Consider the following 52,863-nt stretch of genomic DNA (forward strand, 5'->3'; position numbering starts at 1 on the left):
TGCGACATCCTGCTCCCAAAGCAGGCGCGCTACCAGACTGCGCCACTCCCCGACGCGGGTGAGGGGATCGGCCTAGGCCGTGCGCCCGGCGCGTGCAAGCGTCGCAGCGGCTCCCTCATAAAAAGAAGAGGCGCCCGCAGGCGCCTCGACAATGGCGTTACCACCGCCATACCGCGAAACGCTCAGCGTTTTGCGGCACCATCCTCGGCCAGATCGCGAACGTTGTCCGCCTGATCCTCGAAATTGTCGGCAGCACCCTCCAGCATCGCGGCGGCGCTGTCGTTGGCGGCGGCTTCGGCCATCGCGTCGAGAGCGTTGGCCTTGCGCTCCAGCGCATCGGCCACCGCCTCGGCATTGTTACCGATCGAAGCCGTACCGGAACGGTCGCTGCACGCCGATACGCCGCAAAGCGCGATCGCGAGCAGGGGAAATGACTTCCTCATGACCACCGGCACGGCTCCAGCCGATTACATGTTCTTCGCGGCGTCCTCGCCGGCGTCACGAACGTTGTCCGCGGCCGAGTGGATGTTCTCGGCAACCGCTTCGGCGTTGTCTTCGGCGAAGGGGTTCGCGGTGGTGTTCGACATGTCGGCAACGTTGGCCGCCATCGCGTCCATGTTGTCCGCCATCATGTCGGCGTTGTTCTCGACCGCCGAAGACTCAGGCGACTTCGAGCAGGCGGCAACCGACATCAGGCCGGCGGCGGCGGCAACGAGCAGGATCTTCTTCATCGGAATGCTCCCAAGCATTACATAAAAACATTCGCGCCCGACCCCAGCGCCGTCGCGAACTCTCGCAATACCCTACCAACCGGGGGGGTCAATAAGCAAAATTCACCTTCGCGAAAGGTTGCGACGAACGGTGACCCGTTCCGGCGCACCTTTCATGCGGGCTTCACGGTCGGGTCACGGGCCCGATTTCCTCGGGGGCGTTCGCGACGATCGCCAGCATCGTCGTCCAGGCCGCGACGTTCTGGCGCAATTGTTCGGGATCGACGCGTTCCAGCGTGTCGTCGGGCGTATGATGCGTATCGAAATAGCGCAGCCCCGACTGATTGAGGTCGACACCCGCCACGCCGGTCGCGATCGTCGGGGCGATATCGGTCCCGTCGCCCGCGCGGCCGCTGCCCGCGACGATGCCGAGCGGGGCGAGCGCGCTGGCCAGCCGCGCGCTCACCGCCTTGGCGGTGTCGGGGAATTGCGTCTCGAACCGCCAGACGCGGTCCGCGCCGAAGTCGCTCTCGGAAGCGGTGGCGTGCCGCTCGGTGCCGTGGCGCCTGGCATATTCCGCGCCACCGAACCCGCCGACTTCCTCGGCGCCGAACCAAACGACGCGGATGGTGCGGCGCGGACGCTGTCCGCTGTCCATGATCCGCTTGGCGGCGGCCGCCGTGATCGCGACGCCGCTGGCATCGTCGATCGCACCGGTGCCGAGGTCCCAGCTATCGAGATGCCCGCCGACCAGCACCACGCCCGCGGCCGGATCGGTGCCCGGCACCTCGGCGATGACGTTGCCCGATTCGCGCTCGCCGATCATCTTCGGGGTCAGCAGCAGCTTGAGCCGGATCGGCTGCCCGCGCTTCGCGAGCCGCTCGATCAGCGTCGCGTCGGGCGCCGACAGCGCGGCGGCCGGGATCGGCTTCACGCCGGCGGGAAAAGTGGTGACGCCGGTATGCGGCAGCCGGTGCGCGTCGGTGCCGATCGAGCGGATCACGATCGCCGCGGCGCCCTTTTGCGCGGCGGTCGCCGGGCCGGTGAACCGCGCCGGGCCGCTGCTGCCGTAGCTCGACCCGTCCTGCGTCGGCTGCATCGCGTTGCCGATATACACGATCTTGCCGCGCACCGCCGAGTCCGGAGCGTTGGCGAATTCGGTATAGCTGGGGAAGACGACCAACTCGGCGGTCAGTCCGCGCGGCCCCGTGCTCGCCGAATTGCCGAGCGCGGCAAGCGTCAGCTTCTGCGGCACGGGCGCGACGATCTCGGCGGCTTCTTCGCCGCGCACCCAGACCGGCATCCGGTACGGCTCGGCGCGTACGTTGCTGAAGCCGAGCGCGGTCAGCTTCTTCACCGCCCAGTCGCGTGCGCGCGCCTCGGCCTCGGTGCCGGCCAGCCGCTGTCCGACCTCGGTGGTCAGCCCCTCGACGATGTCATAGGCGATATCGTCCTTCAGCGCGGCATCGCGCAGCGCGGCAACCTGCGGATCGACCGTGGCGGGCGTCGGCGGCGCGGTGCGCTGCGCGGCGGCGGGGGCGGCGAGGAGCAAGGCGAGCGTCAGCGGGAAAAGATGCTTCATGGCCCGCGGGGTAACCGGCGCGGCGCGGTTTGCCAACGGCGCGGGCTGCGCTTACATGCGCGCCAACGATTTTTTCGCCGCACCCTCTCTTTTACGGAGCCGCGCGCCAGATGGCCGTTCAGTATACCTATGTGATGAAGGGTCTGACCAAGACCTTCCCGGGCGCGAACAAGCCCGTTCTCAACAACATCCACCTGCAATTCATCCCGGGCGCGAAGATCGCGATCATCGGCCCGAACGGCGCGGGCAAGTCCACGCTGATGAAGGTCATGGCGGGGATGGATACCGAGTTCCAGGGCGAGGCGTGGGCCGCCGAGGGGATTCGCGTCGGCTATCTCGCGCAGGAGCCGCAGCTTGATCCGTCGAAGGACGTGATGGGCAACGTCAAGGACGGCGTCCGTCCGGTCGCCGATCTCGTCGATCGCTTCAACGCCATTTCCGCCGAAATGGGCGATCCGCAGGATGACACCGATTTCGATGCGCTGATGGAGGAGATGGGCGATCTCCAGGCCAAGATCGACGCGGTCGACGGCTGGACGCTCGACAACCAGCTCGAGGTCGCGATGGAAGCGCTGCGCTGCCCGCCGGGCGACGCCGATGTCAGCAAGCTGTCGGGCGGCGAGCGCCGCCGCGTCGCGCTGTGCCGGCTGTTGCTGGAGAAGCCGGACATCCTGCTGCTCGACGAACCGACCAACCACCTCGACGCCGAAAGCGTGTCGTGGCTGGAGAATTTCCTCAAGGAATATACCGGCAACGTCATCCTCGTCACCCACGATCGCTACTTCCTCGACAATGTCGTGAACTGGGTGCTCGAGCTGGATCGCGGCCGCTACTACACCTACGAGTCGAACTATTCGGGCTATCTGGAGAAGAAGGCCAAGCGGCTGGAGCAGGAAGAGCGCGAAGAAGCCGGCAAGCAGAAGGCGATCGCCGACGAGCTGGCATGGATGCGCCAGACCCCCAAGGCGCGCCAGACCAAGTCCAAGGCGCGTATCCGCGCGTTCGACGAGCTGATGGCGAAGCAGGAAAATCGCGTCGCCGGCAAGGCGCAGATCCTGATCCAGCTGCCCGAGCGGCTGGGCGGCAAGGTGATCGAGGCCAAGGGGCTGACCAAGGCCTATGGCGACAAATTGCTGTTCGACAATCTCGACTTCACGCTGCCGCCCGGCGGGATCGTCGGGGTGATCGGGCCGAACGGCGCGGGCAAGTCGACGCTCTTCAAGCTCATCACCGGGCAGGAGCAGCCCGATGCCGGGACGATCGAGGTCGGTTCGACCGTCAAGCTCGGCTATGTCGACCAGAGCCGCGACGATCTCGATCCGAACAAGAACGTCTGGCAGGAAATCTCCGACGAACTGGAGGTCTTCCGCTTCGGCAAGCAGGAGCTGGGGACGCGTGCCTATGTCGGCGCGTTCAACTTCCGCGGGCCGGACCAGCAGAAGAAGGTTGGCCAGCTGTCGGGCGGTGAGCGCAACCGCGTCCACATGGCCAAGATGCTGAAGGAGGGCGGCAACGTCCTGCTGCTCGACGAACCGACCAACGACCTCGACGTCGAGACGCTGCGCGCGCTCGAGGAGGCGCTGGAGACGTTCGCGGGCTGCGCGGTGGTCATCAGCCACGACCGCTTCTTCCTCGATCGCCTGTGCACGCACATCCTGGCGTTCGAGGGCGACAGCCACGTCGAATGGTTCGAGGGCAATTACGAAAGCTACGAGGAAGACAAGCGCCGCCGCATGGGCGACGCCGCCGATCGCCCGACGCGGCTGGCGTACAAGAAGCTGACGCGCTGATTGAGGGGAGGGGCGGGGCGCGCGGGTGCTCCGTCTCTGTTCGGCAGGCGGAGAGCTATTCTTCGCCTGCCGATCCCCCCGAACTTCATCCGGGGCCCCACGTCTCCGGACCCTTCAGCCGCGCGAGGTTCGACAGGGCAGCTACGGCGCTCTAAAGTCCGGTCGTCGGAACCGTCAGGTCGGACAGCGTTGCTGCCGTCAGTGGCTCGCCAAGATCCACGATCCGCCGCTCTGCGTATTCCTCGTCGACCGGTCGCCACATCTGGTGGATCACCGCGCTCCTGACATCGACGACCCAATATTCCGGAACGCCGGCGGAGGCGTAAAGCGCGTGCTTGAACGACAGGTCGCTCGCCAGCGTGCTGTCCGACACTTCGGCGATCAGCAACACTGAGGCGAGGGGAACCAGACCGTCGCCGTCGGGTTCCGAGGTGACCACAAGATCCGGCTCCGGAACGCTGTGTGGCGGCATCGCCACCGACACACCGCTCAATACTTTCGCCGACAATGCGGCGCTTCGAAGGGCAGAGTCGATCGCGATCAGCAAACCCGTGACAGCGCGACCATGCCGCCGATGCATCGGGCTCATGAGAAAAACGTCCCCTTCAAGCAACTCGGTGCGCGCATCGCCGAACGCCGCCGCGTCATCCAGACGCAGATAGTCGTCCACGGTCAGCCGGTACTTGCCCGGCGGAAGGGGCTGATGAACCGTCATGCGATCAGGTTAGCACAATACGCGCGAGCGATGCCATCGCCCTTACTTCCGCTCCGCGGCGCTCTTGTCCCGCAGCGCCAGAAATTCGCTTCCCGCGCTCCAGGTCGGCCACACGCCCGCCTTCGACAGCCGCTCGCCCATCGCGTGGAACAGGTCGACGTCGGCCGCCGCGCCCTGCAGGTTCCACCTCGCGTCCCATACGTCGCAGGTCTTGTGGTAGCAGGCCATGTAATCGTCGAGCCACTTTTGCCCGCCCGCGCGCCCACCGTCGCGCAGGTCCGCTGCGCCTCCCAGCGCCATCAGCAGCAGCGAGGGGACGCCGCGCCGCACCACCGAGAAGTGATCGGCGCGGTAGAACAGCCCGCGCTCGCTGAACGTCTCCGGGGTCACAACGCGCCCTTGCGCCCGCGCCGCGTCCGCCAGCAGCCCGTCGAGCGACGACTGGCCTTGCCCGACCAGCACTACGTCCTTCGCCGGGCCCGCGGTCTGGAGAATGTCGAGCGTCAGGTTGGCCGCAGTCTTGGCGAGTGGATAGACGGGGTGCGCCGCATAATGTTCGGAGCCGAGCAGTCCGCGCTCCTCGCCGGTCCACAGCGCGAACACCAGCGTCCGCTCCGGGGCGGGTGCGGTCTTGAACAGCCGCGCCAGCTCGACCACGCCGGCCGTGCCCAGCGCATCGTCGTTCGCGCCGGGACGCAGCGTCTTGCCCGACGTATCCGCCGGGCCCTCTCCATAAGCGTCCCAGTGCGCGGCGAACATCACGGTTTCGTCGGGGCGCTTCGTGCCGGAGATCTTGGCCAGCACGTTGGCGCTCTCGATCCGCTCGACCGCGACCGTCGCCGCCGCCGAGAAGCGCGGCGTCATCGCGACCGGGCGGAACGCCTTCGATCGCGCCGCCACGCGCAGCTTCGCAAGGTCGAGCCCCGCGTCGGCGAACAGCCGGTCGGCGACGTCGTGCTCGATCCAGCCCTGCAACGGTACCCGGCGGTCGCTCGCCGTGCGGACGATGTCGTAATTCTCACCGTTCGAGGCATTGACCGTCGACCACGGATAGCCCGCCCCGCCGGTATCGTGCACGATCAGCGCCGCCGCCGCGCCGCGCCGCGCGGCTTCCTCGAACTTGTAGGTCCAGCGCCCGTAGTAGGTCATGCGGCGGTCGCCGAACTTGCCCTTGGCGTCGTCGCCGGATTGCGCCTCGAAATCGGGATCGTTGACGAGGAAGACCAGCGTCTTGCCGCGCAGATCCATGCCCTTGAAGTCGTCCCACCCGGCCTCAGGCGCGGACACGCCATAGCCGACGAACACCATCGGCGAATCCTTGATCGCGATCGCCGCGGCGTCGCGCACCGTGGTGACCGCGATCTCCTTGCCCTGGGTCAGCGTCGTGCGCCCGATCGTCATCGTCGCGTCCGGTGAGACGCGGGTGTGGATCAGCGGCACCTTCTGCAGCCACTGCCCGTCCGGTCCGCCGGGCTGCAGCCCCAGTGCGGTGAAGCGCGCGACCAGCCAGTCGAGCGTCTTCTTCTCGCCCGCCGTGCCCGGCGCGCGCCCGCCATACTCGGGCGAAGCGAGCACGCGTACGTCGTCCGAGAGCCGCTGCGGCGACGCGTCCTCTGCCAGCACCGGGGTAGCGATCGTCGCGGCCAGCGCCAGCGCAAGAGAAAGCCGCATCATCAATCCTTCCAACGTACCAGCACGTGATTGTCGCGGCGGTCGACATCGATCGACCCGATCGCATCGACCAGATCCGACAGCCGCTTGTAGCCGTAGTTCCGCACATCGAAGCTCGACCGGTTCGCCGCGCGCTGCCCCAGTGCCGAAAGCCGCACGAACCCCTTGGCGTCGGGCTTCAGCGAGTCGTAGGCGTCGTGGAGCAATTGCAGCAATTCGGGGTCGTCCTCCGGCCGCGTCGCTGCGGGGGCAGGCGCGGGTGTCGGCGCACTCGCCGGCACCCCGATTGGTGGCGGCACCGACTCACCGATCGGCACCTCGACCCGGCGCGCGCGCTTGGGCTTGGTCGTCTCCATCAGCGCGTTGACGTCGATGAAGCGCGTACAGGCGTTGCGAAATCCGGCGGGCGTGTTGCTGTTGCCGAAGCCATAGACGTCGAGCCCGTCCTGCCGGATGCGCGTGGCGAGCGGCATGAAGTCGCTATCCGACGACATGATCCCGAACGCATCGACGCGGCCGCGGTGGAGCAGATCCATCGCGTCGATCGTCATCTTCATGTCGGTGGCGTTCTTGCCGCGTGTCAGGTCGAATTGCTGCTGCGGTTCGATGCCGTGCTTGACGCTCGTGTCGCGCCAGCCCTTCAGCCCCTCCTTCGACCAATTGCCGTAGACGCGGCGCACATTGACGCGGCCGAATTCGGCGAGTGCGGTCAGCACGGGGTCCAGCGCCTGCCACGACGCATTGTCGGCGTCGATCAGCAGCGCGATGTTACGATCGGGATTGTCGTCGGATGCCATCCCCGCTGCATCGACTGCGCGGGGGGCTGGGTCAATGTCGTCGTGATCCCCCGCGACGTCGTGATCGATCGGAACTTCGTCATTCTCGCGCAGGCGGGAATCCAGACGCGCAGGTCTGTCGATGGAGGCGGAACGTCAGAGGTTCTAGATTCCCGCCTGCGCGGGAATGACGGTCGTGGGGGGCGGGCGATGACACCGACCTCAACTATCCCGTCGCGGCCGGATACGCGATCGCCACGATCTCATATTCGCGCTCGCCCGCCGGCAACGCGACCCGCCGCAGGTCGCCGACCGCCGCCCCACGCAGTGCTCGCGCGATCGGCGCATTCCAGCCGACCCGCCCTGCGCCCGCCTCGGCCTCGTCGTCGCCGACCAACGTCAGCACGCGTTCGTTGTCGTCCTCGTCGGCGATCGTCACCGTCGCGCCGAACCATACGCGCGAGCGGTCCTGCTGCTGCGCGGGATCGACCACCCTGGCGGCCTTCATCCGTTTCGACAGCCAGCCGAGCCGCCGGTCGATCTCCCGCAGCTTCTTGCGGCCGTAGATGTAATCGCCATTCTCCGACCGGTCGCCGTTCCCCGCCGCCCAGCTGATCGTCTCGACCAGCGCCGGGCGATCCTTGGCGAAGAGCTGTTCATATTCCGCCCGCAGCTGCGCATAGCCGGCGGGGGTCATGTAATTGGGCCGGTCGTTCATCCGCCGCGTGCCCGGCCCAGATACCAGCTGAGATTGTTCGGCCCGCGGCTCTTCGCGCGCGCCGGGTTCATCAGGTCGTAGACTACCGCATTCTCCAGCACCCGCTGGACGTAATTGCGCGTCTCGCCATACGGGATCGCCTCGACCCAATCGACCGCGTCGACTGTCCCGGTCCGAGGATCGCCGTTGGCGCGCAGCCATTTGTTCACGTTGCCGGGCCCGGCATTATAGGCGGCGATCGCGAGCGGATAGCTGCCGTACAGCGCGAAGATCCGCTGGAAATAACTCGACCCGAGCTGGATGTTGTAATTGGTGTCGCTGGTCAGGCGCAGCGGATCATAGGCGAGCCCCAGCTTGCCCGCCTGTTCGCGCGCGGTGCCGGGCATCAGCTGCATCAGCCCGCTCGCGCCGACCGGGCTGCGAGCCATGCGGTCGAACTGGCTCTCCTGCCGTGCGACGGCGTGGATCATCGGCCACTCCGCCTCGTAACCGCTCGGCACCGCGACGGTCGGGAAGCCGTTGGCGCTATATTCGGTCAGCCCGTTCTGCATCGCGCTGCGCCCTAGCAGTACACCGAGATCAGGGCGGCCGATCGCCCGCGACAATTCGTCGGCCAGATAATGGTCGATGTCGCTGGTCGCGTCCGCCGCGATCTGTTTCACGAACGCGGTCTGGTCCTGATATTGCCCGGCCTGCCCGAGGAACTGCGCCGCGCGCACCACCTCGCGCGCATAGAAAGCGGAGCGTGCGGTCGCTGCGATCACCGGCGTCGGCGGGGCAGGGGGCGCGGTCAGCGGGCGGCGGAGATGCTCGATCGCCAGTTGACCATAATATTGGTCGCGATAGCCGGCGGTGCGCTCGAACAGCGCATTGGCGTCGGGCTGGCGCGCCTGCTCGGCGGTGCGCGCCGCCCAGTACAGCCCCTTGGCGCGCGTCTGCGGCGACTGGCTGCCGAGCCCGTAGCGTTCGAACATCGCCCGCGCATCGGCGGGGCGGCCGAGCTTGAGCGCGGCCTGACCCGCCAGCCACGCCAGCGAGGTATAATCGTCGCGCTCGCCATACGGTTTGGTCGAGACGTCGGTGCCCGCGGGATAGGCATCGTCGATCTGCCGCGCGATGTCATAGGCGGTCTGCCACTGGCCGTCCGCAGCCGCGGCGCGCGCATTGACCAGCAACGCCTCGTAGAACTTCTCGACATTGCCCGGCCGCGTCATGCCGGTGCGGGTGCGCGCCAGCCAGCCGCGCGCGCTGGGGCTCGCGCCCGAATCGCGCAGCCACATCGCCTTGTCGGCGATATAGCCGGCGTCACGCGCGCCGATCGCGTCATAGCTGGCGGCGAGCGCCGAGGCGTTCTCGGCATTGCTGCGGAACGCCAGCCGCGCGGTGAACAGCGGGCGCGCCGCGGCGCTGGTGTAGGCCAGCATCCGCTGCGCGCTGCCTGTCGCGCCCTGCCACAGCAGCGCATCGGTGCGCGCGTCATGGTCGGCCGGCGACAGCGCGCTGGCGAATTGGGTGAGCACGGTTGCCTCGTCCTGTTGCGACAGGTTCCCCAGCCGCCAGCCGGTGCGTGCCGCGACCTGCGCGTCGACGCTCGCGCCGGTCGCCTGATAGGCACGCGCGCAGGCGATCCAGCCCGCCGCCGTCAACGGCTTCCACCGGCGGCAGAAGGCCGCGACGCTGGTCACCGGCGTGTTCGGGTCGGTCGCCGCCTTGCGCTCCAGCGTGCGGCGGAACCCGGCCTCGCCCGGCCAGCCGGGATGCGCGCTGATGAACGAAAAATAGCTGTCGAACGGCAGCGCGTCGGTCTGTTGCAGCGCCTTCCACTGCGCGACCGGCTGCGCCATGCCCGGGAGCGGCACCGCGGCGACCGGCGCCTGTGCGGGCTGGGTCGCGGGCACCGCGCCAAATTGCCCGGCGACGACCGCCAGGGTTCCTGCTGCTGCAACGAAAAGGATCAACGCACCCGCCTTCACTGTTTTTGACCGACGCCCGTGGTGGACAGCATAGCAGCCCTAGCCGTATCTGCGCTGAACGGCGTCCCCCAAACGCGCGTCAGGAGCAAATTCCTCTCATGTTCTCAGGTTCCATTCCCGCATTGGTCACGCCGTTCGATCCAGAGGGAGCATTTTGCGAGAATGCTTACCGCGAATTGATCGAGTGGCAGATCGCCGAAGGCTCGTCCGCTCTGGTTCCGTGCGGCACCACCGGCGAAGCGGCGACGCTGACCAAGGAAGAGCAGTTCGCGATCGTCCGCGTCTGCGTCGATCAGGCGAAGGGGCGCGTGCCGGTGATCGCGGGGGCGGGCTCCAACGACACGCGGGTCGCCGCCGCGAACCTGCACGCCGCACGCGAGGCGGGGGCGGACGCGGCGCTAATGGTGCCGCCTTATTACAACCGTCCGTCACAGGAGGGGATCTACCGCCATTTCGAGGCGCTCGCCGCCGACGCGCCGCTGCCGATCGTCCTCTACAACGTGCCCGCGCGCACCGTCACCGACATTCAGCCCGACACGCTGATCCGCATCGTCTCCGCGTTCCCGAAGGTGTTCGTTGCAGTGAAGGACGCTTCCGGCGTGCTGACCCGCGTCACCCAGCACCGCGCCGGGCTGGGCGCGGACTTCTGCCAGCTGTCGGGCAATGACGACCTCGGGCTCGCCTTCAACGCCAATGGCGGAACGGGGTGCATCTCGGTCACCGCCAACGTCGCGCCGCGGCTATGCGCAGACTTCCAGCGCGCCTGTGCCGCCGGAGACTATGCCGCCGCGCGCGATCTCCACGATCGGCTGTTCGCGCTCCACACCTCGCTGTTCACCGACGCCTCGCCCGGCCCGGTCAAATACGCGATGACGAAGGTGCGCCCCGGCTTCCCCGACGGGCTGCGCTTGCCGATGACTTGGCCGTCCGAAGCGAGCCGCGCCGCGGTCGACGCCGGGCTGGACCGCGCCGGGCTTTGACGTGGCTCCGCCGCCGTCATTGCGAGCGCTTTCGGGCGATCGGCAATGACGGCATTCTGGTTGCTCCTCCAGTCCGCCGTCGCAGGTCCGCTGCTCGACAAGCCTCTCGCGCCTGACCCGTGCCGCGCCCCGACCGGCAACGACGTCGTCGTTTGCGCGAGGCGTCCCGACCCCGAACGCTATCGCCTCCGGCCGCTCGACGATCGCTACGATGCCGATGCCGCGGCCATCCCGAAAGCCGAAACCGCCATTCTCGGAGGCCGTGCCGCGCTGGCAGCGGAGGCCGAAGCCGCCACGATCGGCGGCGTGCAGAGCAACCGGGCCATGATCCGGCTGAACATCCCGCTCGGAAAATCTCGGCGCTAGGCGTTTGCCCCTCGCGTCGGTCGCGCCTACATCGCCCCCATGCCGCGTCCCAAACCCGCCACCTTCGACAAGAAGAAGATCGTCGCCGAGAACCGCCGCGCCCGTTTCGATTATGCGGTCGACACCACTTACGAGGCGGGGATCGTGCTGACCGGCACCGAGGTGAAGTCGCTGCGCTTCGGCGAGGGCTCGATCGCGGAAAGCTATGCCGAGGTGAAGGGCGAGGAGGTGTGGCTCGTCAATTCGAACATCCCCGAATTCAGCCACGGCAACCGTTTCAACCACGAACCCAAGCGGCCCCGTAAACTGCTGCTTCACGAGCGCGAGATAAACAAGCTGCACGGCGCGGTCGCGCGGGACGGCATGACGCTGGTCCCGTTAACCGTATATTTCAACGGGCAGGGGCGCGCGAAGGTGGAACTGGCACTCGCCAAGGGTCGGAAAGCGCACGACAAGCGCGAGCATCTCAAGGAGCGCGACTGGAAGCGCGAGGCCGGCCGCATCATGCGCGATCACGGCTGAGCGTGGCGACCCGCCCGGTGACCCTGTGGGAACGTCTAGCGGCGTGGAGTCGCCGCAATCTGCCGACGCGCGAGTCGATGGCGAATAGCCGGATCCTGCGCCCGGTGGCGCATCGCGTGCTCGCGCCCGAATTGTGGCGCTTCACGCGCCGGTCGGTGCCGCGCGGCGTGGCGTTGGGCATGTTCACCGGCATCCTGATCCCGATGGGGCAGATCCCGGCGTCGGCGGTGCTGGCGCTGCCGGTCCGCGCCAACGTGCCCGCCGCCGCGCTCACCACCTTCTTCACGAATCCGCTGACCACGCCGTTCCTGTTCGTGATGTATTACAAGGTCGGGGGCTGGCTGCTCCACCTCGATCGCGCCGTTCCCGGGCAACCGCTGGGCGATGCGGTGGAGGCAGCTCCGGGCTGGGTCGACTGGTTGCTGCAAGATGTCGGGCCGGCGACCGCCGTCGGGATGGTGGTCTGCTCGCTGATCGGCGCGCTGCTCGGCTACGGGCTGGCGGCGCTGATGTGGCGGCTGTGGATCGCGCGCAAGTGGCGGCACCGTCACCACGGTAACTAGCACACGCGGTCACGGCTCGTTACAAACCCGGTATTCGCGGCTTTCCCGAAGGATGCCTGGTAAATGCGTTTCCTTGCTGTCACCGTCACGTCTCTGTTCGCTTTGGTCCCCGCCGCGCTGATCGCGCAGTCCACGCAGCAACAACCGCCGGCACCGAGCGCCCCGGCTCCTTCTGGCGACCGCCCCACTTATGGCACGTTCGGCTTCGATGCCGCCGGGATGGACCGCACCGTTCAGCCCGGCGACGATTTCTACGGCTTCGCCAACGGCACCTGGGCGAAGAACACCGCGATCCCCGCGGACGAGTCGAACTATGGTGCGTTCAACGTGCTGCAGGACCTGTCGCGCGAGCGGACGCGCGCCATCCTCGAAGGCGCGAAAAGCGATCCGCGCTCCAAGATCGGCGCGGCCTATGCCGCCTTCCTCGACACCGCCGCGATCGAGACTGCCGGGCTGAAGCCGATCCAGCCGTGGCTCGCCAAGATCCGCACGGTCGACAAGGCCGGCTATCCCGCGCTGCTCGCCGAGGCCGACCGCAACGGCGTCGACATCCCGTTCGGTCTGTACGTCGGGCAGGACGACAAGGACCCGGATACCTATGCGGTCAACTTGGTGCAGAACGGTCTGGGGATGCCCGACCGCGATTATTATCTGTCGACCGACGCCAAGCTGATGCAGACCAAGGCCGCCTATCAGGCGCATCTCGCCAAGCTGCTGACGCTGGCGGGCGAGGCGAACGGCGAGGCGCGCGCCGCCGCGCTGGTGGCGTTCGAGACCGAGCTGGCGCGCGTGCACTGGACCCGGATCGACAGCCGCGACGCCGACAAGACCTATAACAAGATGACGCTCGAGCAATTGCGCCAGAGCGCGCCGGGTTTCGACTTCGCGACCTTCCTCAAGGCCGAGAAGGCGAGCGCGCCGACGCTGATCGTCGCGCAGCCGACCGCGATCGCCGGCACCGCGAAACTGATCGCCGCCACGCCGATCGCGGTGCTCCGCGACCAGTTGCTGGTGCGCAGCCTCGACGGCTTTGCGGACGTGCTGCCCAAGGCGATCGATGCCGAGAGCTTCGCGTTCAACGGCACGGTACTTAGCGGCACCCCGCAGCAGCGCGAACGGTGGAAGCGCGGCGTCGCCTTCACCTCGGAAGCGCTGACCGACGAGGTCAGCAAGGTCTATGTCGCGCGTTATTTCCCGCCCGAGACCAAGGCAGCGGCGGACGAGATGGTCAAGAACGTGCTGGCCGCGCTGGGCCACCGTGTCGAGAAGCTCAACTGGATGGCGCCCGAGACCAAGCAGAAGGCGCTCGCCAAGCTTGCCGCCTTCACGCCGCGGATCGGCTATCCCGACCAGTGGCGCGACTATTCGAACCTGGAGGTTCGCGGCAACGACGCGTTCGGCAACATGCTGCGCGCGAACCAGTGGCGGCACGATTACAACGTCACCAAGCTCGGCAAGCCAATCTATCGCTGGGAATGGGGCATGGCGCCGATGACGGTGAACGCGCAGGCCAATTTCGGGCTGGTCGCGATCACCTTCCCGGCGGCGATCCTCCAGCCGCCGTTCTTCGATCCCAAGGCCGACCCGGCGGTCAATTATGGCGGTATCGGCGCGGTGATCGGGCACGAGATCAGCCACCATTTCGACGATCAGGGCGCGAAGTACGACGCCAAGGGCCGGCTGACGCAATGGTGGACCGATGCCGACGTCCAGAAGTTCAAGGCGCTGAGCGAACGGCTGGTGAAGCAATACGACGCCTATGAGCCGCTGCCAGGGATGCACGTGAAGGGCGAACTGACGCTGGGCGAGAACTCGGCCGACCTCGCCGGGCTGGCGGCGGCGCACGACGCCTATGTTGCGACGCTGGGCGGCAAGCCCGCGCCGGTGATCGACGGCTTCACCGGCGACCAGCGTTTCTATCTCGGCTGGGCGCAGGTCTGGCGGCGCAACTATCGTGAAGCCAATCTGCGCCAGCGTCTGCTGACCGACCCGCACGCGCCGTCGGAGCAGCGCGGCAATATCGTTCGCAACATGGACCCGTGGTATTCGGCCTATAACCCGCAGCCGGGTCAGAAACTGTATCTCGCCCCCGATGCGCGCGTGCGGATCTGGTGATCGGCTGAACGACGGTGATGCGGCTCGCCACGATCGAGGGAAAGCGCCGGTGGCTTGACGGCGGGGTCGCCGCGCTGGCGATCGCGGGCATCGCCGGGCTGGCGGCGGCGGCGCTGATCCTGTGGCTGGTGGGCGATGCGACCGTCGCGGGCGGCTTCCTCGCGGCGGCGCTGGTGCTGGCCGGGGCGGGGGCCGCGATCGTGCGGATGCGGCGCGCGAGCGGCGAGGCGGTGTCGATCAGCTACGACTGGGAATTGCTCCGCGTGATGGCGGAAACGAGCCCGGACGGCATCGCGATCACCGATCGTGGCGGGCGGCTGGTGTGCGCGAACGATCATTATGAGCAATTGTTTGCGGGCTTTCCGACCCCGCCGTCGCTGCCGCTGGCGGGCGACGGCGCGGGCGAGTTGGAAGTCGCGGGCCGCACGGCATGGCGTGACGGGCAGGCCCGCGTGACGTTGAAGGGCAATGTCGGCGCGATCGAAGCGACGATCACCCGCGCCGGGCAGCAGCAGGACGTGCTGGTCTGGCGCTTCGCCGGTCGTACGGTGTCGCCGGGCTTGCCCGCGCGGTTGATGGAGGCGCTCGACGGGTTGCTCGGCGCGCAATTGGGGGCCGCGGGGGTGATGGCCGCGCTGATCACCGCGGAGGGGTACGTGATCTCCGCCAATGCGGTGCTGAAGTTGCGCGCCGCGCCGTCGGCGGATCAGCCGGTGATCGGCGAGGATCTCGCGCGCTTCCTCGTCGAGGACAAGGCCGGGATGGTCCGTTTCGCTTCGGAAGGGGCCGCGGCCAATCCGCTTCGTCTGGTGCAGATCCCGCTCGCCGACGATCCCGAGGCGCCGATCCTCGTTGCGCTCGTCGACAGCGAGCCACCGATCGGCGGCGGGTCGGGCGACGGGATCGAGGCATTGCTGATGCTGATGCCGTTCGGTGTCGCGCTGGTCGATCGCGAGGGGCGTTTCCTCCAGATGAACAGCGCGTTCGCGCGCGCCGCGAACGTCGATGCCGCCGCGCCGCCGATCTATCCCGGCGATCTGGTGGTTCGCGAGGACAAGAGCGCGGTCGCCGATGCGATCCGCCGCTTCGCCAGCACCGCGGCGCGCTCGACCGATCTCGCGGTTCGGCTGAAGGATCATCCCGACGAACCGATCGCGCTGTCGATCGCTGCCGCTCGCGGGCTGGGCGACGCCGCGGTGCTGTTGAGCCTGAAGGACAATGGCGAGGAAAATCGGCTGAAGCGCGAGGTGGCGCAAGCGACCAAGATGCAGGCGGTCGGTCAGCTCGCCGGTGGCGTGGCGCACGATTTCAACAACATCCTCACAGCGATCATCGGCCATTGCGACCTGATGCTGATGCGCCACTCGCCGGGCGACAGCGATTACGACGACATTCAGCAGATTCGCGCCAATTCGAACCGTGCCGCCAGTCTGACGCGGCAGTTGCTCGCCTTCTCCCGTCAGCAGACGTTGCGCCCGCAGGTGTTGCAGCTTCCCGACGTCGTCTCCGAAGTCTCGAACTTGCTGCGCCGCCTGATGGGCGAGACGGTGACGATGGAGGTCAAGCATGGCCGCGATCTGGGTCCTGTGCGTGCCGATCCCGGACAGCTCGAGCAGGTCGTGGTCAATCTGGCCGTCAACGCGCGTGATGCGATGCTCAGCACCGGCACCAGCGGCAAGCTGACGATCCAGACCCGCTCGGTCCCGATCGCCGAAATCCGCCGCCGCGGCGACATCATCCCGACCGGCGATTATACCGCGCTTGAAATCTCCGACACCGGCACCGGCATCCCACCCGAGGTATTCCCGAAGATCTTCGAGCCGTTCTTCACCACCAAAGAAGTCGGCAAGGGCACAGGGCTGGGACTGTCGACCGTCTATGGGATCGTCAAACAATCGGGCGGCTTCATCTTCGCCGATTCGCGCCCTGGTCGCGGTGCGACTTTCACCATCTATCTTCCGGTCCACACCGCGGGCGTCACCGATGCGGTGACCGTCGCGGCGCAGGCCAAGCAGGCGGCGCGACATCGCTCGGGTGACCTGTGGGGCAGCGGCACGATCCTGTTGGTCGAGGACGAGGACATGGTCCGCGCCGTCGCCGAGCGGGCGCTGGCGCGACAGGGCTATACCGTGCTGGCCGCCGAGAACGGCGAGGCGGCGATGGAGCTGATGCAGGGGGTGGACCGCCCGGCACTGGTCATTTCCGACGTCATGATGCCGTTGATGGACGGTCCGACGCTGGCGCGGCAGCTGCGGAAAATTCATCCCGGCATCCCGATCTTGTTCATGTCGGGCTATGCCGAGGAGCAGTTGCGCCGCTCGATCGACCTCGACAATGTTGCGTTTCTTCCCAAGCCGTTCTCGGTGCAGCAGCTGGCGGAGGCGACGCGCGACGTGCTGGTCGCGCAGGAAGAGGCACCGCGCGCCGATGCCTGACAGCGGTTGCGCGGACGCGGGAGCGCGCTATGGCGTTTCGCCATGACGATGCGTGTGCTTTTGGTCGAAGACGAACCGTTGATCGCAATGATGCTCGAGGATTTCCTCGACGCTCTGGACAAGACCCATGCTGGAACCGCCGACAGCGTCGCCTCGGCCTTGCCGATGGTCGAGGCGGGCGGTTTCGACGCGGCGATCCTCGACGTCAACCTGCGCGGCGGTGAGAAGAGCTTTGCGATCGCCGACGCGTTGGCCGAGCGCAACATCCCGTTCGTGTTCGCCACCGGTGGCGGCGGCGACGAGATCGCGCCGATTCACCGGGAACGCCCGCGGCTCGCCAAGCCGTTCACGATCGACGGGGTCGACAAGGCGCTTAGCGAACTCGCCTGACGCATAATACTTGCGCTACGCCTGCCTTAGGCGACATAGGCGTGCGCATCATGACCCAGACCTTCGACAAATCCCGCCTGCCGAGCCGCCACGTGTCGGTCGGCCCCGAACGCGCGCCGCATCGCAGCTATTACTACGCGATGGGGCTCACCGAAGAGGAGATCGCGCGTCCGTTCGTCGCGCTCGCCTCCGCGGGTAACGACAGTGCGCCGTGCAACACCACGCTGAACGCGCAGGCCGATGCCGCCCGCCGCGGCGTCGAACAGGGCGGTGGGATGCCGCGGCGCTTCAACACGATCACCGTCACCGACGGGATCGCGATGGGGCATCAGGGGATGAAATCCTCGTTGGTCAGCCGCGAGGTGATCGCCGATTCGGTCGAGCTGTCGGTGCGCGGCCATTGCTATGATGCGCTGGTCGGCTTCGCGGGATGCGACAAGTCGCTGCCCGGCATGATGATGGCGATGCTGCGGCTCAACGTGCCGTCGATCTTCGTCTATGGCGGCTCGATCCTCCCCGGCCGCTTCCATGATCGCGACGTGACCGTCGTCGACGTCTTCGAGGTGGTCGGCAAATATGCGGCGGGCGCCTGCCCGCTGTCGGAGGTGCACGAGCTGGAGAAGGTCGCGTGTCCGGGCCACGGCGCGTGCGGCGGGCAGTTCACCGCCAATACGATGGCGTGCGTCGGCGAGGCGATCGGCCTGTCGCTGCCGAACAGCAACATGGTGCCCGCACCTTATACCACGCGCGAGCAGATCGCGGTCGCCGCGGGCGCGCAGGTGATGGAGCTGGTGGCCCGCAATCTGCGCCCGCGCGACATCTGCACGCGCAGCGCGTTCATCAACGCCGCACGCGTCGTGGCGGCGACCGGGGGCTCGACCAACGCCGCGTTGCATCTGCCCGCGATGGCGAGCGAGGCCGGGATTGACTTCGACCTGTTCGACGTCGCCGAGGCATTCAAATCAACGCCGTACATCGCCGACCTGAAGCCCGGTGGTAAGTACGTCGCCAAGGACATGTACGAGGCCGGCGGCGTCTACATGCTGATGAAGACGATGCTGGCGGGCGGTCTGCTCGACGGCGAATGCCTCACCGTCACCGGCAAGACGCTCGGCGAGAACATCGATGAGGTGACGTGGAATCCGGACCAGAAGGTCATCTACGACGTCGCCACCCCGATCACCCCGACCGGCGGCGTCGTCGGCCTGCGCGGTTCGCTCGCCCCGGATGGTGCGATCGTCAAGGTCGCGGGGATGCACCGCCTGCAGTTCGAGGGGCCGGCGCGCTGCTTCGATTGCGAGGAGGACGCCTTCGCCGCGGTCGAGGCGCGCCGGATCAACGAGGGCGAGGTCATCATCATCCGCTACGAAGGGCCGAAGGGCGGGCCGGGGATGCGCGAGATGCTCTCGACGACCGCCGCGCTTTATGGCCTCGGCATGGGCGAGAAGGTCGCGCTGATCACCGACGGGCGCTTCTCCGGCGGCACGCGCGGCTTCTGCATCGGCCATGTCGGCCCGGAGGCGGCGGAAGGCGGCCCGATCGCGCTTGTCGAGGATGGCGACCCGATCCGCATCGATGCCGAGGCGGGGACGATTGACCTGCTCGTCGACGAGGGCCTGCTCGCCGAGCGCCGCGCCCGTTGGCAGGCCCGCCAGAACGATTACGGCGCAGGCGCCCTGTGGCGCTATGCGCAGAACGTGGGCCCCGCCTACAAGGGCGCGGTGACCCACCCCGGTGCCAAGGCCGAACGGCACGTCTACGCGGACATTTGAGGCCGGCCGTCGTCATTGCGGGCGCAGCGAAGCAATGACGAGGTTCTCACGATTACCCGCGACAACGAACCGCTTCACTCCGGCGCCATCAGGCGGTAGGCGCGGGGGATGACCCCAATCGCCGGAACCTCCGTGCTCACCGCCGCCCAGATGCGCGCGGCGGAAGACGCCGCCATTGCCGCCGGCGCCAGCGTCGCGACGTTGATGCAAGCCGCCGGGGCCGGGATCGCCGATGCCGTCCGCCGGTTGGCGGGGGTCAACGACGTGCTGATCCTCTGCGGCCCCGGCAACAACGGCGGCGATGGCTATGTCGCCGCCGCACGCCTCCATGCCGCCGGCCGCAAGGTTCGCGTCGCCGCCGCGTCCGAGCCGCGCAGCTCCGCCGCGATCGCCGCGCGCGCGCTCTGGACCGGTGCGGTCGAACCGCTCGACAGCGCCGCGCCAGACGCGGTGCTGGTTGATGCCCTGTTCGGTACCGGCCTGTCGCGCGCGCTCGACACCGTATTCAGTTCCGCACTCAACCGTCTGGCAGCTCAAGCGAATATTGCCATTGCGGTCGACGTTCCCAGCGGGGTTTCCACCGATAACGGCAGGTTGTTGGGCGACGTCCCGACGTTTGATGTCACGCTCGCGCTCGGCGCAGTCAAGCCGGCCCATTTGCTTCAACCCGCCGCCGCGCGCTGCGGCGCGGTCCGGGTCATTCCGATCGGAGTCGAAACCGACAGTACGACCCGCGTCCTCGCGCGCCCCGATTTCTCGGCCCCCCCGGTTGACGCGCACAAGTTCACGCGCGGCATGGTCGCGGTCATCCGCGGCCGCATGGCTGGCGCGGCGGAGCTCGCGGCGCGCGCCGCGATGCATGCCGGCGCAGGCTATGTCGAACTGCTCGGCGCGACGATCCCCGGCACCCCGCATGCGCTGGTCCGCCGCCGCTGTGATGAGGCGGCGCTCGCCGACAAGCGGATCGGTGCGCTGCTGATCGGCCCGGGTCTCGGCCGCGACGACAATGCGCGCGCCTTGCTCGATCAGGCGCTCGCCACCGATCATCCGTTGGTGATCGACGGCGACGCACTGCATCTCGTCACCCCCGAGCATCTCCGCACGCGCACCGCGCCGCTGCTCCTGACCCCCCACGCCGGCGAGTTCGCCGCATTGTTCGGCGCACCGACCGGCAGCAAGCTGGACGCCGCCCGCGCCGCCGCCGAACGTGCCGGCGCGACGATCGTCTTCAAGGGCTCGGACACCGTGATCGCCGCGCCCGACGGGCAGGCGGTGCTGGTGGGCGAAGCGTCGTCGTGGCTATCTACCGCGGGCACCGGCGACGTCCTCGCCGGCGCGATCGCGGCCATGCTCGCGGGGGGCCGCACCCCGCTGGAGGCCGCCGCGGCGGGCGTCTGGCTTCATGGCGAGGCCGCGCGCCGGCTCGGCCCGGCCTTCATCGCCGACGACCTTGCCACCGCCTTGACCGGAGCCCGCGCATGACCACGATCGTTCGCGTCGCGGCGCGTGGTGAAGGCATTGCCGCCGATGGCCGCCATGTCGCGCTCGCTGCGCCCGGTGACACGCTCGCCGATGATGGCGCGATCATTCCCGGCCCGCACCACATCGATCCGCCATGCCGCCATTATCCGGAATGCGGTGGCTGCCAGCTCCAGCATCTCGACGACGAAAGCTGGGCGGGGTTCATCACCGATCGCATCGCCTCGGCGCTGGCAGCGCAGGGTGTCAGTGCGTCGATCCGCGCACCGATCCTGTCACCGCCGCGCACCCGTCGCCGCGCCTCGCTGCATGTCGAGCCGTCGGGCCGGATCGGCTTCACCGCCGAGCGCAGCCACCAGATCGTCGACCTTCACGAATGCCACGTCCTGGCGCCGGAGCTGTTCGCACTGGTCCGCCCGCTCAAGCGCCTGCTCCCGAGCTTCAAGGCAAAGCGCCGGCTCGATGTCCATCTGACTCGCGCCGATCAGGGCGTCGACGTCTTCGTCAAGGGCGTCGCCCCGGAGGGACTCGCGCACCACGACGCGCTCACCGCGTTCGCCGAGGCGAACGGCGTCGCGCGCATCGCCTTCGACGACGGTCTCGGCCCGGAGACCCGCTGGGAGCCCAAGCCGGTGACGATCACGCTTGGCGACGTGGCGGTGCCATTGCCGCCGGGATCGTTCCTCCAAGCGACCGTCGAAGGCGAGGCCGCGCTGGTCGCCGCCGCGCAGGAAGCGGTCGCCGGCGCACGGGTCGTCGCCGATCTCTTCGCCGGGCTCGGCACCTTCGCCTTCTCGCTCGACGCGCGTGTCTATGCCGCGGAGGGCGCGCGTGACGCGATCATGGCGCTCAAGGCCGCGGCGGGACGCGCGCAGCGACCGGTGTTTACCGAGCACCGGGACCTGTTCCGCCGCCCGCTGACCAGCGCCGAGCTGGACCGCTTCGACGCGATCGTGCTCGATCCGCCGCGGGCCGGTGCGCGCGAGCAGGTGTTGCAACTCGCCGCATCGAAGGTGGCGAAGATTGCCTATGTCTCCTGCAATCCGAGTAGCTTCGCGCGTGATGCTCAGGAGTTGTGCAAGGCGGGCTATACGCTCGACTGGGTACAGCCGGTTGGTCAGTTCCGCTGGTCGACGCACGTTGAGTTGGCGTCGCGTTTCAGTCGATCGCCGGGGTAGGACGCTTTCACGAAGAACAGCCCATCGGGCGGCGCATTGAGTCCCAACCGGCCGCGATCGGCGGCGCGGAGCGCGTCGCCTAAGTCGGCTAGCGACCATCGGCCCATCCCGACCAGCACGAGGCAGCCGACCATCGAGCGCACCTGATGGTGCAGGAACGATCGTGCCTCGACGCGGGCGGTTACTCGTTCGCCGTCCCGCACCACCTCGAACCAGTCGATCGATTTGCACGGGCTCGCTGACTGGCAGTGCGCCGAGCGGAAGGTGGTGAAGTCATGCGCGCCGACCAGCACCTGCGCCGCTTCGTGCATTGCGGAGGCGTCCAGCGGCTGCGGTATTTGCCATGCCAGCCCCTTTTCGAAGGTAAGCGGCGACCGACGATTGACGATCCGGTATTCATAGGAACGCGCAAGACACGAAAATCGCGCGTGAAAATCTTCGGAAGCCTCGACGCATTCCACGATCGACACCGGTGCGGGACGCAGTCGCGCGTTGAGCGCTTCGCCCAGCCGAAACGCCCCGATCGGCTTGGCGATGTCGAGATGCGCGCGCATCCCAAGCCCATGCACGCCGGCATCGGTGCGTCCGGCGCAATGCACCACGGCCTGCTCGCCGGTCACCGCCAGCGCGGCTTCCTCGATCGCCTGCTGGACGCTCGGGCCATGCGCCTGCCGCTGCCAGCCCATGAACGGCCGCCCGTCGAACTCGACCGTCAGCGCAAACCGCGTCACAGCCGCGTGCCGACCGGGATGGCGAACCCGCGCAGCAACTCCGCGACGCTCATCACCCCGCGTCCGGCGCGCTGCACCCGCACCGGCCGGATCGCGCCCGTTGCGCAGGCGATCGTCAGCGCCTCGTCGATCACCTCGCCCGGTGGCCCGTTATCCTCGATTGCCTCGGCGTCGAGCACCTTCACCCGCTCGCCCGCATGTTCGAAGAACGCGCCCGGCACCGGACCAAAGGCCGCAACTTGCCGCACCACCTGCGACGCATCGGCGTCGAAGTCGAGCCGCGCCTCGTCCTTGCGGATCTTCTCGGCATAGGTGATGCCAACCTCCGGCTGCGCAACCGGCGGGTAAGCGTCGGGGTCGCGCAATACCTCCGCCATCAACCGCGCGCCCATTCTCGACAGTTCGTCCGTCAGTTGCCCGGCGTTCTTACGATCGATCGGCGTGCGTCCCTCCAGCCGTACCGGCCCGGTATCGAGCCCGGCCTCCATCTGCATGATCCCCACTCCGGTTTCGGCATCGCCGGCCAAAATCGCACGCTGCACCGGCGCCGCCCCGCGCCACCGCGGCAGGAGCGAACCGTGAACGTTCAAACACCCCAGCCGCGGCGCCTCCAGCACCGCGCGCGGCAAAATCAGCCCATAGGCCGCCACCACCGCGACATCCGCTGCGTGCGCTGCGAACACCGCCTGTGCGTCAGGGTCACGCAACGTTACCGGTGTGCGCACCGGTACGCCCAGTTCCTCCGCCCGGACATGCACCGGAGAGCGCACCAGCTCGCGCCCGCGCCGCCCGCCGGGCCGTGGCGGCTGGCTGTACGCCGCCACCACCTCGTGCCCGTCCGCCACCAGTGCCTCCAGCGTCGGCACCGCGAACGCCGGGGTTCCCATGAAGATGATCCGCATCGCTTCTCTCGACACGCTGGCGGCGCGCGGTGCAACCCCCTATCTGTTCCGCATGGCATCCCCCGAGATCGAGGCGCTGACGAGCGCGCTGGCGCGGCTCCCCGGATTCGGCCCGCGCTCGGCGCGGCGCGCGGTGCTCCATCTGCTCAAGCGTCGCGAGGCATCGCTGGTGCCGCTTCGCGCGGCGTTGACGGTGGTCGAGGAACGGCTTGCAACCTGCGAAAATTGCGGGAATGTCGATACCAGTAACCCCTGCCAGATCTGCGTCGATCCGCGCCGTGATCCGCGAAGCCTGTGCGTCGTCGAGGATGTCAGCGACTTGTGGGCGCTGGAGCGTGGCCGGCTGTTTCCCGGCCGTTTTCATGTGCTGGGCGGACGGCTGTCGGCGCTGGAAGGCGTCCGTCCCGAGGACCTCGCGATCGACGGTCTGATCGCACGCGTCGCCGATGGTGCGGTCGATGAGGTCGTGCTCGCGATGAACGCCACGCTCGAAGGGCAGACGACCGCGCATTATCTCGCCGAGCGGCTGGAGCGTTATCCGGTGCGCCTGACGCAGCTCGCGCACGGTCTGCCGGTCGGGGGCGAGCTGGATTATCTCGACGAAGGGACGCTGGCGCAGGCACTGCGCGCGCGCCGCCCGGTCGCTTGACGGGCCGGGGCCGCGCTTATAGCGCCGCGGCATGGCCATACTCCCGATCGTAGAAGTCCCCGACGCGCGTCTGCGCGAAACCGCCGCGCCCGTTGCAGAGGTGAACGACGACGTCCGCGCGATCGTCGCGGATATGTTCGACACCATGTACGACGCGCACGGGATCGGGCTGGCGGCGGTGCAGGTCGGCATCATGCAGCGGATCGTCGTCATCGATCTTCAGGAGCGCGAGCTGGAAGAAGGCGAGCCGCGCGAGGCGGCGCGCGACCCGCACGCCTTCATCAACCCCGAGATCATGTGGCTTAGCGAGGAGACGGCGAGCTACAATGAAGGCTGCCTGTCGATCCCCGAGCAATATGCGGAGGTCACCCGCCCGACGCGCTGCCGGGTTGCGTGGCTCGACACCGATGGTACGCGACAGGAGGCCGAGTTCGACGGATTGATGTCGACATGTATGCAGCATGAGATCGACCATCTGAACGGCGTGCTGTTCATCGACCACATCTCGCGGCTGAAGCGCGGCATGTTGCTCAAGAAGCTCGACAAGCTCCGCCGCGGCTGATCCAGGGCGGGGCGCGACAATTAACGGTTGTCGCTGCCGCCTCGTTCGATCTATGTTCCCGGCATGATCGAATATGTCCTCGTCGCTCTCCTGGCGCTCGCGCTCGGTGCCCTGCTCGGTTGGCTCGCCGGCAAGCGCGAGGCGGCCGGTTTCCGTCAGGAGCGTGACGCGCAGATCGAGCAGTTCAAGCGCGCGATCACCGACCTTGCCGGCGCGGAGGAACGCGCCCGCGCCGCTGAGACGCTGCGCACCGAATTGACGCAGGCGCGGGACGAGCGCGAGGCGGCCCGGTTGCAGGTGTCGCGGCTGGAAGCGGAGGGCCGCGCCGCCGAGCAGCGCATCGCCGATCTGCGCACCGCCGCCGACGAGATGAGCCTGCGCTTCCGCGAGGTCGCGCAGAACGCGCTTGGCGAGGCGCAGAAGCAGTTCCTCGAACGCGCCGAGGCGCGCTTCCGGCAAGCCGAGGAGCAATCGGGGCAGGGGCTGCGCGCCTTGCTCCAGCCGGTCAACGACCGCCTGCTGCGGTACGAAGAGGGCGTCGCCAAGGTCGAGGCCGAGCGCCGCGATGCGTTCGGGGAGCTGAAGGGCCAGATCGAGGCGATGCGCGTCGGGCAGGAGCGCGTCTCGGGCGAGGCGGCCAAACTGGTCAACGCGCTGCGCAACGCCCCCAAGGCGCGCGGGCGCTGGGGCGAGCAGCAACTTCGCAACGTCCTCGAATCATGCGGGCTTGCCGAGCACACCGACTTCCGCATGGAAGTGAGCGTCACCGGCGAGGAAGGCGCGCGGCTGCGCCCCGATGCGATCGTCCGCGTGCCCGGCGGCAAGTCGTTGATCGTCGATGCCAAGGTGTCGCTCAACGCCTATCAGGACGCGTTCGGCGCAGTCGACGAGGGCGAGCGGCAGCTGGGGCTCGCCGCACACGCCGCCTCGATGCGCGCGCACGTCAACGCGCTGGGCGCCAAGGCCTATTGGACGCAATTCGACGACGCGCCCGAATATGTCGTGATGTTCGTCCCCGGCGAGCATTTCCTCTCCGCCGCACTCGAACATGACGCGGGGCTCTGGGATTATGCGTTCGAGCGCCGCGTGCTGCTCGCGACGCCCACCAACCTGATCGCGATCGCGCGCACCGTCTCGGCGGTGTGGCGGCAGGAGAAGCTGGCGCGCGAGGCACAGGAAATCGGGGCGCTCGGCAAGGAATTGTACCAGCGTCTTGCGGTGATGGGCGGGCATGTCGCGCGGCTCGGCAAGAACCTCGACACCGCGATGGGCGCGTACAACAGCTTCGTCGGCAGTCTGGAAAGTCAGGTGCTGACCAGCGCGCGCCGTTTCGAGACGCTCAACATCGACACCGGCAACAAGACGATCGAAACGCTGCCGGTCGGCGAACAGGCCGCGCGCCCGCTCACCAAGCTGGTCGCGGTGGAGGATGCAGCGGAATAGCGATCCTGACCGGGCTGCGATAAGGGGCGCGGTGTGGAGCCCGATGAGCGAAAGAACGTGATGCTGGCGCGGTTGACTGAGAGCGAGAAGGAGTGCCTGCGCCGCCGCCTGCTACCGCAGACCGCAAAGGAGATGGCGCTCGACTTGGGCATCTCCCCGCACGCTGTCGAGAAGCGGCTGAAGATGGCGCGGGCGAAACTCGGCGTGTCGTCGTCGCTCGATGCGGCGCGACTGCTCGCTGCTTCGGAAGGGTACCAGCCTTTGGTACCCCATGCGTCGGACCTGTCGGGCGGCGGGGCATCGGGCGAGGCAGGGGCAGTCGCCGTCCCGCAGGTCGGGGCGGGGGCACGCACCCTCCCGACCCAAGGACTGTTCATGATCACGATCCTCGCATTGCTCGCATCCGTCGCGCAGGACGTACCCGCCGCCGACCCGAGTGCATCGCCGATGTTCGACGAAAAAGGGCGCACGGTCGCTGCGCGAAAGGTTGGTTCTGATGAGGCAGACGCCTATCTGCGAGAGAGTTTCGCCTCGATGGACACCGATCACTCCGGCTATTTCGACGCCGTAGAAGTCGGCAAGCTGGAGCCGCGCGACCGCCATCGTGATACGTCGCTGCCGCCCGCGCCGCCGCCCGGTGCGCGCGATCCGGCCGGTGAGCGCAAGTGGATGGACCTGCTCGATCACAATCGCGACGGTCGCGTCAGCAGCGAGGAATATCGTCAATATATGCTGCCGTGGACGCTGTTGAGCGGCGTTCCTGCGGACTGGCACAAGCGCGACTAAGACCTCGCTCGTCGATACCGTCATCCCGGGCCTGACCCGGGATCCCGCTTCTCCCTGGCGTGGGGCATAGCGGGACTCCGGATCAGGTCCGGGGTGACGGAAGGGCGGCAGGACAAGCCTTGCGCAAGCCACCCCGTCACCGATGCCGCGCGAGCACCTCATAGGCCATCACCGCCGTCGCCACCGCGGCGTTCAGGCTGTCGGCCTTGCCCAGCATCGGCATCTTCACCAGCAGGTCGCACTCGGATTCATATTCCTCAGGCAGCCCCTGCGCCTCGTTGCCGGTCAGCAGGAAGGTCGGCGCGGTATAAGGCGCGTCACGATAGCCGTTCTCGGTCTGCAAGCTCAGCCCGACCAGCTGCCCCGGCCCCTCGCGCAGCCACGACAGGAACTCCGGCCAGATCACCCGCACGATCGGCACCGTGAACAGCGCCCCCATGCTCGCGCGCACCGCCTCGGTCGAAAAGGGGTCGACGCATTCGTCGACGAGGATCAGCGCCCCCGCGCCGACCGCGTCGCCGGTGCGCAGGATCGTCCCGAGATTGCCGGGATCGCGCAGCCGCTCCGCGACCAGCCAGATCGGTGCGGCGCTGCGATCGAGGTCGCCGAGCGTGGTCTCGAACGTGTCGAACACGCCGACCACAGCCTGCGGATTGTCCTTGCCCGACAGCTTCGAGAGGATGTCGGACGTCGTCTCGACCGCTTCGCCATAATCGCCCTCGACCGCGTCGATCAGCGCGCGGACCAAGGGATGCCCGGCGCTTGCCGCCGCAAAGAACAGGATACGCGGGATGCGCCCGGTCTCCAGCGCCTCGGTCAGGATGCGCAACCCCTCGGCGAGGAACAGCCCTTCCTCGCGGCGATGCCGCTTGTCGCGCAACGCCTGCACGCGCTTGACCAGCGGATTGGAGAAGGAGGTAATGACCTTGGGCATAAGCGACGCAGCGAAGGATCAGTCCTCGCCGAACTTGCCCTCGACCAGCGCGCACATCGCCTCGACCACGTTCTCGGCCTGCTCGCCCTCGGCGGAGATGGTGATATGGTCGCCCTTGGCGGCACCCAGCATCATCAGCCCCATGATCGACGTCCCGATCACCTCCGAATCGCCCTTGGCCACCTTGACCGGCGCAGGCTGTCCGCTGGCGAGCGTGACGAACTTGGCGCTGGCGCGCGCGTGCAGCCCACGGCGGTTGGTGACTTCGACCGTACGCGACACCGTCATGCCGCGGCCTCGCCCAGCACCTCGGACGCCACCGAGATATACTTGCGTCCCGCCTCGCGCGCGGCAGCAACCGCCGCAACGACGGTCATCGCCTTGCGCGCCGATTCGAGCCGGATCAGCATCGGCAGGTTGATTCCCGCGATCACCTCGACGCGCCCCCGCTCCATCAGCGAGATGGCGAGGTTCGACGGCGTGCCCCCGAACAGGTCGGTCAGCACGATCACGCCGCGGCCTTCGTCGACCTCGGCGATCGCGGCGGCGATGTCGGCGCGGCGCGCCTCCATATCGTCTTCCGGCCCGATCGCGACGGTGCGCACCTGCCGCTGCGGGCCGACGACATGCTCCATCGCGACCACGAATTCATCGGCCAGCCGCCCGTGGGTGACGAGCACCAAACCGATCACTGGCCCCGACATTTGCTTCGACAATCCGTTCATTGACCCTGTGGGCGTCCCTCGAGCGCATCCTGCGGGGCCGCCGCAAGGTCCCGATGCACGATGGTGGGGCATAATCCCGCGTCGCGCAACCGTCCAGCGACGCGCTCGGCGACGTGAACCGAGCGATGCTTGCCCCCGGTGCAGCCGAACGCCACCGTGACGTAAGGTTTTCCCTCTGCACGATACCGCGGCAGCAGCAGCAGCAGCAGATCCTCGATCTTGCCCACCGCTTCCTCGTAGGCGGGATCGGCAGCGATATAGGCCGCGACGGCCAGGTCCTGTCCCGTATGGGGACGAAGCGTCGGGTCCCAATGCGGGTTCCGCAAGAAACGCATGTCGAACACCATATCGACCCCGGCCGGGATGCCGCGCGCGAAGCCGAACGATTCGATCGTCAGCGTCGTGCCGACCCCGGTGTCGCGCGCGAACACCTCGCGCACCTGCTGGGCCAGGGTATTGGCCTTGAAGGTCGTGGTGTCGATCAGCCGGTTGGCGCGCTCGCGCAGCGGTGCGAGCAGGCGCCGCTCGCGCTGGATGCCTTCCACCGCCGGGCGGTCGTCGGCCAGCGGGTGGCGGCGCCGCGTCTCGGCGAAACGCCGGGTCAGTTCCTCGCCCGAGCAATCGAGGAACAGCAACCCGACATTGTCGCCGCGCTGGCGCAATTCCTCGAAGCGCCGCAGCGCGGTGTCGGCATCGAAGTTGCGCGTCCGCGTGCCGAAGCCGATCGCCAGCGGGCGCGGGGCCTCGTCGGGGTCGGCAGGCGGCGCAACGACGCGCGGCAACAACGAAAGGGGGACGTTGTCGATCGTCTCCCAGCCGAGATCTTCCAGCGTCTTCAGCACGGTGGAGACACCCGCCCCGGCCATCCCGGTCACCAGCAGCACTTCGTTCATCGCTCGGCCTCTCTGACAGGCGGTTGTTCGGCCAGCGCCCATTCGACCTTGATCGGGGCGGACGGCCAACGCGGATCGATCACGACTTCGGGGACGGTGACGCCGTCGAGCACGATGGCGCGCGGTTCGGGCAGCCGCTCGTCCTCGCTGGCGAGCACCACCGACAGCGCGATCTGCACGGTGGCGCACGTCGGGCGCGCGACGATCCCAATCCCGCGCACCTCCATTCGCCCGGCGATCGTGGCAGGGGAGCGCGCGATCAGCACGCCATCTTCCTGCGAAAGCACGGTATAGTCATCAGCGACCAGAACGGCCCCGCGGTCGATCAGTCGCATCGCCAGGTCGCTTTTGCCCGCGCCCGACGGACCGGTCAGCAGCACGCCACGCGCGCCGATCGCAACGCAGGTCGCGTGGATGGTCGCGGTCATGCGCGCGGCGCCAGCGGCAAGCGCACCACGAAGCGCGCGCCGCTCAGTCGGTCCTCGCGCGATTCGACTCCAATTTCGCCCTGATGCGCCTCGACGATCGTCCGCGCGATCGCCAGCCCCAGCCCGGAATGCTGCCCGAACGTCTCCTGCGACGGGCGCACCGAATGGAAGCGACGGAAGATCGCCTCGCGCGCTTCCTCGGGCACGCCCGGCCCCTCGTCCTCGACCCAGACCTCCAGCATCGAGCGGTCGCGCCGCGCCGCGATCGTCACCGTGCCGCCCTCGGGCGAGAAGGAGATCGCATTGTCGATCAGATTGGCGAACACGCGCTCCAGCCGCGCGCCTTCGCCCGCCACGACCAGATCGTCGTCGAGCGGATCGAAGCGCACGCGCACGTCATGCGCCGGCCCACGTGCCTCGCGCTCACCGACCATCGCCGCCAGCATCGCGGCGACGTCGACCGGTTCGAAGGTCGCGCGGCTCAATTGCGCGTCGAGCCGCGAGGCTTCGGAAATGTCGCTGATCAGCCGGTCGAGCCGGTGGACGTCGTCGTTGACGATCGCCAGCAGCTTCGCGCGCAACTCGGGCTGCTCGACGCGACTGAGCGCATCGGTCGCGGAGCGCAGCGAGGCGAGGGGGTTCTTCAACTCGTGCGTCACATCGGCGGCGAACGCTTCGGTCGCGTCGATCCGCGCGCGCAGCGCCAGCGTCATGTCGGACAGCGCGCGCGCCAGCATGCCGATCTCGTCGCGCCGCTCGGGCAGCCGCGGCACCGTCACTTCGCGCGCGCGCCCCAGCCGCACGCGCACCGCGGCGCGCGCAAGCGAGCGCAGCGGCACGACGATCGTCCGCGCGAGGAACAGCGACAGCCCGATCGAGATCGCGCTCGCCACCAGCACCACCACGCTCAACCGGTAGCGCTCGGCGCGCACCCGTTCTGTGACGTCGCGCGCGTTGACCGCGGTCAGCAGCGCGAGGTTGGGCCCCAGCGGCGCGGCGGCGGTGATGACCGGGGTGCGATCGGGCGCGCGCCACAGCGTCTGCGCACTTGCCGCGCCCGCGAAGACCGCGCGCACGTCGGGCCAGCGCCGTCCGTCGCGTTGCTCGCGATAGCCGGGTGCGAGTGGCGCGCGGACGATACGGTCGATCGCGGCGTCCAGCCAGCGCGCGCTGCGGCGTGCGAGCGGGTCGTCGTCGGGATCGTCGAGCCGGAAATTGCCGATGCCCAGCGCGCGACTGTCGGCCAGCAGCGCGCCGCCACGATCGTACAGCCGCACGCGCGTGCCGGTTTCCTCCGCCAACCGCGCGATCGTCGCGTCGCGGGTCTCCAGCGGGATGGGCGCCAGCGCCTCGGTCATCAATCGCACCTCGCGCGCGGCCTGGGTCGATCGCTGGTCGAGGATCCGGCTGCGGAACGATTCGAGATAGAAGAACCCGCCCGCCAGCAGCAGCAGCGCCAGCACGTTGACCGCCAGGATGCGCGGGGTGAGCGAAACCTTGCCCGACCACGCGCGTGCCTGTTCGGCGGCGTCACTCCTCCGAAAAGCGGTAGCCGGCGCCATACAGCGTCTCGATCGAATCGAAGGCGGGATCGGCTTCGCGGAACTTGCGGCGCACGCGCTTGATGTGGCTGTCGATGGTGCGGTCGTCGACGTAGATGTCGTCCTGATACGCCGCGTCCATCAACTGGTTGCGCGTCTTTACGATGCCGGGGCGCTGCGCCAGCGTCTCGAGGATCAGGAATTCGGTCACAGTCAACGTCACCGGCTTGCCGTCCCACGTCACGCGATGCCGCGCCGGGTCCATCAGCAGCCGTCCGCGCTCGATCGGTCCCTGCGCCTCGGCCTCGCCCTCGCCACCGGCCTGTGCGGGCTCGGTGCGGCGCAGGATCGCGCGGATGCGCGCGATCAGCAGCCGCTGGCTGAAGGGCTTGGCGATATAATCGTCCGCCCCCATCGCCAGGCCCAGCGCCTCGTCCAGTTCGTCATCCTTGCTGGTCAGGAAAATCACCGGCAGGCGGCTCTTCTCGCGCAAGCGCCGGAGCAGCTCCAGTCCGTCCATCTTCGGCATCTTGATATCGAAGATCGCGAGGTCGGGCGGATTGTCGGTCAGCGCCTTCAGCGCCGCCTCGCCGTCCGAATACAGCCGGGTCATGAACCCCTCGGCCTGCAGCGCGATCGACACCGACGTCAGGATGTTGCGATCGTCGTCGACCAGCGCGATCGTGGCGGTCATGGATTGGTCCCGTGCATCACAAACGGAGGGGGTAGGCCAAAGCGCGCCACCGCTCAATGGTCGCGCGCCATGACATTTTGTTTAACGTGTTTGACGCGAGGCGCGTACCATCGTATTTCTCCGCCATCGAACGCGCCCATGAAGGCGCACTTTGGAGGACGGACCTTTGAGCCATCGCATTCCCGACGCCGGGCTGGAGACGCAGGGCATCGAAACCCGCGCCACGTTGCACTGGAACCTCGTCACCGCCCGCCTGACCGAAGCCGCAGTCGCGCGCGGCGAGGGCAAGCTCTCCGCCGACGGCCCGCTGGTCGTCGAGACCGGCGCGCACACCGGCCGTTCGGCGCAGGACAAGTTCATCGTCCGCGATGCCGAAACCGAATCGACCGTCTGGTGGGGCAAGTCGAACAAGGCGATGGACCCGGCGCATTTCGCCGCGCTCAAGGCTGATTTCCTCACCGCGCTCGGCACCAAGAGCGACCTCTTCGTCCAGGACCTCTACGGTGGCTCGCAGCCGTCGCACCGCGTCCGCGTTCGCGTCATCAACGAACTGGCGTGGCACAACCTGTTCATCCGCACGATGCTGGTCCGCCCAGAGGAAAAGGACCTCAAGGGCTTCGTCCCCGACTACACGATCATCGACCTGCCGAGCTTCCGCGCCGATCCCGCGCGCCACGGCTGCCGCAGCGAGACGGTGATCGCGGTCAACATGACCGAGAAGCTGATCCTGATCGGCGGCACGCGCTATGCCGGCGAGATGAAGAAGTCGGTGTTCGGCATCCTCAACTATTTGCTCCCGCCAACCGGCGTGATGCCGATGCACTGCTCGGCGAACATGGGCGCGGATGGCCGCACCGCGGTGTTCTTCGGCCTGTCGGGCACCGGCAAGACGACGCTGTCCGCCGATCCGAAGCGCACGCTGATCGGTGACGACGAACATGGCTGGTCCGACGACGCGGTCTTCAATTTCGAGGGCGGCTGCTACGCCAAGATGATCCGGCTGTCGGCCGACGCCGAGCCCGAGATCTTCGCCACCACCAAGCGGTTCGGCACCGTGCTCGAAAACGTCGTGATGGACGAGGTGACGCGCCAGCTCGATCTCGACGACAACCGCCTCGCCGAGAACAGCCGCGGCGCTTACCCGATCGACTTCATCCCCAATGCGTCGGAAGAGAATATGGGCGGCACCCCGCGCAGCATCGTGATGCTGACCGCGGACGCGTACGGCATCCTGCCGCCGATCGCGAAGCTGACCCCCGATCAGGCGATGTATCACTTCCTGTCGGGCTACACCGCGCGCGTCGCGGGGACCGAGATCGGCGTCACCGAGCCCGATGCCACCTTCTCGACCTGCTTCGGCGCGCCGTTCATGCCGCGCCACCCGTCGGTCTACGGCAATCTGCTCAAGGAGCGGATCGCAAAGGGCGGGGTCGATTGCTGGCTGGTCAACACCGGCTGGACGGGCGGCAAGTACGGCACCGGCCACCGGATGCCGATCAAGGCGACGCGTGCGCTGCTCGACGCCGCACTCGACGGCAGCCTGAACGACGCCGAGTTCCGCACCGATCCGAACTTCGGGTTCAAGGTGCCGGTCGCGGTACCGGGCGTCGACACCGCGATCCTCGATCCGCGCGCGACGTGGGCCGACAAGGCCGACTATGATGCGACCGCCGCGAAGCTGGTCGACCTGTTCAACGACAATTTCGCGCAATTCGCCGATCACGTCGATCAAGGCGTCCGCGAGGCTGCACCGAAAGCGGTCAAGGCCGACGCCTGACCGCATACCGCCGTCACTGGCACCGGAACAATGTCGCGACCTCCGCCGGACAGGGCGGGGGTCGCGCGCGTTTTCGGACCCCGCGGAGGCTGGCTCGGTGGATAGTCGGCGCGACGCTCCGATCCCTCCTACGTGCAGCAGCGCGTCGATAAAAAGATGTGGCGACATCCGCTGGCCGGCGGCCATCGGGAACAAGCAGACGCAGCCACAGATGCGACCATTGTAAATCTTTGGGCCTTTCGGCACCGGCGGCACGAGAGTATAAGACGACGAGTCGCCAGATAAATACAACAATGTCCAGCGTTCCTGTCCAAACGCGGCCGATGCTGCGTGTGGCACAGTTAGACGTATGTTGGTTTGCTTCGTTGTTGTGGCATGTCGTTATTGTCGACGTTGGTAAGGTATTGCGCCCGACTCTCGCGCAAGGCCGGGCCTAGCGTCGCCTGCTTGCTGTCTAACATGACGTGACTTGCGACGGTGACTTCGTGCGCCGCGTCCAGTCGCGCCCCTGCCGCATCGCGTCGCCGGCCACCCATTCCAGCCAATGTTCAAAGACATGGGAGGATTGCATGAGCAGGACCGTCAAAGATCAAGTTGAGGCTTCCACACGCGGCATCGACGAGACGAACCCCGGCACGACCGGCGAATTGCCGGTTGATGCCGGCGGTGGCGACTCCGCTGCCGCCGCAGAAACCGAGTATGAAGCCGTCGGCGGGATCAACCCGAACGTCAAAGAACCCGCCAGCGAGACAAGCAACAGTGCCTCGCGACTGCTGAAAAACGAAACGGACTGGGAAATCGGTTCTTCCGGCGAGGAAGCCGGCGGCGGCGATAGTGAATTCGCGCCGCTCGACGCAATCTACGGCAGCTATCCGGAGTTGCTCGATCGCGCCGCGATGGAGGTGATCCTCGGCGTCGACGATCGCGTGCGCGTCCAGAACACCTCATCCTATCCGTGGCGGGCGATCTGCGCGTTGCGCATCCAGGCCGCCAATGGCGCGCGCTATATCGGCACCGGCTGGATGGTCAGTCCGCGCACCGTGATCACCGCCGGCCATTGCGTGTATCTGCACGACGCCGGTGGCTGGGCACGGTCGATCGAGGTGATCCCGGGCATGAACGACGCCGCTCGACCGTTTGGCAGCCATGTCGGGACGATGTTGCGCAGCGTCGCCGGATGGTCGCAGGGGAAGAAGCGGGAGTTCGATTATGGCGCGATCATCCTGCCACCGGCCAATCGTCCCGGCGCGCAGACCGGAACCTTCGGGCTGGCGGTCCGCGACAATGCGTTCCTTCGCGCGGCGATGCTGAACCTCAGCGGATATCCGGGTGACAAGGGGGGCGCGCAGCAATGGTTCCACGCTCAGCGTACCAAGGCCGTGGCGGATCGTGTCCTAACTTATGAAATCGACACGGTCGGCGGTCAGAGCGGTTCGCCGGTCTGGGTATTGCAAAACGGTCAACGCTTCGCCGTCGGTGTGCACACCAACGGGTCGAATGCGGGCAATTCCGCGACCCGCATCACGAAGGATATGTTCGACAACCTCGTCAACTGGAAGAGCATGGGCGCTTGATGCAGGGGCCGCCGTGTCGGGTGTCGGCACGGCGGTCCGTCACGATGAAAGGAAGCAGTTATGACCGTCATCACGTTCCGCGACGATGCTGGCGCTCCGATTGCCGACGCGGTCGTCACGATCACGGGCGCACCTGGCGAGATCGCCGATTTGGGCTACGTGACCGACTCGCGGGGAACGGCCCGGCTCGATCTGCCGACCGCCGGCGAATACCGATTCATAGTCAGCAACGGCGGAACGCCGCTGCTCGCCAGCGCGATGCTGACGCCCGATGTGGATAGTGACGTCGTGGCGCAGCAGACCGCATGATGACGATGTGCGGCGTGGTCGGCATGCGCCCCTAGCCGTCAGCCCCCGTTGCGGTTACATGGCGCGCCACTTCCTCACCCCACAGGATTCGGCGTTCCATGAACATCCGCCTCGGCCTTACCTTCGACGACGTGCTGCTGGTGCCGGCGGCGTCGAGCGTGCTCCCCGGCGAGGCCGATACGCGGACGCAGGTGACGCGCGGCATCTCGCTCAACATTCCCGTGCTTTCCTCGGCGATGGACACCGTCACCGAGGCCGACATGGCGATTGTCATGGCGCAGCTCGGCGGGATGGGCGTGCTTCACCGCAACCTGACCGTCGACGAACAGGTCGCGGCGGTGCGGCAGGTCAAGCGCTTTGAGAGCGGCATGGTCGTCAACCCGATCACGATCGCGCCGCAGGCGACGCTGGCGCAGGCGCAGGCGCTGATGGCCGCGCATCGCATCAGCGGCATTCCGGTGGTGGAGAGCGACGGCAAGCTGGTCGGCATCCTCACCAACCGCGACGTGCGCTTCGCCGAGAACCCCAACCAGCCGGTCGCCGAGCTGATGACGCGCGAGAATCTCGTCACGGTCTCGACTGGCGTGGCGAAGGAGGAGGCGCGCCGCCTGCTCCACCAGCGCCGCATCGAGAAGCTGCTGGTTGTCGACGATGCGTATCGCTGCGTCGGCCTCATCACCGTCAAGGATATCGAAAAGGCGGTCATGTACCCGGAGGCGACCAAGGATGCCGCCGGCCGCCTTCGCGTCGCTGCCGCCACCACCGTCGGCGACAAGGGATTTGGTCGCACCGAAGCGCTGGTCGACGCCGAATGCGACCTGATCGTCATCGACACCGCGCATGGCCATAATAGCGAGGTCGCGCGCGCGGTCGAGCGCGTGAAGAAGCTGTCGAATGCGGTGCAGGTCGTCGCGGGCAATGTCGCGACCGGCGAGGCGACGCGCGCGCTGATCGACGCGGGCGCGGACGGGATCAAGGTCGGGATCGGTCCGGGCTCGATCTGCACCACGCGGGTCGTGGCCGGCGTCGGCGTCCCGCAGCTCACCGCGGTGATGGACTGCGCCGAGGCTGCGGCAAAGGCCGGCGTGCCGGTAATCGCCGACGGTGGCCTGCGCACCTCGGGCGATCTCGCGAAGGCGCTGGCGGCCGGCGCTTCGACCTGCATGGTCGGATCGTTGCTCGCCGGCACCGAGGAAGCCCCGGGCGAAACCTTTCTTTACCAAGGGCGTGCATACAAATCCTACCGCGGCATGGGCAGTGTCGGCGCGATGGGCCGCGGCTCGGCGGACCGTTATTTCCAGGGCGAGGTCCGCGACCAGCTCAAGCTGGTGCCCGAGGGGATCGAGGGGCAGGTGCCCTACAAGGGCCCGGCGCGCGACGTGATCCACCAGCTGGTCGGCGGCATCAAGGCGGCGATGGGCTATACCGGCTCGGCGACGATCAAGGATCTTCAGGCGCGCGCGCAGTTCGTCCAGATCACTGGCGCGGGGCTCAAGGAGAGCCACGTCCACGACGTGACGATCACCCGCGAGGCGCCAAACTATCCAACTCGCTGACACGTCAGGACGCGCGCCGCTGTCCTACGTGGCGCGTGTCTGGCAGAAGCGGGGGATGATGCCCGCCACGGTCTACCCGCCGGTACTTTCGGTCGAAGCCGGCCGAAAATCCGTCATCCCGGCGAAAGCCGGGATCCCGCTTCTTCTTCTTGGACGGGCGAGCCGGCGGTCGGCACCACGCCATTGTCTCAACATTCGCAACATTCGCCAGCGCTACTCTTTCGCTTACCGTCACCCCGGCGAGGGCCGGCGTCCAGTAACGGAACGACTGTCGCCGCCGCCAAGCGCCACCCCGCTGGCGTCTCAACATTCGCAACATTCGCGTCCACCCGCCGTTCGCCCTGACGCCTGAACGGACGCTCACCACCACCGCCCCGCCTCTCTCCCGAAAGCGCCGCAATGACCCCCGCCGCCCGCACCCAAGCCGCGATCGACCTGCTCGACGCGATCGTCATCGCCGCCCGCGAGGGTGGGGCGGCGGCCGATACGCTGATCTCCCGCTATTTCGCGCAACGCCGCTATGCCGGGTCCAAGGACCGCCGCGCGGTGCGGGAACTGGTCTATGCCGCGATCCGCCGGCTCGGCGAGCGCCCCGCCGACGGCCGCGCCGCCATGCTCGCGCTCGCCGCGACCGACCCCGCGCTCGCCGCGACCTTCGACGGCTCCACCCACGGCCCCGCGCCGATCGGCGACGAAGCACCGGCCGCCGAGGGGCTCCATCCGCGCTGGCTGGAAGAGCGGCTCGCCGCGGCCGGGATCGGCGCGGACGAACAGGGCGCGCTGATCGACCGCGCCCCGCTCGACGTGCGCCTCCATCCGGACCACGCCGACCTCGACCTGGCCGACGCCGCGCCGATCCCCGGCCTCCCGCTCGCGCGCCGACTTCCCGCTGGCAGCGACATCGCCCCCCATGCCGGCAAGCTCGAGGTACAGGACGCCGGCAGTCAGGCGGTGACGCTCGCCGCCGCTGTCGCGCCGGGCATGATCGTGCTCGATCTGTGCGCCGGCGCGGGCGGCAAGAGCCTCGCGCTGGCCGCGCAGATGGCGAACGAGGGGCGCATCATCGCCAGCGACGTTGACCGCACCCGCCTGTCGCGGCTCGCCCCGCGTGCCGAAAAGGCGGGCGCGACGATCGTCGAGACCCGGCTGCTCAATCCCAACCACGAAGCCGAGATGCTCGCCGACATCCACGCCGATGTCGTCCTGATCGACGCGCCGTGCTCGGGCACCGGAACGTGGCGGCGCAACCCGGAGGCACGCTGGCGGCTCACCCCCGCACGGCTCGACCGTCTGATCGAGACGCAGCGCCACGTTCTGGCCATCGGTGCGGGGTGCGTGAAACCGGGCGGTGCGCTCGTCTACATCGTCTGCTCGCTGCTGGACGGCGAGGGCGCGGCGCAGGTCGACGCCTTCCTTGCCGCGCATCCGGGCTGGCAGGCTGAGCCGCTGGCGCTGCCGTTCGGTCGCCCGCACCACGCCGGCACCCGGCTGACCCCCGCGCACGACGGCACCGATGGTTTTTTCGTCGCACGGCTGCGGGCGCCATGCTAACCGGGCCGGATCGTGTCGAAGCTGGAGCCGTTCATGCGTTTCACCGCCATCGCCATGGCCGCCTCGCTGGCGCTGGTGTCGATCTCCACCGCGCTTCATGGGCAGCGGCCTGACGACCAGATCGACGCGCGCAGCATGGCCTTGCTGCAACAGGGCAAGGCGGCGCGCGCGGCGGGTAATCTCGATGGTGCGACCGATCTGCTCGAAACCGCGGTGACGGTCGATCCACGCAACCGTCAGGCATTCGTCGCGCTGGCGAGCGTGGCGGAGGCGCGCGGGCTGCCCGGCAAGGCGATCCGCCTCTATCGCGAGGCGCTGCTGCTCGAACCGAATGACGTCAACGCCTTGGCGGGGCAGGGCGAGGCGATGGTCGCGAAGGGTGCGGTCGAGCGCGCGCGTCAGAACCTCGCCAAGGTCCGATCCTTGTGTAAGGGCGCGTGCCCGCAGGCGACGACACTCGCTTCGGTAATCGCCAAGGGGCCGCCGATCACGACGGCGCAGGTTGGCGCGAACACCACCACGGCCGCGACGGGCGCGGTGCCGACGTCGGACGATTAAGGCGTTAGGTCAGCCGTTTGGCGACCGCGACGAACTCGGCGACGCTCACCGTCTCCGCGCGGCGAGTTGGCTCGATCCCCTCGGCCTCCAGCGCATCCAGTGCCCCCGGCACGCCGCGCAGCGATTGGCGCAGCATCTTGCGCCGCTGCCCGAACGCCGCGGCGGTGACGCGCTCCAGCGCCGCAAGCGCCACGCCGTCCGGCGCGTCGGTCGGGGTGATATGCACGACCGCCGACATCACCTTGGGCGGCGGCGTGAACGCGGAGCGGTGCACCGGCATCGCGATCTTCGCGATCGACCGCCATTGCGCCAGCACCGCCAGCCGTCCGTAAGCCTCACCCCCGACCGGCGCGACGATCCGCTCGGCCACCTCGCGCTGGAACATCAACGTCAGCGACTTCCACCACGGCAGCCATTCGGCGGACAGCCAGCCGATCAGCAACGCGGTACCGACATTATAGGGTAGGTTGGAGACGACATGCGGCGCACCCTCGAACAAGGTACGCGCGTCGATCTCGGTCGCATCGCCCTCGATCACGCGCAGCTTGCCCGGATACGCTGCTTCCAGTTCGGCCAGCGCCGGGATGCAGCGCCGGTCGCGCTCGATCGCCGTGACCCGCGCGCCCTGCGCCAGCAACGCACGCGTCAGCCCGCCCGGACCGGGGCCGACCTCCAGCACCGCGGCATCGGTCAGGTCGCCCGGGATGCGCGCGATCCGCGCCAGCAGTTGCGCATCGAACAGGAAGTTCTGCCCCAGCGCCTTGGACGCCGACAGACCATGCCGCGCGATCACATCGCGCAGCGGCGGCAAGGCAACGGCGGTCATGCGTTCGCGGCGCGCGCGCGGTGGGTGGCGGCGTCCGCAGCCATCAGGATCGCGGCGATCGTCGCACCGGGATGCGCCAGACCCTTGCCCGCAATCCCGAACGCCGTGCCGTGGTCGGGCGAGGTGCGAACGATCGGTAGCCCCAGCGTGATGTTGACGCCGTCGTCGAAGAACAAGGTCTTCAGCGGCACCAGTGCCTGATCGTGGTACGGGCACAAAGCGACGTCATAAAGCGCCCGCGCCCGCGCATGGAACATCGTGTCCGCCGCCAGCGGCCCGCGCACGTCGATCCCGTCATCGCGCAGGATCTCGATCGCCGGCCGCATTACCTCGATCTCCTCACGGCCCAGCGCGCCGTCCTCCCCGGCATGTGGGTTGAGCCCGGCGAAGGCGAGCCGCGGGCGGTCGATCCCGAAATTGCGCGTCATGGCACGGGCGGTCACCCGCGCCTTCGCCAATATCAGCTCGACGGTCAGCAACCCCGGCACCTCCGCCAGCGCGACGTGCGTGGTCATCGGCACCACGCGCAGCCCCGGTCCGGCGAGCATCATCACCGCATTGTCGCGCGCGATGCCGCAGCGTTCGGCGACGAACTCGGTCTGCCCCGGATAAGTGAAGCCGATCTGATACAACTGCGCTTTGGAAACCGGCCCGGTCACCAGCGCGCGCCCCGCTCCCGATCGCACCAGCCCCGTCGCAAGCTCCAAGGCACGGACCGCGCAGCGTGCGCCATCCGCGTCGGGCTGCCCCGGTACGATATCGCCGGCATCCTCGACGGTGAGGACGGGCAGCGCATCCGGGAAAACCTCCGCGACCGCGTTCAGGTCTGAAACCGCCGCGACCGGTCCGTCCCAGACGCGCGCGATCGAGCGGCGGTCCCCGACCGCCACGAACGGCGGCAGCGCTCGTTCGATGCGCGCATCCCAAGCCTTGGCGATCGTCTCCGGGCCGATCCCCGCGGGATCACCCATCGAAATGACGATCGGGCCGTCCATCGGCTCAGCGATACTCGATCACCGCGTCGCGACGCAGGTCGCGCAGCGCTTGCTGCGCACGCAGGTTCACGCGCTGTTGCTCGAGCTGGTTCTGGATCTGCTGCGCGCCTGGCAGCTGCCCGCCCTGCGCCTCGTCGCGCCCGCACATTACCAGTGTGCGGACGCCCTCGGTCGGCGAGCCGAACGGCGGTGTCGCCTGGCCAACTTGCAGCTTCAGCATGATCGCCTGCAACGGCGGCGGCAGGTCGCGGATGCGGATCGCGTCATTGTCGACCACCTCGGCGTTCAGCGAGGCGGCGACCTTCGCCACCGAGCCGCAGCCTTGCAGCTTCTGGATCGCGGTGGCAAAGGCGCTGGTGCGCTCGGTCGCCTGCGCCTGCGTGGTGCCGGCAGGAAATTTGATCGTCAGCTGCTTCAGGCTCAGCCGCGCATCACGCGGATCGGCGGTCAGCACCTGCCGCTTGTCGACAAGATACAGGATCGAAAAGCCGCCGGGCGTCGCGACGGGTCCGGCGACCTGCCCGACCTGCATCGTCTGCGCCGTCTCGGCCAACGGCCCCGGCAATTGCGCCGCACGCACCCAGCCCAGATCGCCGCCAACGCCGCGCGTCGACGCTTCCGAAAAGTTGCGCGCGAAATAGCTGAACGGCGCCTGGCCCTTGCTGATCTCGGCGATTAACTGCTTGCTGTTGTCGAACACCTGCTGCTGCCGATCGGGCGTCGCGGCAAGGTAGATTTCGTTGAGGTGATATTCTTCGGTGCCCTTTGCGGCCTCCAGCCGGTCGAGGATCGCCTTCACCTCTTCGTCGCCGACGTTGACGAACGGCTCGACGCGCTTGCTCAGATAGCGGTTCCATGCCAATTCGCCTTCGATCTGGCGGCGCAGCGAGCGATCCGACGACCCCTGTTCGCGCAGCCAGGTCGTCAGCTGCGCGGGTGTCTTCTGAAGATTGCGGGCGACGCCGGCGTACGCCTGATCGATCTCGGCCTTCGTGACGGTGATGTCGGCGACCTTGGCCTGCTGGATCTGCAGCGTCTCGTCGATCAGCTGGCGCAGCACCTGCAACTGCAGCTTCTCGCGCTCCTCGGCGTTCAGCTTGGCATTGTTCGCCGCCGCGATGAAATTGACGCGCTGATCGACGTCGGTGCCGGTGATGATCGCTTCGTTGACGATGGCGGTCGCCTTGCGGATGTTCGGATCGACCTTGCCAAAGATCTGCAAATCTTTGGGCAGGTTCAGCCCCGTCGCGTCGCGAGGTTCGGCATCCTGGGCCAGGGCCGCACCCGTCACGCCCAGCGCCACGATCGTCCCCAGCAACCGGCGGGTCAGCGCCGCGCCCTTTGTCTTGATCATCACGTGCGTCTCGAAATCCCGATGAGGTGCGCCTGTCGCCGCCGCGGCGCTTGTGCCGGAAAACAACTGAACCGGGGCTTAGCGGCCGAGGTTCTTCAAGGAAAGCGTCAACAGATAGCTGTTGCCGCTCCGCGCGTCACCGACGTTGCGGTAATCGCGCTTCCACGCCAGCCCCAGGTTGAGACAATCGTCCTCATAGGCAACGCCGAGCCGGTGGCGGATCGGGTTGAACCCGTCCGAGGTCGACAGCGCATCTTCGGCGCGGTCGGTCAGGTCGACGATCGCAGAGCCCCATATCGACCAGAAGCGGGTTATGCCGACGCGCCCGCCGACGCGCACTTCCTCGCGATCCTGCAGATCCTCGAGCACGTCGATGTCGCGATTGAGCCGCAGATAGCCGACCGTGGCATAGGTCTGCCGCGTACCAACCGTCGCATCGATCTCATTACGACGGATCGAGAAATTGTCCTTGTCGATCCGGTAGCGGTGAGTGAGCGTCACCAGTTCGCCGAAGCGGATGTTGGTACGACCGACGATATCGGAGAAGCGGTCCGACAGCCCGGTGCCGTCGGGCAGGATGCTCGGCCGCTCGTTCAGGCGATAGCTTTGCCCGACGTTCGCCGAAATCGCGACGCGGTCGAGATCGAGCGCCCATTCCGCGCCATATGTAATGCGGCTCGAATCCTCCCATCGATCGTAACCGGAGAATCGATTGAGGGCGAACAGGTTCGAATCCTCCAGATCGACCGCGCGCGCATCCTCGTTCGGCACCTGGATGTTGCGCGTCTTGGGCGTGGCGACCACCTGGACGCGCGGGGTGAAGCGCTGGAACCCGCCGAACAGCTCGCCGACGAAGGGCCAGCGAACGTCAGCTGCCAGCGCGCCAATGAAGCGGGTCTGAAATCCTTCGATCCCGCGATAGCTGGCGATCGAGGTCGCGGCGACGTTTTGCGTGTCATAGGCGTCGGCGCGACCGAAGGCGGTCAGCGTCACTTCCTGCCCCAGCACGGTGATCCCGCGCCAGTCCCAGCGCGCGCTGCCGAAGGCGCGCTGCGTATCCTGACCGGCCTTCCGGCCGATCGCCAGCGAGTTGAGCTGGATCTGCAAGGTCCCGCCGAGCAGCGCATCGGGAACGCGGCGACGATAGTCGATCTCGGGCAGCGCGACCGGCTGCATCCCCTGGCGGTCGCCGACGCGCAACGTCTGCACCGCCCAGCCGGCGATCGACAGATAGCTGTTCGGATCGACCCGCTCGAGCGCCAGCGTCGTGCGCAGCCGGTCCTCATTCGAAATATCGTAGCGACGCAGGAAGGTGCGATCGGTCACAAGCCGCAGCGAGCCCGACAGGCTCCAGTTGGGATCGAACTGGAACCGCCCGGCGCCGTCCAGATAGCCGCGGAAGGCGCGCTCGGTATCCGAGGTGGTGACGTCCGCAAGGTTCTGCGTCCGCCGGCTGCTCGTCGCGAACCCGCGGATGGAGTAAGCGCCAAGCTCGTTCAGCCCGCTGTAACGTGCCTCCATCATCGGCACTTCGGACGAGAAGAGGTGCGGCGCGAGGACAAGCGACTGATTGGGGCCGAGTGCGAGATTGAACGGGAGCACTACCTCCGCGCCGTTCAGTCGGGTCAGTCTGACCGACGGTGTCAGCAGCCCGGTGTCGTTGCTCGCCGCGACCGAATTGCTGAAGCGCGGCAGCGCCGGACTGGTCAGCCCGAACAGGTGGAAACGTGCGCCCTCGTAATAGACGCGCTCCTTGTCGGGACGGTAAATGACCTTGACCGCCGTGATCTTCCACGTCGGCTCGCGCGGGCACCCATCCGATCCGGTCACCGCGCACGGCGAATAGACTGCGCGGTCGAGGTTCATCGTCCCGTCGGCTTCTCGCACGCCGCGCACCGCCGCCAGCCGCCCGCCTTGCTCCAGCACGACCAGCAGATTGTCGACCACGCCGTCCTTCAACGTATCGGTCAATTCGATCGAATCGCCGTAGGCGACGTCACCCTGCGGGTTGGTCACCGCGACATTGCCGGTCGCGAAGACCTTCCCACTCTTGCGGTTCCACACCACCTTCTCGGCGCGCAACCGCTCACCCGCGCGCGTCATCCGCACCTCGCCCGTCGCGGTCACAACATCGGCGTTATACTCATATTCGAGTGCGCCGGCGCTGAACTGCACCTGATCGCTGTCGGCGTTGCTGGTGGCGGCGGCCGGAGCAGGGGCGGGCGCGCCACCCGCACGGTCCTGAAGCGACTGCGCCGAGGCCGGTACGGCCAGCGCCAGACACAGCGCAGCGCCGGCGAGAAGATCGAAACGCATCACGTCGTCGTCGTTGCCCCGTTTGCGCGACCGGCCGGAAATGGCGGTCCCGCCGCTGCCGCCTATCGCATCGCCGCGTCGAGCCTGCAACGCTTTGCCAATTGGTGGCGTCATCCCTACGTAAGCGACATGATAAAAGAGGATACAGGAATGCAGATCGCCTTCACCGCCGAACGCCCCGCCGATGCCGCGGTACTGGCGCTGCCGGTTCGCAAGGATGCGGGCGTAGCGGGGCTGGTCGATGGCGCCGATGCGCTGCTGGCCGCCGCAGTCGCCGGGCAGCGCTTCACCGGCGAGGCGGGCAGCGTCGCCGACGTCTTCGTCCCAGGCGGCGAGGGTGCGCAGCGCGTCCTGCTGCTGGGGGTCGGCACCGGAGACGACGCGTCGTTCGAGCGTGCTGGCGGCGCGCTCACCGCGCGTCTGCTCACCTCGGGCGTGACATCGGCGGTGGCCGATCTGGACGGCGAGGCACCGCTCGCCGCCGCGCGCTTTGCGGCCGGCGCGGCGCAACGCGCGTGGCGCTTCGACGAATATCGCACCAAGCTGCCGGAAAAGCAGAAGCCGACGCTGACCGCGGTCACGATCGTCGGCGACGATGGCGAATGGACCGGGCGCGAGGCGGTGACGCGTGGGCTCGGGCTCGCGCGTACGCTCGCGACGTTGCCGCCGAATATTCTCTACCCGGAGAGCTTCGTCGAGCGGGTGCTGGACGCCGTCGATGGCCTCGGGCTTGAAGTGACCGTGCTCGACGAGGAGCAACTCGCCGAGCTTGGCGCGGGGGCGTTGCTCGGCGTGTCGCAGGGCTCGCGACGCGAGGCGCGGGTGCTGGCGCTCAAATGGTCGGGTGCCGATGCCGATGCGCCGCTGACCGCGCTGGTCGGCAAGGGCGTAACGTTTGATACTGGCGGGATTTCGATCAAGCCGGCCGCGGGCATGGAAGACATGAAGTGGGACATGGGCGGCGCGGCGGCGGTGGCCGGCGCGATGCTGACGCTCGCCACGCGCAAAGCAAAAGCCAATGTTATCGGTGTCATGGGCCTCGTGGAGAACATGCCCGACGGCAATGCGCAGCGGCCGGGGGATGTCGTCGTCAGCATGTCGGGGCAGACGATCGAAGTCATCAACACCGATGCCGAGGGACGTTTGGTGCTGTGCGATTGCATCACCTGGGTCCAAAATACCCATAAGCCGACGCGGATCGTGGACCTTGCGACGCTGACTGGAGCGATGATCGTCGCGCTCGGTAACGAATTTGGCGGGTTATTCAGCAACGACGATACGCTGGCCGGGCAGTTGCTGGCGGCGGGCCTCGCCACCGGCGACAAATTGTGGCGCTTCCCGCTCTCGGACGCCTACGACAAGCTGATCGACTCGCCGATCGCCGACGTGAAGAACGTCGGGCCGCGCGGCGCCGGTTCGATCACCGCGGCACAATTCCTGCAGCGCTTCGTCGACGAGGGCGTCGCCTGGGCGCACCTCGACATCGCCGGAATGGTGTGGGCGGACAAGGATGGCCCAACCTGGGCGAAGGGCGCGACCGGCTATGGCGTGCGCGTCCTCGATCGCTTCATCGCCGACACCTGCGAGGGCTAAGGCGCGCGATGCAGGTCGACTTCTACCACCTGACCCGGATGCCGCTGGAGCGTGCGCTCCCGCAGATCGCGGCGAAGGTGGTGGCGTCGGGCGCGCGGTTGCTGATCGTCGCCGCCGACGCCGAGCGGCGCGCGGCGCTCGACCGGCTGCTGTGGAACTATGCGCCCGACAGCTTCCTGCCGCACGCGCAGCAGGGCGGAGCGGCGGACGAGCGCCAGCCGATCCTGATCGCCGCCGACGTCAACCCCGCCAATCGCGCCCGCCATATCGCGCTGGTCGACGGCGAATGGCGTGACGCCGCGCTCGATTTCGACCGCGCCTTCCACTTCTTCGACGAAGAACACATCCGGGCGGCGCGCGCGGCGTGGAAGGAGCTGGCGGCGCGCGACGGGGTGGAGCGGCGTTATTGGAAGCAGAACGAGGCGGGGCGCTGGGAACAGGCGGCCTGAGCGCTCGCTTGCATCACTGCCCGCGTCCGCCTAGGGCGGCGCCACTTTCCATCCTATTCATTTCAGGAGCCCGTGACCGTCATGGCCGCGAACCGTACCTTCTCGATCATCAAGCCCGATGCCACGCGCCGCAACCTGACCGGCGCGGTCACCAAGATGCTGGAGGAAGCCGGCCTGCGCGTCGTCGCGTCCAAGCGCATCCAGATGACCAAGGAGCAGGCCGAGGGCTTCTACGCGGTCCACAAGGAGCGCCCGTTCTTCAACGATCTGGTCAGCTTCATGACCTCGGGCCCGGTCGTCGTGCAGGTGCTGGAAGGCGAGAACGCCATGCAGCGCAACCGCGACATCATGGGCGCCACCAACCCCGAGAACGCCGCGCCGGGCACGATCCGCAAGGAACTGGCCGAGTCGATCGAGGCGAACACCGTCCACGGGTCGGACTCGGACGAGAATGCCGAGATCGAGATCGCCTATTTCTTCAAGCCGGAAGAGATCGTCGGCTGATATGGACTGGCGCCTGTATCATGCGGGGCCGGCGGATGCCGCCGCGCTCTCGCTGGTAGCGGGCGCCACCTTCCTCGAAGCGTTCGCGGGCATCCTCGACGGCCCGGACATCGTTGCGCACGTCACCCGCAACAGCAGCGTGGCCGCCTTCGAGGCGTATCTCGCCGATGGCGCGGTTGCGACCCTGGCCGAGGCCGAAGCGGGCGGTGCGCCGATCGGTTACAGCCTGCTGACCGCCCCCGATCTGCCGGTCGGGTCGGAAGTCGGCGATGTCGAGCTGAAGCGCATCTACGCTTTGCTTCCCACCCACGGCACCGGTCTCGGCCCGGCGCTGATGACGCGCGCCATCGACGATGCGCGCGCGCGTGGGTGCCGCCGGCTGCTGCTCGGCGTCTATGGCCGCAACAAGCGCGCGCAGCGCTTCTACGAAAAGCAGGGCTTTACGGTCGCGGGCACCCGGCGTTTCCGCGTCGGTGCGACGTGGCACGACGATCTGATCTACGCGCGCGCGCTTTGAGGACGGCCTGAGAGGCTGATCCGTCTGGTTTTAAACTCCCGTCCGTTACCCCGGCTGATGCCAGAACGACGAATGGAAAGGCGGAAGAACCCAAGCGCGACGCGCATCATCAGCGTCCCCCAAACCGCGCCCGGCCGTGGGGCGATTCGCTCACCCGTTTGCGTCGCGCTCCACGCCGTCGATGATCTTGCCCCCGGCCATGAACACGACGATCGTGCAGGCGCCGAACATGATCCATCCCGGTGTGCCGGGGAAGCGATGCAGGTAGGTCATCCCGCGCTCGACCGCGCCGGTGGCGATCGCGTAGATCAGCATGAACGCCTCAAACTTCGTCTTGACGACGAACAGTCGCGCGAAGCCGCGCCACCAGCGTTGCAACCGGGCGGTCATGCGCGCAGCTCGGTCAGTTCGAGTGCTTCGACCAGTGCGGCCCGGGCGGTTGCAATTTGCTCCAGCAACGCGCGATCGCCGAGATCGTCCGGCGCGATCGCCTCCGGCCAATGGCGTTTGATCACCGCCGCGATCCCGTCGAGCCGCCGATCATCGACGAGGAAGCGCGGATCGACCGTCGCCGGATCGCACACGACGCGCAGCCGCAGGCATGCCGGACCGCCGCCATTAGCCATCGACTCGCGGACATCGACCACCTCGACGCGACGGATCGGTCCGTTGCCGGCCAGATGCGCCTCGATCCAGCGCCAGACGCGCGGATTGGCGCGCGTTTCCTCGGGAACGATCAGCGTCGGCACGCCATCTGGCGGGGTCACCAGCTGTGCGTTGAAGAGGTAGGAGCCGATCGCATCGGCCAGGCTCACCGCAGACGCGGGCACCTCGACGATCTCGACCTCGGGCAGCAGGCGGCGCAGATCGGCGTAAAAGCCGTCGCCATCCGCGAACGCCTGTTCGTGGGCCAGCAGGATCCGCTCGTTGGCGACGGCGACCACATCGTTGTGGAAGGCGCCGGCGGCGATCGCCTCGGCCGATTGCTGCACGAACAGCGTCCGTGCCGGGTCGAGCCCGTGTTGCCGGGCAATCGCGCGGCTGGCCTCGACATGCTGGCGGGCAGGGAAGGCACCTCCGGCGACGCCGTAAACGAACACCTCGACACCCCGCGCGTCGTGCGCGGCACACAGCCGCATGTGGTTCGCCGCGCCTTCGTCGCCGAACGGCGGCAGCACCGGGGGTTGCACGACGAAATGCGCTTCATTCCCGAACGCGACCCGCAATTGCGCCAGCGTCGCGCGCCACTCGTGGCTGCGATGCGGCATCGTCACCAGATTGGCGACGGTCAGGTGGCAGCGCCCGTCGGGAGTGTCGGCCGCAGGCGACACGGTCGCGGCATTGGCCGCCCACATCGAAGAGGCGGACAGCGCCTGCGCCTTCAGGTGCGCGGGTGCCGCATCATAGTCGATCGCCAGACGCGCCAGCCAATCGTGATCGGGGCGGGGCGGGGGGATCAGCACGCCCTGCACCAGCCCAAGGCGCAGATTGGCGCGCATCTTCGCCACGCCCTGCAACGCCGCGGCGCGCGGATGCGCGACCTGCCCGGCATTGGCGGTGGCGGCAAGATTGCCGGGGCTGAGCCCCGCATAATTGTGGCTGGGGCCGACGATCCCGTCGAAGTTGATCTCGCGTATCATATCCGTCCGATCCAGCTCACGCGGTCGCCTTCGCGCAGCCGTAGCGCGGTCGCCGCTGCCGGGTCGAGCGTCACGCCGCCATCGACCGTCCCGATCCGGGCGTAGGCGCATCGGAAGTCGGCAAGCCGTCCGGTCGCGACGAGCGCCTCGTTCGTGCCGCCGTCACGCACCGCCACGACGGTCGCATCCTGCGCATCACGGACGGTGCGGATCTGGTCGGTCTTGACGGTCATCGTCGGGCCGCCATCGAAGATGTCGATGTAGTTTTCGTAAGCGAAGCCTTCGTTCTCCAGCATCCGCATCGCGGCGCGGCCGGAGGGATGCGGCAGCCCGATCGAGGCGCGCGCATGGTCGGAGAGCATCGCGGTGTAGATCGGATGCTTCGGCATCAGGTCGGCGATGAACTGGTGCCCGTGCACCGCATTGAACTCGTCGGCTTCCTGGAACCCCATGCCGAAGAACCGCCCGGCGAGCCCGTCCCAGAACGGCGACCCGCCCGCCTCGTCGATCACCCCGCGCAATTCCGCGAGCGTCCGATCGGCGAAGCGCGGGCGGTGCGTGCGGATGAACAGATAGCGGCTGCGCGCCAGCAACAGCCCCAGCCCGCCCGCGCGCTCGCCCGGATGGAGGAACAGGCCGCCGACCTCGCTGGCGCCCTCCAGATCGGTGGTCAGCGACAGCATCTCGGCACGGAACGTCCGCGACAGCTCGCGGCTGTGCTGGGTCAGCGTGCCGAGCCGGTAGCTGTAGAAGGGATGCTTTTGCCCGACATGCGTGAATAGCTGGCACGTCCCACGCACCTCGCCGGTGACGTTGTTCTCCAGCATCAGCACGAACAATTCGTCGGTCAGCGAGGTGTCGTCATGTCCGAACGCCAGCGCGCTGCGTTCCAGCTTGGCGGTCAGGGCGTTGCGATCCGGGGGAAGGTTGGTGAACCCGCCGCCGGTCAGCTTCGCCATTTCATACAGATGCGACAGGTCGTTACGATCGGCGGCGCGGATCACGAACGTCATGCCAGCGCTCCTTCGGCCAGTCGCAGCATCGTCACCGCCGAGAGCGCGGCCCGCTCGGCAAGGCTGTCGACGATCAGGAATTCGTCGGTGGAGTGGATCGCGCCGCCGCGCGCGCCCATCGTGTCGACCACCGGCACGCCGCAGGCGGCGATATTGTTGCCGTCGCAGACCCCGCCGGTGTCGCGCCACGCGATCGGCTGGCCCAGGTCAGCGCCGGCGTCGCGCACCAGCGCGAACAGCCGCGCCGCACCTGCGTCGATCGGCTTTGGGGGACGGTTGAAGCTGCCGTGGACATGGATGCTCACGTCATGCGCCGTCTGGACCGCAGCGACCGCGGCATCGATCGCGGTGCGTGCGCGCGCGATCTCGCCCGCGTCGGCGGGGCGAAAGTTGACGCGCAGCACCGCCAGATCGGGTACGACATTGTTGGGGCCGCCGCCCTCGATCCGTGCCGGATTGACCGCCAGCCGCGGCGAACGTTCCTCATGCAGCCGCACCGCCAGCGCGCTCGCGGCGACGATCGCGTTGCGCCCGTCCTCCGGATTGCGCCCGGCATGCGCGGCGCGACCGCGCACCACGATCGAGAAATTGCCCGTCCCGCCGCGCGCGCCGGCCAATGTGCCGTCGGGCAGCGCAGGTTCGTAGGTCAGCGCCGCCACCTTGCCGCGCGCCGCCTCCGCCAGCAGCGCCGCGGACGAGAGCGAGCCGGTTTCCTCGTCGGAGTTGATGACCACGTCATAGCCGAGCTGCGTACCGCCCGCTTCGATCGCGAGCAGCGCTTCGAGCATCAGCGACAGTCCGCCCTTCATGTCCGCGACGCCGGGGCCATTCAGCACGCCGGGCTCGCGCCATTGCAAGGACTGGAAGGAATGATCCGCGGGATAGACCGTATCCATATGCCCGGTCAGCAACAGCCGCACGCGCGCTTCGGGACGGACCGACATGCGCAGGTGGCGTCCATGCGCAAGCGGTTCCACCCGCCCGTCCGCCGCGACGCTGTCGGTCGGCGTCGGCTCCACCAGTGCCACGTCGCCCGGCAGCGCCGCGAACGCGTCGGCCAGTTCCGCCGCCATCGCCGCGCAACCGGCGACATTGCGCGTGCCGCTGTTGATCGCGGCCCAGCGCTCGACCCGCGCCAGCATCGCGCCGGCGTCGATCCTGTCCAGGGATGCCCGTTCGCAGGGCGAAAGACTGTTCATTCCGGCACCGTAGCGGGACGTTCGCCGAAACGGAACACGGGCGAAGGCCTCTGCGACGAGACGGCCTAGGTGTATGATCCCGCGGTGTGATGGTGCGATCGTTTGATCGGCGCGGAACGAACCCGGATGCGACAGGTCCCGTCACCCGGGAAGATGAAGTGCGCCAGGATACATCCTACCGTAAACATTAAGTTTTGCGGCGTACCGCGCTGTTATGGGTCTGCTCGATACCATCGCGCACTGCATGGCGCACAGTCACGACCATTGGCTGGTGGCGCTTGCCGCGGCTGTCTGCGCGGTCGGCGTCTACGCCACGTTCGCGATCGCTCGCCATGCGGCGCGGGCCGTCGGAGCGCTTCGTCCCCGGTGGGCTCTCGTCAGTATTGTCTCGGGCGGCTGTACCGCATGGGCCACGCATTTCATCGTGCTCCTCGCCTATAAGCCGGGCATCGAAGCCGCCTTTGACCCGCTGGTCACCATAGCATCGTTAGCCTGCGCGATAGTCGGCATCGGCGGAGGAATCTTCGTGTCGATGCGCTCGCGTCGGCGCTCGCAGCAGTTTCTCGCAGGGCTCGTCATCGGTCTCGGCATCGCCGCGCTGCATTACATCGGCCAGTCAGCCTATCTTGTCCGGGGCAGCGTCGCATGGGATGCGGTGCTTGTCGTGCTCTCGCTCGTGGTCGGCGTGCCGATCAGCGGCTTGGGAATGATGACCTTATCGCACCGACGTCGCTCCGTACGCCGTGCTGCGCCACCTCTTCTCCTTATCTCGATTGCCGTTCTGCACTTTTGCGGCATGGCAGCGATGACTGTTCACCCAGATCCGCTGGTCAGATTCCCGGCCATCGCCCTATCTCCCGCAACCATCACGCCGTGGGTAGCGGGCGTGTCGATCGCCCTCCTGACCCTGGCGATATTCGGCTGGCGCTTCGACTTGGCGGCGAAAGCAAGACTTCGGCTGGATCAGCGCCGTCTGCGCGAACTCGCGGATGTCGCGCTTGAAGGGCTGCTGATCTGCTCCGGCGACGAGGTCATCACCGTCAACCAGAGTATCGAGTGTGGATCGGCGTGGAAAAGGGACCCCGGTAGCGGGGTGATCGGCGTCGAAA

General features: G+C 67.9%; 51 protein-coding genes. 26 read left to right on the plus strand and 25 right to left on the minus strand.

The genetic code is table 11. The features are described from left to right. Positions 1–182: 182 nt before the first annotated feature. The 3 genes from AADI75_RS07655 to AADI75_RS07665 all read right to left on the minus strand — a co-directional run bounded on the left by AADI75_RS07655 (position 183) and on the right by AADI75_RS07665 (position 2,292). Positions 183–443, minus strand: coding sequence for a hypothetical protein (locus AADI75_RS07655; RefSeq protein ID WP_341208443.1), 261 nt, complete (start codon positions 441–443; stop codon positions 183–185). A gap of 24 nt (positions 444–467) precedes the next feature. Continuing rightward, positions 468–731 carry a hypothetical protein gene (locus AADI75_RS07660; RefSeq protein WP_341208444.1) on the minus strand — a complete coding sequence of 88 codons (264 nt, stop codon included), beginning with the start codon at positions 729–731 and terminating at the stop codon, positions 468–470. A 163-nt stretch (positions 732–894) separates the two neighbouring features. Continuing rightward, positions 895–2,292: a M20/M25/M40 family metallo-hydrolase gene (locus tag AADI75_RS07665; RefSeq protein WP_341208445.1), complete on the minus strand. Its 1,398-nt coding sequence runs from the start codon at positions 2,290–2,292 to the stop codon at positions 895–897. A 110-nt stretch (positions 2,293–2,402) separates the two neighbouring features. Here AADI75_RS07665 and ettA point away from each other — a divergent pair, with 110 nt between their 5' ends. Continuing rightward, the gene (gene ettA / locus AADI75_RS07670; RefSeq protein ID WP_028965983.1) at positions 2,403–4,082 is read left to right on the plus strand and encodes an energy-dependent translational throttle protein EttA; all 1,680 of its coding nucleotides are present in this window, start codon (positions 2,403–2,405) and stop codon (positions 4,080–4,082) included. Between the two features lie 151 nt (positions 4,083–4,233). Here ettA and AADI75_RS07675 read toward each other — a convergent pair whose 3' ends face one another. From AADI75_RS07675 to AADI75_RS07695, 5 genes are all read right to left on the minus strand, one after another. Then, a complete protein-coding gene (locus AADI75_RS07675; RefSeq protein ID WP_341208446.1) occupies positions 4,234–4,797 on the minus strand; it encodes a Uma2 family endonuclease in 564 nt (187 codons plus the stop codon). Between the two features lie 42 nt (positions 4,798–4,839). Then, the gene (locus tag AADI75_RS07680; protein ID WP_341208447.1) at positions 4,840–6,471 is read right to left on the minus strand and encodes a M28 family peptidase; all 1,632 of its coding nucleotides are present in this window, start codon (positions 6,469–6,471) and stop codon (positions 4,840–4,842) included. Continuing rightward, positions 6,471–7,265 (minus strand): NYN domain-containing protein, encoded by a 795-nt coding sequence (locus AADI75_RS07685; RefSeq protein ID WP_341208448.1) that lies wholly within the window; start codon positions 7,263–7,265, stop codon positions 6,471–6,473. The genes AADI75_RS07680 and AADI75_RS07685 overlap by 1 nt, the downstream gene beginning before the upstream one ends. Before the next feature lie 205 nt (positions 7,266–7,470). After that, positions 7,471–7,962 (minus strand): transcription elongation factor GreB, encoded by a 492-nt coding sequence (gene greB / locus AADI75_RS07690; RefSeq protein ID WP_341208449.1) that lies wholly within the window; start codon positions 7,960–7,962, stop codon positions 7,471–7,473. Continuing rightward, positions 7,959–9,920 (minus strand): lytic transglycosylase domain-containing protein, encoded by a 1,962-nt coding sequence (locus AADI75_RS07695; protein ID WP_341208450.1) that lies wholly within the window; start codon positions 9,918–9,920, stop codon positions 7,959–7,961. Before AADI75_RS07695 ends, greB begins: the two co-directional genes overlap by 4 nt. 113 nt (positions 9,921–10,033) lie before the next feature. Here AADI75_RS07695 and dapA point away from each other — a divergent pair, with 113 nt between their 5' ends. The 10 genes from dapA to AADI75_RS07745 all read left to right on the plus strand — a co-directional run bounded on the left by dapA (position 10,034) and on the right by AADI75_RS07745 (position 21,735). After that, positions 10,034–10,915 carry a 4-hydroxy-tetrahydrodipicolinate synthase gene (dapA, locus tag AADI75_RS07700; RefSeq protein ID WP_341208451.1) on the plus strand — a complete coding sequence of 294 codons (882 nt, stop codon included), beginning with the start codon at positions 10,034–10,036 and terminating at the stop codon, positions 10,913–10,915. Positions 10,916–10,960: 45 nt separating this feature from the next. Then, on the plus strand, positions 10,961–11,281 hold the full coding sequence (locus AADI75_RS07705) for a hypothetical protein (protein WP_341208452.1): 321 nt from the start codon (positions 10,961–10,963) through the stop codon (positions 11,279–11,281). A gap of 39 nt (positions 11,282–11,320) precedes the next feature. Then, positions 11,321–11,803 (plus strand): SsrA-binding protein SmpB, encoded by a 483-nt coding sequence (gene smpB / locus AADI75_RS07710; RefSeq protein ID WP_341208453.1) that lies wholly within the window; start codon positions 11,321–11,323, stop codon positions 11,801–11,803. Positions 11,804–11,805: 2 nt separating this feature from the next. Beyond that, a complete protein-coding gene (locus AADI75_RS07715) occupies positions 11,806–12,366 on the plus strand; it encodes a DUF2062 domain-containing protein (RefSeq protein ID WP_341208454.1) in 561 nt (186 codons plus the stop codon). 63 nt (positions 12,367–12,429) lie between these two features. Continuing rightward, positions 12,430–14,481 carry a M13 family metallopeptidase gene (locus AADI75_RS07720; RefSeq protein WP_341208455.1) on the plus strand — a complete coding sequence of 684 codons (2,052 nt, stop codon included), beginning with the start codon at positions 12,430–12,432 and terminating at the stop codon, positions 14,479–14,481. Positions 14,482–14,498: 17 nt separating this feature from the next. After that, complete coding sequence (locus AADI75_RS07725; RefSeq protein WP_341208456.1) at positions 14,499–16,916, plus strand: ATP-binding protein; 2,418 nt, start codon at positions 14,499–14,501, stop codon at positions 16,914–16,916. Between the two features lie 42 nt (positions 16,917–16,958). Then, complete coding sequence (locus tag AADI75_RS07730; RefSeq protein WP_341208457.1) at positions 16,959–17,306, plus strand: response regulator; 348 nt, start codon at positions 16,959–16,961, stop codon at positions 17,304–17,306. Positions 17,307–17,356: 50 nt separating this feature from the next. Beyond that, complete coding sequence (ilvD, locus tag AADI75_RS07735; RefSeq protein WP_341208458.1) at positions 17,357–19,078, plus strand: dihydroxy-acid dehydratase; 1,722 nt, start codon at positions 17,357–17,359, stop codon at positions 19,076–19,078. Between the two features lie 108 nt (positions 19,079–19,186). Further along, positions 19,187–20,560 carry an NAD(P)H-hydrate dehydratase gene (locus tag AADI75_RS07740; protein WP_341208459.1) on the plus strand — a complete coding sequence of 458 codons (1,374 nt, stop codon included), beginning with the start codon at positions 19,187–19,189 and terminating at the stop codon, positions 20,558–20,560. Continuing rightward, a complete protein-coding gene (locus tag AADI75_RS07745) occupies positions 20,557–21,735 on the plus strand; it encodes a class I SAM-dependent RNA methyltransferase (RefSeq protein WP_341208460.1) in 1,179 nt (392 codons plus the stop codon). Before AADI75_RS07740 ends, AADI75_RS07745 begins: the two co-directional genes overlap by 4 nt. Here AADI75_RS07745 and truA read toward each other — a convergent pair. Further along, positions 21,675–22,466, minus strand: a complete 792-nt coding sequence (gene truA / locus AADI75_RS07750; RefSeq protein WP_341208461.1) for a tRNA pseudouridine(38-40) synthase TruA — start codon at positions 22,464–22,466, stop codon at positions 21,675–21,677. The genes AADI75_RS07745 and truA overlap by 61 nt on opposite strands. Next, positions 22,463–23,368: a methionyl-tRNA formyltransferase gene (fmt, locus tag AADI75_RS07755; RefSeq protein WP_341208462.1), complete on the minus strand. Its 906-nt coding sequence runs from the start codon at positions 23,366–23,368 to the stop codon at positions 22,463–22,465. The genes truA and fmt overlap by 4 nt, the downstream gene beginning before the upstream one ends. Positions 23,369–23,420: 52 nt before the next feature. On the opposite strand from fmt, the gene recR reads away from it, so the two are divergent. From recR to AADI75_RS07775, 4 genes are all read left to right on the plus strand, one after another. Further along, positions 23,421–24,017 (plus strand): recombination mediator RecR, encoded by a 597-nt coding sequence (recR, locus tag AADI75_RS07760; RefSeq protein WP_341208490.1) that lies wholly within the window; start codon positions 23,421–23,423, stop codon positions 24,015–24,017. A 31-nt stretch (positions 24,018–24,048) separates the two neighbouring features. Next, the gene (gene def / locus AADI75_RS07765; protein ID WP_341208463.1) at positions 24,049–24,579 is read left to right on the plus strand and encodes a peptide deformylase; all 531 of its coding nucleotides are present in this window, start codon (positions 24,049–24,051) and stop codon (positions 24,577–24,579) included. A 63-nt stretch (positions 24,580–24,642) separates the two neighbouring features. Further along, on the plus strand, positions 24,643–26,022 hold the full coding sequence (rmuC, locus tag AADI75_RS07770; protein ID WP_341208464.1) for a DNA recombination protein RmuC: 1,380 nt from the start codon (positions 24,643–24,645) through the stop codon (positions 26,020–26,022). Positions 26,023–26,055: 33 nt separating this feature from the next. Beyond that, positions 26,056–26,808 (plus strand): EF-hand domain-containing protein, encoded by a 753-nt coding sequence (locus AADI75_RS07775; protein WP_341208465.1) that lies wholly within the window; start codon positions 26,056–26,058, stop codon positions 26,806–26,808. A 136-nt stretch (positions 26,809–26,944) separates the two neighbouring features. On the opposite strand, the gene AADI75_RS07780 is transcribed toward AADI75_RS07775, so the two are convergent. Genes AADI75_RS07780 through AADI75_RS07810 form a run of 7 tightly spaced genes read right to left on the minus strand, consistent with a single transcriptional unit; the run spans position 26,945 to position 32,023 of the window. Next, a complete protein-coding gene (locus tag AADI75_RS07780) occupies positions 26,945–27,742 on the minus strand; it encodes an RNA methyltransferase (RefSeq protein ID WP_341208466.1) in 798 nt (265 codons plus the stop codon). An 18-nt stretch (positions 27,743–27,760) separates the two neighbouring features. Further along, positions 27,761–28,030, minus strand: a complete 270-nt coding sequence (locus tag AADI75_RS07785; protein WP_341208467.1) for an HPr family phosphocarrier protein — start codon at positions 28,028–28,030, stop codon at positions 27,761–27,763. Then, positions 28,027–28,434, minus strand: coding sequence for a PTS sugar transporter subunit IIA (locus tag AADI75_RS07790; RefSeq protein WP_028965961.1), 408 nt, complete (start codon positions 28,432–28,434; stop codon positions 28,027–28,029). The genes AADI75_RS07785 and AADI75_RS07790 overlap by 4 nt, the downstream gene beginning before the upstream one ends. Positions 28,435–28,463: 29 nt before the next feature. Continuing rightward, entirely contained in the window at positions 28,464–29,360 is an 897-nt protein-coding gene (rapZ, locus tag AADI75_RS07795) for an RNase adapter RapZ (protein ID WP_341208468.1), read from the minus strand. Then, on the minus strand, positions 29,357–29,788 hold the full coding sequence (locus AADI75_RS07800) for an HPr kinase/phosphatase C-terminal domain-containing protein (protein ID WP_341208469.1): 432 nt from the start codon (positions 29,786–29,788) through the stop codon (positions 29,357–29,359). The genes rapZ and AADI75_RS07800 overlap by 4 nt, the downstream gene beginning before the upstream one ends. Beyond that, positions 29,785–31,350: a stimulus-sensing domain-containing protein gene (locus tag AADI75_RS07805; protein WP_341208470.1), complete on the minus strand. Its 1,566-nt coding sequence runs from the start codon at positions 31,348–31,350 to the stop codon at positions 29,785–29,787. The genes AADI75_RS07800 and AADI75_RS07805 overlap by 4 nt, the downstream gene beginning before the upstream one ends. Continuing rightward, positions 31,319–32,023: a response regulator transcription factor gene (locus AADI75_RS07810; protein WP_341208471.1), complete on the minus strand. Its 705-nt coding sequence runs from the start codon at positions 32,021–32,023 to the stop codon at positions 31,319–31,321. The genes AADI75_RS07805 and AADI75_RS07810 overlap by 32 nt, the downstream gene beginning before the upstream one ends. A 166-nt stretch (positions 32,024–32,189) precedes the next feature. Here AADI75_RS07810 and AADI75_RS07815 point away from each other — a divergent pair, with 166 nt between their 5' ends. The 6 genes from AADI75_RS07815 to AADI75_RS07840 all read left to right on the plus strand — a co-directional run bounded on the left by AADI75_RS07815 (position 32,190) and on the right by AADI75_RS07840 (position 39,348). Further along, complete coding sequence (locus AADI75_RS07815; RefSeq protein ID WP_341208472.1) at positions 32,190–33,800, plus strand: phosphoenolpyruvate carboxykinase; 1,611 nt, start codon at positions 32,190–32,192, stop codon at positions 33,798–33,800. A 485-nt stretch (positions 33,801–34,285) separates the two neighbouring features. Then, a complete protein-coding gene (locus AADI75_RS07820; protein ID WP_341208473.1) occupies positions 34,286–35,374 on the plus strand; it encodes a serine protease in 1,089 nt (362 codons plus the stop codon). A 60-nt stretch (positions 35,375–35,434) separates the two neighbouring features. Continuing rightward, positions 35,435–35,683, plus strand: coding sequence for a carboxypeptidase regulatory-like domain-containing protein (locus tag AADI75_RS07825; protein WP_341208474.1), 249 nt, complete (start codon positions 35,435–35,437; stop codon positions 35,681–35,683). A gap of 98 nt (positions 35,684–35,781) precedes the next feature. After that, positions 35,782–37,239, plus strand: coding sequence for an IMP dehydrogenase (gene guaB / locus AADI75_RS07830; protein WP_341208475.1), 1,458 nt, complete (start codon positions 35,782–35,784; stop codon positions 37,237–37,239). A 399-nt stretch (positions 37,240–37,638) separates the two neighbouring features. Further along, entirely contained in the window at positions 37,639–38,790 is a 1,152-nt protein-coding gene (locus tag AADI75_RS07835; protein ID WP_341208476.1) for an RsmB/NOP family class I SAM-dependent RNA methyltransferase, read from the plus strand. A gap of 33 nt (positions 38,791–38,823) precedes the next feature. Further along, a complete protein-coding gene (locus AADI75_RS07840) occupies positions 38,824–39,348 on the plus strand; it encodes a tetratricopeptide repeat protein (protein ID WP_341208477.1) in 525 nt (174 codons plus the stop codon). A gap of 4 nt (positions 39,349–39,352) precedes the next feature. On the opposite strand, the gene rsmA is transcribed toward AADI75_RS07840, so the two are convergent. From rsmA to lptD, 4 genes are all read right to left on the minus strand, one after another. Beyond that, positions 39,353–40,174, minus strand: a complete 822-nt coding sequence (gene rsmA / locus AADI75_RS07845) for a 16S rRNA (adenine(1518)-N(6)/adenine(1519)-N(6))-dimethyltransferase RsmA (protein WP_341208478.1) — start codon at positions 40,172–40,174, stop codon at positions 39,353–39,355. Next, positions 40,171–41,169 (minus strand): 4-hydroxythreonine-4-phosphate dehydrogenase PdxA, encoded by a 999-nt coding sequence (pdxA, locus tag AADI75_RS07850; protein WP_341208479.1) that lies wholly within the window; start codon positions 41,167–41,169, stop codon positions 40,171–40,173. Before pdxA ends, rsmA begins: the two co-directional genes overlap by 4 nt. Positions 41,170–41,173: 4 nt before the next feature. Beyond that, entirely contained in the window at positions 41,174–42,523 is a 1,350-nt protein-coding gene (locus tag AADI75_RS07855; protein ID WP_341208480.1) for a peptidylprolyl isomerase, read from the minus strand. A 78-nt stretch (positions 42,524–42,601) separates the two neighbouring features. Further along, complete coding sequence (lptD, locus tag AADI75_RS07860; protein ID WP_341208481.1) at positions 42,602–44,839, minus strand: LPS assembly protein LptD; 2,238 nt, start codon at positions 44,837–44,839, stop codon at positions 42,602–42,604. Positions 44,840–44,989: 150 nt separating this feature from the next. On the opposite strand from lptD, the gene AADI75_RS07865 reads away from it, so the two are divergent. The 4 genes from AADI75_RS07865 to AADI75_RS07880 all read left to right on the plus strand — a co-directional run bounded on the left by AADI75_RS07865 (position 44,990) and on the right by AADI75_RS07880 (position 47,902). Further along, positions 44,990–46,432, plus strand: coding sequence for a leucyl aminopeptidase (locus AADI75_RS07865; protein ID WP_341208482.1), 1,443 nt, complete (start codon positions 44,990–44,992; stop codon positions 46,430–46,432). Positions 46,433–46,440: 8 nt separating this feature from the next. Then, the gene (locus AADI75_RS07870) at positions 46,441–46,881 is read left to right on the plus strand and encodes a DNA polymerase III subunit chi (RefSeq protein WP_341208483.1); all 441 of its coding nucleotides are present in this window, start codon (positions 46,441–46,443) and stop codon (positions 46,879–46,881) included. Between the two features lie 81 nt (positions 46,882–46,962). Beyond that, positions 46,963–47,385 (plus strand): nucleoside-diphosphate kinase, encoded by a 423-nt coding sequence (ndk, locus tag AADI75_RS07875; RefSeq protein WP_341208491.1) that lies wholly within the window; start codon positions 46,963–46,965, stop codon positions 47,383–47,385. A gap of 1 nt (position 47,386) precedes the next feature. Next, positions 47,387–47,902, plus strand: coding sequence for a GNAT family N-acetyltransferase (locus tag AADI75_RS07880; protein WP_341208484.1), 516 nt, complete (start codon positions 47,387–47,389; stop codon positions 47,900–47,902). 150 nt (positions 47,903–48,052) lie between these two features. Here AADI75_RS07880 and AADI75_RS07885 read toward each other — a convergent pair whose 3' ends face one another. Genes AADI75_RS07885 through AADI75_RS07900 form a run of 4 tightly spaced genes read right to left on the minus strand, consistent with a single transcriptional unit; the run spans position 48,053 to position 51,754 of the window. Beyond that, positions 48,053–48,292 carry a hypothetical protein gene (locus AADI75_RS07885; protein ID WP_341208485.1) on the minus strand — a complete coding sequence of 80 codons (240 nt, stop codon included), beginning with the start codon at positions 48,290–48,292 and terminating at the stop codon, positions 48,053–48,055. Then, positions 48,289–49,542, minus strand: coding sequence for an N-succinylarginine dihydrolase (locus tag AADI75_RS07890; protein ID WP_341208486.1), 1,254 nt, complete (start codon positions 49,540–49,542; stop codon positions 48,289–48,291). Before AADI75_RS07890 ends, AADI75_RS07885 begins: the two co-directional genes overlap by 4 nt. Next, positions 49,539–50,555 (minus strand): arginine N-succinyltransferase, encoded by a 1,017-nt coding sequence (locus AADI75_RS07895; protein WP_341208487.1) that lies wholly within the window; start codon positions 50,553–50,555, stop codon positions 49,539–49,541. The genes AADI75_RS07890 and AADI75_RS07895 overlap by 4 nt, the downstream gene beginning before the upstream one ends. Beyond that, the gene (locus AADI75_RS07900; protein ID WP_341208488.1) at positions 50,552–51,754 is read right to left on the minus strand and encodes a hydrolase; all 1,203 of its coding nucleotides are present in this window, start codon (positions 51,752–51,754) and stop codon (positions 50,552–50,554) included. The genes AADI75_RS07895 and AADI75_RS07900 overlap by 4 nt, the downstream gene beginning before the upstream one ends. Positions 51,755–51,968: 214 nt before the next feature. Between AADI75_RS07900 and AADI75_RS07905 the strand changes: the two genes are divergently transcribed. Next, the coding region (locus tag AADI75_RS07905; protein ID WP_341208489.1) for an MHYT domain-containing protein at positions 51,969–52,863 on the plus strand (895 nt) is incomplete at its 3' end.

This window comes from uncultured Sphingomonas sp., from assembly GCF_964021865.1.
GTDB lineage: Bacteria > Pseudomonadota > Alphaproteobacteria > Sphingomonadales > Sphingomonadaceae > Sphingomonas.

What these genes read in the sequence shown, in the direction of transcription:
- AADI75_RS07655 (WP_341208443.1), bottom strand. Translation starts at nt 443, where the DNA reads ATGAGGAAGTCATTTCCCCTGCTCGCGATCGCGCTTTGCGGCGTATCG.
- AADI75_RS07660 (WP_341208444.1), bottom strand. Translation starts at nt 731, where the DNA reads ATGAAGAAGATCCTGCTCGTTGCCGCCGCCGCCGGCCTGATGTCGGTT.
- AADI75_RS07665 (WP_341208445.1), bottom strand. Translation starts at nt 2,292, where the DNA reads ATGAAGCATCTTTTCCCGCTGACGCTCGCCTTGCTCCTCGCCGCCCCC.
- ettA (WP_028965983.1), top strand. Translation starts at nt 2,403, where the DNA reads ATGGCCGTTCAGTATACCTATGTGATGAAGGGTCTGACCAAGACCTTC.
- AADI75_RS07675 (WP_341208446.1), bottom strand. Translation starts at nt 4,797, where the DNA reads ATGACGGTTCATCAGCCCCTTCCGCCGGGCAAGTACCGGCTGACCGTG.
- AADI75_RS07680 (WP_341208447.1), bottom strand. Translation starts at nt 6,471, where the DNA reads ATGATGCGGCTTTCTCTTGCGCTGGCGCTGGCCGCGACGATCGCTACC.
- AADI75_RS07685 (WP_341208448.1), bottom strand. Translation starts at nt 7,265, where the DNA reads ATGGCATCCGACGACAATCCCGATCGTAACATCGCGCTGCTGATCGAC.
- greB (WP_341208449.1), bottom strand. Translation starts at nt 7,962, where the DNA reads ATGAACGACCGGCCCAATTACATGACCCCCGCCGGCTATGCGCAGCTG.
- dapA (WP_341208451.1), top strand. Translation starts at nt 10,034, where the DNA reads ATGTTCTCAGGTTCCATTCCCGCATTGGTCACGCCGTTCGATCCAGAG.
- AADI75_RS07705 (WP_341208452.1), top strand. Translation starts at nt 10,961, where the DNA reads ATGACGGCATTCTGGTTGCTCCTCCAGTCCGCCGTCGCAGGTCCGCTG.
- smpB (WP_341208453.1), top strand. Translation starts at nt 11,321, where the DNA reads ATGCCGCGTCCCAAACCCGCCACCTTCGACAAGAAGAAGATCGTCGCC.
- AADI75_RS07720 (WP_341208455.1), top strand. Translation starts at nt 12,430, where the DNA reads ATGCGTTTCCTTGCTGTCACCGTCACGTCTCTGTTCGCTTTGGTCCCC.
- AADI75_RS07725 (WP_341208456.1), top strand. Translation starts at nt 14,499, where the DNA reads ATGCGGCTCGCCACGATCGAGGGAAAGCGCCGGTGGCTTGACGGCGGG.
- AADI75_RS07730 (WP_341208457.1), top strand. Translation starts at nt 16,959, where the DNA reads ATGACGATGCGTGTGCTTTTGGTCGAAGACGAACCGTTGATCGCAATG.
- ilvD (WP_341208458.1), top strand. Translation starts at nt 17,357, where the DNA reads ATGACCCAGACCTTCGACAAATCCCGCCTGCCGAGCCGCCACGTGTCG.
- AADI75_RS07740 (WP_341208459.1), top strand. Translation starts at nt 19,187, where the DNA reads ATGACCCCAATCGCCGGAACCTCCGTGCTCACCGCCGCCCAGATGCGC.
- AADI75_RS07745 (WP_341208460.1), top strand. Translation starts at nt 20,557, where the DNA reads ATGACCACGATCGTTCGCGTCGCGGCGCGTGGTGAAGGCATTGCCGCC.
- fmt (WP_341208462.1), bottom strand. Translation starts at nt 23,368, where the DNA reads ATGCGGATCATCTTCATGGGAACCCCGGCGTTCGCGGTGCCGACGCTG.
- recR (WP_341208490.1), top strand. Translation starts at nt 23,421, where the DNA reads ATGGCATCCCCCGAGATCGAGGCGCTGACGAGCGCGCTGGCGCGGCTC.
- def (WP_341208463.1), top strand. Translation starts at nt 24,049, where the DNA reads ATGGCCATACTCCCGATCGTAGAAGTCCCCGACGCGCGTCTGCGCGAA.
- rmuC (WP_341208464.1), top strand. Translation starts at nt 24,643, where the DNA reads ATGATCGAATATGTCCTCGTCGCTCTCCTGGCGCTCGCGCTCGGTGCC.
- AADI75_RS07780 (WP_341208466.1), bottom strand. Translation starts at nt 27,742, where the DNA reads ATGCCCAAGGTCATTACCTCCTTCTCCAATCCGCTGGTCAAGCGCGTG.
- AADI75_RS07785 (WP_341208467.1), bottom strand. Translation starts at nt 28,030, where the DNA reads ATGACGGTGTCGCGTACGGTCGAAGTCACCAACCGCCGTGGGCTGCAC.
- rapZ (WP_341208468.1), bottom strand. Translation starts at nt 29,360, where the DNA reads ATGAACGAAGTGCTGCTGGTGACCGGGATGGCCGGGGCGGGTGTCTCC.
- AADI75_RS07800 (WP_341208469.1), bottom strand. Translation starts at nt 29,788, where the DNA reads ATGACCGCGACCATCCACGCGACCTGCGTTGCGATCGGCGCGCGTGGC.
- AADI75_RS07805 (WP_341208470.1), bottom strand. Translation starts at nt 31,350, where the DNA reads ATGGCGCCGGCTACCGCTTTTCGGAGGAGTGACGCCGCCGAACAGGCA.
- AADI75_RS07810 (WP_341208471.1), bottom strand. Translation starts at nt 32,023, where the DNA reads ATGACCGCCACGATCGCGCTGGTCGACGACGATCGCAACATCCTGACG.
- AADI75_RS07825 (WP_341208474.1), top strand. Translation starts at nt 35,435, where the DNA reads ATGACCGTCATCACGTTCCGCGACGATGCTGGCGCTCCGATTGCCGAC.
- guaB (WP_341208475.1), top strand. Translation starts at nt 35,782, where the DNA reads ATGAACATCCGCCTCGGCCTTACCTTCGACGACGTGCTGCTGGTGCCG.
- AADI75_RS07835 (WP_341208476.1), top strand. Translation starts at nt 37,639, where the DNA reads ATGACCCCCGCCGCCCGCACCCAAGCCGCGATCGACCTGCTCGACGCG.
- AADI75_RS07840 (WP_341208477.1), top strand. Translation starts at nt 38,824, where the DNA reads ATGCGTTTCACCGCCATCGCCATGGCCGCCTCGCTGGCGCTGGTGTCG.
- rsmA (WP_341208478.1), bottom strand. Translation starts at nt 40,174, where the DNA reads ATGACCGCCGTTGCCTTGCCGCCGCTGCGCGATGTGATCGCGCGGCAT.
- pdxA (WP_341208479.1), bottom strand. Translation starts at nt 41,169, where the DNA reads ATGGACGGCCCGATCGTCATTTCGATGGGTGATCCCGCGGGGATCGGC.
- AADI75_RS07855 (WP_341208480.1), bottom strand. Translation starts at nt 42,523, where the DNA reads ATGATCAAGACAAAGGGCGCGGCGCTGACCCGCCGGTTGCTGGGGACG.
- lptD (WP_341208481.1), bottom strand. Translation starts at nt 44,839, where the DNA reads ATGCGTTTCGATCTTCTCGCCGGCGCTGCGCTGTGTCTGGCGCTGGCC.
- AADI75_RS07865 (WP_341208482.1), top strand. Translation starts at nt 44,990, where the DNA reads ATGCAGATCGCCTTCACCGCCGAACGCCCCGCCGATGCCGCGGTACTG.
- AADI75_RS07870 (WP_341208483.1), top strand. Translation starts at nt 46,441, where the DNA reads ATGCAGGTCGACTTCTACCACCTGACCCGGATGCCGCTGGAGCGTGCG.
- ndk (WP_341208491.1), top strand. Translation starts at nt 46,963, where the DNA reads ATGGCCGCGAACCGTACCTTCTCGATCATCAAGCCCGATGCCACGCGC.
- AADI75_RS07880 (WP_341208484.1), top strand. Translation starts at nt 47,387, where the DNA reads ATGGACTGGCGCCTGTATCATGCGGGGCCGGCGGATGCCGCCGCGCTC.
- AADI75_RS07885 (WP_341208485.1), bottom strand. Translation starts at nt 48,292, where the DNA reads ATGACCGCCCGGTTGCAACGCTGGTGGCGCGGCTTCGCGCGACTGTTC.
- AADI75_RS07890 (WP_341208486.1), bottom strand. Translation starts at nt 49,542, where the DNA reads ATGATACGCGAGATCAACTTCGACGGGATCGTCGGCCCCAGCCACAAT.
- AADI75_RS07895 (WP_341208487.1), bottom strand. Translation starts at nt 50,555, where the DNA reads ATGACGTTCGTGATCCGCGCCGCCGATCGTAACGACCTGTCGCATCTG.
- AADI75_RS07900 (WP_341208488.1), bottom strand. Translation starts at nt 51,754, where the DNA reads ATGAACAGTCTTTCGCCCTGCGAACGGGCATCCCTGGACAGGATCGAC.